The 57157-nt window shown below is 57.9% G+C and carries 52 protein-coding genes and 1 tRNA gene (1 of these 53 cut by a window edge); 26 read left to right on the top strand and 27 right to left on the bottom strand.

The window, feature by feature from the left end; translation table 11 throughout:
- Positions 1-110: 110 nt before the first annotated feature.
- From BGP77_RS17180 to BGP77_RS17160, 5 genes are all read right to left on the bottom strand, one after another.
- Complete coding sequence (locus tag BGP77_RS17180) at positions 111-3194, bottom strand: beta-galactosidase (protein ID WP_108165921.1); 3084 nt, start codon at positions 3192-3194, stop codon at positions 111-113.
- Between the two features lie 66 nt (positions 3195-3260).
- Positions 3261-4478: an ABC transporter substrate-binding protein gene (locus tag BGP77_RS17175; RefSeq protein WP_108165920.1), complete on the bottom strand. Its 1218-nt coding sequence runs from the start codon at positions 4476-4478 to the stop codon at positions 3261-3263.
- Positions 4479-4587: 109 nt separating this feature from the next.
- Positions 4588-6699, bottom strand: coding sequence for an alpha-galactosidase (locus BGP77_RS17170; RefSeq protein WP_158269418.1), 2112 nt, complete (start codon positions 6697-6699; stop codon positions 4588-4590).
- A gap of 3 nt (positions 6700-6702) precedes the next feature.
- Positions 6703-7554 (bottom strand): carbohydrate ABC transporter permease, encoded by an 852-nt coding sequence (locus BGP77_RS17165; protein WP_108165918.1) that lies wholly within the window; start codon positions 7552-7554, stop codon positions 6703-6705.
- Position 7555: 1 nt separating this feature from the next.
- On the bottom strand, positions 7556-8371 hold the full coding sequence (locus BGP77_RS17160; protein ID WP_108166022.1) for a carbohydrate ABC transporter permease: 816 nt from the start codon (positions 8369-8371) through the stop codon (positions 7556-7558).
- A 391-nt stretch (positions 8372-8762) separates the two neighbouring features.
- Here BGP77_RS17160 and glpK point away from each other — a divergent pair, with 391 nt between their 5' ends.
- The gene (gene glpK, locus BGP77_RS17155; RefSeq protein ID WP_108165917.1) at positions 8763-10259 is read left to right on the top strand and encodes a glycerol kinase GlpK; all 1497 of its coding nucleotides are present in this window, start codon (positions 8763-8765) and stop codon (positions 10257-10259) included.
- A gap of 86 nt (positions 10260-10345) precedes the next feature.
- The gene (locus BGP77_RS17150; RefSeq protein ID WP_108165916.1) at positions 10346-12391 is read left to right on the top strand and encodes a methyl-accepting chemotaxis protein; all 2046 of its coding nucleotides are present in this window, start codon (positions 10346-10348) and stop codon (positions 12389-12391) included.
- Positions 12392-12412: 21 nt separating this feature from the next.
- Here the strand turns inward: BGP77_RS17150 and BGP77_RS17145 are convergent, their stop codons facing one another.
- Both BGP77_RS17145 and BGP77_RS17140 read right to left on the bottom strand, forming a co-directional pair.
- Complete coding sequence (locus BGP77_RS17145; RefSeq protein ID WP_108165915.1) at positions 12413-12844, bottom strand: dCMP deaminase family protein; 432 nt, start codon at positions 12842-12844, stop codon at positions 12413-12415.
- 66 nt (positions 12845-12910) lie between these two features.
- Positions 12911-13780, bottom strand: coding sequence for a TIGR01777 family oxidoreductase (locus tag BGP77_RS17140; protein ID WP_108165914.1), 870 nt, complete (start codon positions 13778-13780; stop codon positions 12911-12913).
- A gap of 126 nt (positions 13781-13906) precedes the next feature.
- Here BGP77_RS17140 and BGP77_RS17135 point away from each other — a divergent pair, with 126 nt between their 5' ends.
- From BGP77_RS17135 to BGP77_RS17120, 4 genes are all read left to right on the top strand, one after another.
- Positions 13907-14842 carry an ABC transporter ATP-binding protein gene (locus tag BGP77_RS17135; protein WP_108165913.1) on the top strand — a complete coding sequence of 312 codons (936 nt, stop codon included), beginning with the start codon at positions 13907-13909 and terminating at the stop codon, positions 14840-14842.
- A complete protein-coding gene (locus tag BGP77_RS17130; protein ID WP_108165912.1) occupies positions 14839-15609 on the top strand; it encodes an ABC transporter permease in 771 nt (256 codons plus the stop codon). The genes BGP77_RS17135 and BGP77_RS17130 overlap by 4 nt, the downstream gene beginning before the upstream one ends.
- A gap of 22 nt (positions 15610-15631) precedes the next feature.
- Entirely contained in the window at positions 15632-16462 is an 831-nt protein-coding gene (queF, locus tag BGP77_RS17125) for an NADPH-dependent 7-cyano-7-deazaguanine reductase QueF (protein ID WP_108165911.1), read from the top strand.
- A 104-nt stretch (positions 16463-16566) separates the two neighbouring features.
- Positions 16567-16654, top strand: a tRNA-Ser gene (locus BGP77_RS17120).
- A gap of 357 nt (positions 16655-17011) precedes the next feature.
- On the opposite strand, the gene BGP77_RS17115 is transcribed toward BGP77_RS17120, so the two are convergent.
- Complete coding sequence (locus BGP77_RS17115; RefSeq protein ID WP_108165910.1) at positions 17012-17575, bottom strand: hypothetical protein; 564 nt, start codon at positions 17573-17575, stop codon at positions 17012-17014.
- Between the two features lie 147 nt (positions 17576-17722).
- Here BGP77_RS17115 and BGP77_RS17110 point away from each other — a divergent pair, with 147 nt between their 5' ends.
- Both BGP77_RS17110 and fetB read left to right on the top strand, forming a co-directional pair.
- Positions 17723-18307: an ATP-binding cassette domain-containing protein gene (locus tag BGP77_RS17110; RefSeq protein ID WP_108165909.1), complete on the top strand. Its 585-nt coding sequence runs from the start codon at positions 17723-17725 to the stop codon at positions 18305-18307.
- Positions 18304-19107 carry an iron export ABC transporter permease subunit FetB gene (gene fetB, locus BGP77_RS17105; RefSeq protein ID WP_108165908.1) on the top strand — a complete coding sequence of 268 codons (804 nt, stop codon included), beginning with the start codon at positions 18304-18306 and terminating at the stop codon, positions 19105-19107. Before BGP77_RS17110 ends, fetB begins: the two co-directional genes overlap by 4 nt.
- On the opposite strand, the gene BGP77_RS17100 is transcribed toward fetB, so the two are convergent.
- Positions 19104-19736 carry an SDR family oxidoreductase gene (locus tag BGP77_RS17100; protein WP_108165907.1) on the bottom strand — a complete coding sequence of 211 codons (633 nt, stop codon included), beginning with the start codon at positions 19734-19736 and terminating at the stop codon, positions 19104-19106. The genes fetB and BGP77_RS17100 overlap by 4 nt on opposite strands.
- A gap of 62 nt (positions 19737-19798) precedes the next feature.
- A complete protein-coding gene (gene lpdA, locus BGP77_RS17095; RefSeq protein ID WP_108166021.1) occupies positions 19799-21226 on the bottom strand; it encodes a dihydrolipoyl dehydrogenase in 1428 nt (475 codons plus the stop codon).
- Positions 21227-21335: 109 nt separating this feature from the next.
- On the opposite strand from lpdA, the gene BGP77_RS17090 reads away from it, so the two are divergent.
- The 4 genes from BGP77_RS17090 (at position 21336) to BGP77_RS17075 (ending at position 25309) form a co-directional block, all read left to right on the top strand.
- Complete coding sequence (locus tag BGP77_RS17090; protein WP_108165906.1) at positions 21336-21905, top strand: TetR/AcrR family transcriptional regulator; 570 nt, start codon at positions 21336-21338, stop codon at positions 21903-21905.
- 67 nt (positions 21906-21972) lie between these two features.
- On the top strand, positions 21973-22917 hold the full coding sequence (locus BGP77_RS17085; protein ID WP_108165905.1) for a 2-hydroxyacid dehydrogenase: 945 nt from the start codon (positions 21973-21975) through the stop codon (positions 22915-22917).
- 22 nt (positions 22918-22939) lie between these two features.
- Positions 22940-24283 carry an amidase family protein gene (locus BGP77_RS17080; RefSeq protein ID WP_108165904.1) on the top strand — a complete coding sequence of 448 codons (1344 nt, stop codon included), beginning with the start codon at positions 22940-22942 and terminating at the stop codon, positions 24281-24283.
- Positions 24284-24370: 87 nt separating this feature from the next.
- Positions 24371-25309, top strand: a complete 939-nt coding sequence (locus BGP77_RS17075; protein ID WP_108165903.1) for a DnaJ C-terminal domain-containing protein — start codon at positions 24371-24373, stop codon at positions 25307-25309.
- Between the two features lie 3 nt (positions 25310-25312).
- Here the strand turns inward: BGP77_RS17075 and BGP77_RS17070 are convergent, their stop codons facing one another.
- From BGP77_RS17070 to BGP77_RS17055, 4 genes are all read right to left on the bottom strand, one after another.
- Positions 25313-26347, bottom strand: a complete 1035-nt coding sequence (locus BGP77_RS17070; RefSeq protein ID WP_108165902.1) for a GGDEF domain-containing protein — start codon at positions 26345-26347, stop codon at positions 25313-25315.
- A gap of 62 nt (positions 26348-26409) precedes the next feature.
- Positions 26410-27666: an MFS transporter gene (locus BGP77_RS17065; protein ID WP_108165901.1), complete on the bottom strand. Its 1257-nt coding sequence runs from the start codon at positions 27664-27666 to the stop codon at positions 26410-26412.
- Positions 27667-27799: 133 nt separating this feature from the next.
- Positions 27800-28297: a hypothetical protein gene (locus BGP77_RS17060; protein ID WP_108165900.1), complete on the bottom strand. Its 498-nt coding sequence runs from the start codon at positions 28295-28297 to the stop codon at positions 27800-27802.
- The gene (locus BGP77_RS17055) at positions 28297-28587 is read right to left on the bottom strand and encodes a 2Fe-2S iron-sulfur cluster-binding protein (RefSeq protein ID WP_108165899.1); all 291 of its coding nucleotides are present in this window, start codon (positions 28585-28587) and stop codon (positions 28297-28299) included. The genes BGP77_RS17060 and BGP77_RS17055 overlap by 1 nt, the downstream gene beginning before the upstream one ends.
- Positions 28588-28772: 185 nt before the next feature.
- On the opposite strand from BGP77_RS17055, the gene BGP77_RS17050 reads away from it, so the two are divergent.
- From BGP77_RS17050 to BGP77_RS17030, 5 genes are all read left to right on the top strand, one after another.
- The gene (locus BGP77_RS17050) at positions 28773-29432 is read left to right on the top strand and encodes a GntR family transcriptional regulator (RefSeq protein ID WP_108165898.1); all 660 of its coding nucleotides are present in this window, start codon (positions 28773-28775) and stop codon (positions 29430-29432) included.
- Positions 29429-30298, top strand: a complete 870-nt coding sequence (gene prpB / locus BGP77_RS17045; protein ID WP_108165897.1) for a methylisocitrate lyase — start codon at positions 29429-29431, stop codon at positions 30296-30298. Before BGP77_RS17050 ends, prpB begins: the two co-directional genes overlap by 4 nt.
- Before the next feature lie 220 nt (positions 30299-30518).
- Positions 30519-31643: a 2-methylcitrate synthase gene (gene prpC, locus BGP77_RS17040; RefSeq protein ID WP_108165896.1), complete on the top strand. Its 1125-nt coding sequence runs from the start codon at positions 30519-30521 to the stop codon at positions 31641-31643.
- A gap of 115 nt (positions 31644-31758) precedes the next feature.
- A complete protein-coding gene (prpD, locus tag BGP77_RS17035; RefSeq protein WP_108165895.1) occupies positions 31759-33243 on the top strand; it encodes a 2-methylcitrate dehydratase in 1485 nt (494 codons plus the stop codon).
- 66 nt (positions 33244-33309) lie between these two features.
- Entirely contained in the window at positions 33310-34128 is an 819-nt protein-coding gene (locus tag BGP77_RS17030) for an alpha/beta hydrolase (RefSeq protein ID WP_158269417.1), read from the top strand.
- On the opposite strand, the gene BGP77_RS17025 is transcribed toward BGP77_RS17030, so the two are convergent.
- Genes BGP77_RS17025 through BGP77_RS17015 form a run of 3 tightly spaced genes read right to left on the bottom strand, consistent with a single transcriptional unit; the run spans position 34122 to position 38340 of the window.
- On the bottom strand, positions 34122-35201 hold the full coding sequence (locus BGP77_RS17025; protein ID WP_108165893.1) for a lipocalin-like domain-containing protein: 1080 nt from the start codon (positions 35199-35201) through the stop codon (positions 34122-34124). The genes BGP77_RS17030 and BGP77_RS17025 overlap by 7 nt on opposite strands.
- Complete coding sequence (locus BGP77_RS17020; RefSeq protein ID WP_108165892.1) at positions 35198-37681, bottom strand: ABC transporter permease; 2484 nt, start codon at positions 37679-37681, stop codon at positions 35198-35200. Before BGP77_RS17020 ends, BGP77_RS17025 begins: the two co-directional genes overlap by 4 nt.
- Positions 37678-38340 (bottom strand): ABC transporter ATP-binding protein, encoded by a 663-nt coding sequence (locus BGP77_RS17015; protein ID WP_108165891.1) that lies wholly within the window; start codon positions 38338-38340, stop codon positions 37678-37680. The genes BGP77_RS17020 and BGP77_RS17015 overlap by 4 nt, the downstream gene beginning before the upstream one ends.
- A 121-nt stretch (positions 38341-38461) precedes the next feature.
- Here BGP77_RS17015 and BGP77_RS17010 point away from each other — a divergent pair, with 121 nt between their 5' ends.
- Both BGP77_RS17010 and BGP77_RS17005 read left to right on the top strand, forming a co-directional pair.
- Complete coding sequence (locus BGP77_RS17010; RefSeq protein WP_158269416.1) at positions 38462-38950, top strand: RNA polymerase sigma factor; 489 nt, start codon at positions 38462-38464, stop codon at positions 38948-38950.
- Positions 38947-39516 (top strand): hypothetical protein, encoded by a 570-nt coding sequence (locus BGP77_RS17005; protein WP_108165889.1) that lies wholly within the window; start codon positions 38947-38949, stop codon positions 39514-39516. The genes BGP77_RS17010 and BGP77_RS17005 overlap by 4 nt, the downstream gene beginning before the upstream one ends.
- Here the strand turns inward: BGP77_RS17005 and BGP77_RS17000 are convergent.
- Positions 39513-40274, bottom strand: a complete 762-nt coding sequence (locus BGP77_RS17000; RefSeq protein ID WP_108165888.1) for a sulfite exporter TauE/SafE family protein — start codon at positions 40272-40274, stop codon at positions 39513-39515. The two genes, BGP77_RS17005 and BGP77_RS17000, sit on opposite strands and share 4 nt — an antisense overlap.
- A gap of 73 nt (positions 40275-40347) precedes the next feature.
- Positions 40348-41004: a hypothetical protein gene (locus BGP77_RS16995; protein WP_108165887.1), complete on the bottom strand. Its 657-nt coding sequence runs from the start codon at positions 41002-41004 to the stop codon at positions 40348-40350.
- Between the two features lie 164 nt (positions 41005-41168).
- Here BGP77_RS16995 and BGP77_RS16990 point away from each other — a divergent pair, with 164 nt between their 5' ends.
- The 3 genes from BGP77_RS16990 to BGP77_RS16980 are packed head-to-tail and all read left to right on the top strand — an operon-like array spanning position 41169 to position 43079.
- Positions 41169-41891: an energy-coupling factor ABC transporter ATP-binding protein gene (locus BGP77_RS16990; protein WP_108165886.1), complete on the top strand. Its 723-nt coding sequence runs from the start codon at positions 41169-41171 to the stop codon at positions 41889-41891.
- Positions 41888-42499 (top strand): energy-coupling factor transporter transmembrane protein EcfT, encoded by a 612-nt coding sequence (locus BGP77_RS16985; protein WP_108165885.1) that lies wholly within the window; start codon positions 41888-41890, stop codon positions 42497-42499. The genes BGP77_RS16990 and BGP77_RS16985 overlap by 4 nt, the downstream gene beginning before the upstream one ends.
- A gap of 13 nt (positions 42500-42512) precedes the next feature.
- Positions 42513-43079 carry a biotin transporter BioY gene (locus BGP77_RS16980; RefSeq protein ID WP_108165884.1) on the top strand — a complete coding sequence of 189 codons (567 nt, stop codon included), beginning with the start codon at positions 42513-42515 and terminating at the stop codon, positions 43077-43079.
- Between the two features lie 167 nt (positions 43080-43246).
- On the opposite strand, the gene gcvP is transcribed toward BGP77_RS16980, so the two are convergent.
- On the bottom strand, positions 43247-46108 hold the full coding sequence (gcvP, locus tag BGP77_RS16975) for an aminomethyl-transferring glycine dehydrogenase (RefSeq protein ID WP_108165883.1): 2862 nt from the start codon (positions 46106-46108) through the stop codon (positions 43247-43249).
- A 28-nt stretch (positions 46109-46136) separates the two neighbouring features.
- Positions 46137-46517, bottom strand: coding sequence for a glycine cleavage system protein GcvH (gene gcvH, locus BGP77_RS16970; RefSeq protein WP_199224296.1), 381 nt, complete (start codon positions 46515-46517; stop codon positions 46137-46139).
- 218 nt (positions 46518-46735) lie between these two features.
- On the opposite strand from gcvH, the gene BGP77_RS16965 reads away from it, so the two are divergent.
- Entirely contained in the window at positions 46736-47368 is a 633-nt protein-coding gene (locus tag BGP77_RS16965) for a helix-turn-helix domain-containing protein (protein ID WP_108165881.1), read from the top strand.
- 161 nt (positions 47369-47529) lie between these two features.
- Here BGP77_RS16965 and BGP77_RS16960 read toward each other — a convergent pair whose 3' ends face one another.
- Positions 47530-48111: a superoxide dismutase gene (locus tag BGP77_RS16960; protein WP_108165880.1), complete on the bottom strand. Its 582-nt coding sequence runs from the start codon at positions 48109-48111 to the stop codon at positions 47530-47532.
- Between the two features lie 284 nt (positions 48112-48395).
- Between BGP77_RS16960 and BGP77_RS16955 the strand changes: the two genes are divergently transcribed.
- Together BGP77_RS16955 and BGP77_RS16950 are read left to right on the top strand one after the other, a co-directional pair.
- Positions 48396-49256 carry a hypothetical protein gene (locus BGP77_RS16955; RefSeq protein ID WP_146171278.1) on the top strand — a complete coding sequence of 287 codons (861 nt, stop codon included), beginning with the start codon at positions 48396-48398 and terminating at the stop codon, positions 49254-49256.
- A 2-nt stretch (positions 49257-49258) separates the two neighbouring features.
- Positions 49259-50047: a DeoR family transcriptional regulator gene (locus BGP77_RS16950; RefSeq protein WP_108165878.1), complete on the top strand. Its 789-nt coding sequence runs from the start codon at positions 49259-49261 to the stop codon at positions 50045-50047.
- 175 nt (positions 50048-50222) lie between these two features.
- Here BGP77_RS16950 and dapD read toward each other — a convergent pair whose 3' ends face one another.
- The 5 genes from dapD to map all read right to left on the bottom strand — a co-directional run bounded on the left by dapD (position 50223) and on the right by map (position 56410).
- The gene (gene dapD / locus BGP77_RS16945) at positions 50223-51251 is read right to left on the bottom strand and encodes a 2,3,4,5-tetrahydropyridine-2,6-dicarboxylate N-succinyltransferase (RefSeq protein ID WP_108165877.1); all 1029 of its coding nucleotides are present in this window, start codon (positions 51249-51251) and stop codon (positions 50223-50225) included.
- A gap of 45 nt (positions 51252-51296) precedes the next feature.
- Positions 51297-51647, bottom strand: coding sequence for an arsenate reductase (locus BGP77_RS16940; RefSeq protein WP_108165876.1), 351 nt, complete (start codon positions 51645-51647; stop codon positions 51297-51299).
- A gap of 58 nt (positions 51648-51705) precedes the next feature.
- The gene (gene dapC / locus BGP77_RS16935; RefSeq protein WP_108165875.1) at positions 51706-52887 is read right to left on the bottom strand and encodes a succinyldiaminopimelate transaminase; all 1182 of its coding nucleotides are present in this window, start codon (positions 52885-52887) and stop codon (positions 51706-51708) included.
- Positions 52884-55568 (bottom strand): [protein-PII] uridylyltransferase, encoded by a 2685-nt coding sequence (glnD, locus tag BGP77_RS16930; protein ID WP_370446853.1) that lies wholly within the window; start codon positions 55566-55568, stop codon positions 52884-52886. The genes dapC and glnD overlap by 4 nt, the downstream gene beginning before the upstream one ends.
- Positions 55569-55633: 65 nt before the next feature.
- Positions 55634-56410 (bottom strand): type I methionyl aminopeptidase, encoded by a 777-nt coding sequence (gene map, locus BGP77_RS16925; protein WP_108165873.1) that lies wholly within the window; start codon positions 56408-56410, stop codon positions 55634-55636.
- 317 nt (positions 56411-56727) lie between these two features.
- Here map and rpsB point away from each other — a divergent pair, with 317 nt between their 5' ends.
- Positions 56728-57157 carry the 5' portion of a 30S ribosomal protein S2 gene (gene rpsB / locus BGP77_RS16920; RefSeq protein ID WP_108165872.1) on the top strand. The gene runs 320 nt beyond the window's last position, so only the first 430 of its 750 coding nucleotides appear in the window; its start codon is at positions 56728-56730; its stop codon lies off the right edge, out of view.

Raw genomic sequence — 57157 nt, 5'->3', positions numbered from 1 at the left:
AGAGATGGTTCGGGGTTTTTTATGGCTCGGAGAAAACAATTTAGCCGCCGCAAAAAATAAAAACCGGGCATTCCAGCCCGGTCATATTCTTCTTAAACCCTCAAAAAGACTCAATCACTCCCAGAAAAACTCATCCGGTATCGATAGCGTTTTTCCTTTAATAAATACTCATCATGCACACTCGGGCTCCAGGAGTCGTCACCACCTACTCCCATATGATGTGCATCCAGGCGTAACTCCAGACCAGCCTCATCAATCAGTTCGTACTGATGTCGTGCCTGGGCGACTTGCGCTTGGCGATAAGGGCTTAGCGCAAAATGGAAGTCGCCTTGAACGCGTAAAATACCCAAGTCCAAATGCTGAGTATCGCAGCGCAAGCCGTTATCACTGGGAAAAATATAAGGGGTGTGCAGTTCCTCAACAGCCAGTTGGTGTAACCCCCAATAGGCCGCCAATTCCCGGTCAGGATAGTTTTCATGCGGACCCCGTCCCAGCCATTGAACTCTGTCGGGGCGTTGTGCCAAGCGCATGATCAATCCGATACGTGCAACTGGCGGTAAACCAACCGCTAACTCAGCGTCTACGTCGAGCGTCAATTCACCCTCGCCATTCAATTGCCAGGTCCAGGTTGTTGCTGCGCAATCGATATTATCCACAGACCAGCGGTTTTTCACGACGATAACGGCTGTCTGCTGTTGTTGGTAAGTGCTAACTGAGCTACAGCGACGTTGCAGTCGGTCTAGACCGGCGGCTTGCCATCGGCTGGCCCAGGCATTGGGATCTATACGGTCAGCCTCGCTGACGCCAATATCATTGTCCAATGGTGCGCGCCAGAAGTTGTCGATGGGCGGCTCGATCAATATCTCCTGGTCATTGATCTTCCAGCTGATCAGTAGCCCGTTGTTGGCATCAATTTCAATGCAGGTTTGCGCTGCTTGCATTAACCAGCCTGAGGTTTTTTCGATCAGCTGTGCGGAAATTTTGTCGGAGGCAGTCTTCAGCTGTAGCAGTTCAAGGCTTGCCGGTAAGGTGAATTGGTCACGAGCGCTTTCATGGTTCGCATCCGACCAGGCCGTCGCTTCAGGCTGAGTTACCCAGACATTCAAATGATATTTGCAGCCGGCTTTTGGTGTCGGCACGTTATCCATCAAGGTAATGGTTTGTCGGTTCTGAGCGCTTAATTCGAGCCGTTGTTCATCACCATAAATAACCTTGCCGTCTTCCGTCAGGTTCCAGTGGAGACGTTCGTTGTCGCTGTTACGAAATAAAAACTCACTGCTAACGGCAATGCTTAATGGTGTTGTCGTGAGTAATTCAAACTGAAAAAACTGCTGGCAGCGCTTCGCTTCAAGCAAGGTTGGGTGCGGTGTGCGATCTGGAAAAATCAAACCATTAATACAAAACTGGCGGTCGTTGGGTTGGTCACCAAAATCACCACCATAGGCCCAGTAAGTCCGGCCATCACTCGTAGTGTGGTTCAAACCCTGGTCTACCCAATCCCAGATAAACCCCCCTTGCAGGCGAGGATATTGACGAAAGGCTTGCCAATAATCGGCAAAGTTGCCCAGGCTGTTACCCATGGCATGAGCGTACTCGCACAGAATCAATGGCCGATTTTCATTGGGTAATCCAATCCATTTTTTGATGGACCATTTGGGGACTGAGACCGGAAGCCTTAGGTCGTTATCAAGGCGAGCATACATTGGACAGATGATGTCCGTAGCCGCGCTGTCTGCGCCACCACCTTCGTATTGCACTGGTCGCGTTGGATCGGTTTGTTTAATCCACTGATAAGCGGCGTGATGATTCGCGCCTAGGCCCGACTCATTACCCAGTGACCAGATAATCACACTGGGGTGATTGCGGTCGCGAAATACCAGGCGCGTGACTCTTTCCAAATACGCATTCAACCATGCTGGATCATCGGAGACCTGGCTGGAAGGATTCAGACCGTGGGTTTCAATATTGGCTTCATCGACCACATAAAGACCATAGCGATCACAGAGCCGATAAAAGTCCGGATGGTTGGGGTAGTGGGCGGTTCGTACTGCGTTGAAGTTGTATTGCTTCATTAAGCGAATATCTTCTTCCATATCCGCAAAGCTGACAGTGTGGCCGTTCTCCGGGTGGTGTTCGTGACGATTCACACCACGGATTAACAATGGCTGGCCATTGATTGTTAATAGGCCATTGTGGATTTCAACTTGGCGAAACCCAACATCGTAGGCTTCGATATCCAATGGTTGGTTTTGATCATTAACTAAGCTGACAACCAAACGATATAGATTCGGTGTTTCGGCCGTCCATTTTTTTGGATCGGTGACTGCAATACGATGTTGAACGCGGTTGCGAAAACCGCCGCGCTCGTCGACTTCAACCTCGCCAGCACGCTGAACAATGACATCAGTAATGGCTTTATCGCCATCAAATAACTGAGCAGCAACCGCCAACGACGGATCGGAAATTTGTGTGGTCAGGTAGATTGATGCATCGCGATAACAGGCGTCTAACTCGGTTTGAATTGAAACGTCTTCAATGGACTGAAGTGGTTTATGCAGGAGTGACACATCGCGGAAAATACCGCTCAGCCACCACATGTCCTGATCTTCCAAATAACTTCCATCCGACCAGCGCAAGACCATGAGGGCAATGCGATTCTGGCCCGTCGTGAGCATGTCACTTAGATCAAATTCTGCCGGTAGACGGCTGTCCTGGCTGTAGCCAATCCATTGACCGTTGCACCATAGATGAAAGGCCGAGTTAACACCGTCAAAACGGATACGGGTTTGGCCAATAAGCTGCTCTGCATTCAGTTGTATATCGGTGAAATAACAGCCGGTCGGGTTTGCCTCAGGCACCCTGGGAGGGTTCGGTTCGAAGGGATACTGAACATTGGTATAGATAGGTTGGTCGTAACCCTGGCATTGCCAGTTCGCAGGTACTTTTATCGGTTCAAAGTCGGATAAATCGAAGTCGCTTTCAAACAGTTCGGCAGGCACTTGCTCGGGTTGAGCGTATAAGCGAAATGCCCAGTCGCCATTCAAGCTGCGATTACGCCAGGACGTGGTTTCGGTTAAGGCCGATGCCTGATCACTGAAACTGAACAGCGGGCTGTGGCCGGGCAGTTTATTCAAACCAACCTGGGCCGGGTTTTCCCAGTCACGCCGGGCCAGAATTTCAGTGAAGCTAGGCATTGCAACCTCCTAAAAAAACAGGGCGGCGCTAGGCCGCCCAAACAGGTTTAGCGAAACAGATTTAACTTAACGGAACACGCGCTGACGGACACGTTCCAGGTTGTTCAAGATGTCGTCCAGTCGATCTGGAACGACCATGAATTCCTGGAAGCCCTTCATGCCTTCTGAGGCCATGGCCGGGTCGGTATCGCGGTCATAGAACTGCGCAGTACCGTCTGCTTCAGACAACATCTGCAAGCCTTCTTGCAGGAAGTGATTGTCACCGGCTTCAGCTTCAGAGTTAGGTGGCAATTGGTTCAGACCCAGGTTCAGTCGAGTCTGTACTTCCGGTTGGGCAACATAAGCCAGGAAGCGCTTGGCGTCTGCTTTGTTTTTAGCGCGCGACGGAATGTGAATCGTATCGGTCGGTGCATCTTCAAACATGCCCACTTCCGGATTAATTTGCGGGAACTGGAAGAAGCCGTAGTTGGAACCTTCCGGGAAGCTTGGCGTTAAGAAGTTGCCCATCAGGTACATGCCGGCATCGCCATTGAGCAGCGGAGCCTGAGCTTCCTGCCAGCTGTAGGATGCGTGGTTTTCCAGGAAGTAATCACCATCAACCAGCTGGCGCCAGTTGGCAAAGGTATCGCGTACGCGATCGTCGGTGTAAGGGATTTTTCCATCCATCAGGTCGATGTGGAAATCCAGACCATTGGTACGCAGGTTGAGGTAGTCAAACCAGCCTGCCGCGGTCCACAGGAACTTGGTACCGATGGTGATCGGGGTGTAGCCGTTTTCTTTGAGAGTTTCACAAACCTCAATGAATTCTTCCCAGGTTTGCGGTTCACTCAGGCCAAGTTCATCGAACATATCCGCGTTGTAATAGATGCCCCACTGGTAGTAGGTGGCAGGTACACCGTACTGCTCACCCTCAACAGTCATTGAAGCACGTGTGGAGCGGAAGGTTTCATTCATGCCGTTGTCTTCCCAGACATCGGAAACCGGCTCAAACAAACCACGGTCGACAAAAAACTTCATGCGGTTGCCGGCGAACCAGAACACAACGTCCGGTGGTGATGTCACCAGCCAGTTACGAATTGCGCTTTTATAACCTTCATGATCATACTCGTTCAGTTGAACGTCGATATCCGGGTTGGCGGCTTCGAAGTCGTTGATGATGTTTGTCCAGGTTTCGCGCGGAGCGGGGTCGGACTGGTTCGAGTTAATAACCAGAGTGCCTGCCTGAGCTTGGCTCAGCAACAAGGCGCTCAGTGCGCTGGCGGTGACTAGGTGTTTCAGTTTCATGGCTTCGTCCTTCTTTTTTGTTGTGAGACGACAGGCGGGACGGTAGTCCCTGTTTTCGGGGTGTTGTTATAAATGCCTTTTTGGCTACAACAACACCGGGCGAGACGATTTACGGGTCCATGGGTTCCAGTGCCAAAACCAGTAACGTATCTGGATCTAAGACCGGCAGCGGTAAGCCAACCTGCATCAGTTCGGCGCCAGTAAAATGAGCTTGCTGAGCGTCCATCCAGGCTGGTTTTTGTTTCATCAGGTGACCCGTTTTTTGTGGTTCAAACAGGCACTGCAATCGATAGATTTGGCCAGTCACTAAGCGTTTTAATTTCAAATTTTCGCCGACCGCCAGAGTCGGCATGCGTTGTTGAAAAACGCTGACCAATTGGCGGTTTTTATGACTGACGGAAAATGCAATTTGAGCATCGTCACCGCTATTCAGTGTGTGACGCAGACCCTGATGCAACAGCGGACGCCATGCTTTGTGCAGTGCAATACCGCGCTCCATTCGAGCAAACGCAGTGTCATCCAGCTTGCGGATATCCCACTCGATACCCAGGTGTCCAAAAAAGGCGGTGCCGATACGCACATCGTCTTGATGAACACGACTGGTGGTATGGCTTTCTGGCGGCCCAATGTGACTACCAAGCACTTCGGCTGGGAAAAATAAGGCAGCCCATTGCTGCATGATCTGACGTTCATGAGCGTCGTTGCAGTCACTTAACCAGAAGCGCTGGGTGTAGTGCAGAATGCCAAAATCCATGCGGGCACCACCGGAGGCGCAGGACTCGATTTCTACGGTCGGGTGTTGCGTGCGCAGACGCTTAAGCAGCGTATAAAGTCCTTGAGTCTGGCGAAAACCCGCCGCGCGACCGTCAGCGTCAGCGGCCTGGACATGGTCACGATTCATATCCCATTTCAGATAGCGAATGGGGTAATCCGACAGCAAGGCATTGAGATGGTCGAACAGATAATCCCGTACTTCGGTGCGGGTTAAATCGAGCACTCTTTGGTTGCGCGCCAGTGGTTGATGTTGACCATCGATGGCGAGCACCCAGTCGGGGTGTTGTTCGTACAGCCGTGAGCGCGGATTAACCATTTCCGGCTCTACCCAGAGCCCAAATTCCAAGCCGTGTTGTTTTAAAGTCGCCGCTAACGGGTGTAATTGTTCCGGGTAAATATCTGGATCGACGACCCAGTCGCCGAGGCCAGCGCTGTCGTCTCGACGACCGAGAAACCAGCCATCATCCAGTACATAACGTTCCGCGCCAACGCGAGCGCCTGCTTCGGCCAATTGGTCTAACCCGTGTTGATTGTGGTCGAAATAAAGCGCTTCCCAGGTGTTGATGTGCACGGGGCGAACTGCATCACCTGGCAGTTGCAGAATGTGCGCACGCACGAAGCGTTGAAAGCGTTCGGCGATGCCGTTGTAGCCCGCTTTGGATCGACAGGCGTAGAGTGTCGGTGCATCAAATTGCTCACCGGCAGACAGGCTGACTTCACCAGGCAGAAGATGCGCTCCGGCCTGATATTGGCTGTGACCGAGTTGGCTGCGTTCCAGGCGCTGACGGTGATTACCACTCCAGCCAAGGTGAAACCCATACACCTCGCCGTCATCGGGGCTGAATTCGCGGTCGCTGACCAGCAAACCGGGGAAGTGGTCGTGCGAGGTACGTCCGCGCAGGTTGGTGTATTCCAGAGATCCTAACGGCAACCGGTCGCGCTGAGGTTGGAATTCGTGCACCCAGCGGCCACTGAAACTCATCACCTCCGTCATGGACAGTGGCAAGGGCAGCGTCGTCAGCCATTGCTCCAGAGATAAAGGTTCTGGTCCCAGGTTGGTTAGGCGGACATCAATGCTCAGGACGTCGGTGTCAGTATCGAGCTGCAGCTGCCAATCAATCTGAACCTGGAAGTTAACGGCTTGGAGTTGAAACGTCAGCTGTTGATCGTCAGCGGAAAGGCATTGGCAGTGCCACTGAGGTGCCCAGTGGCGACCCTCAACATGACACCGCAGTGCCGGTTCCATAAAGGTACCGTCGGCCAGCGTTGGCACCACACTGAGCGCACTGTGTTCATCCAGGCCAGCCTGAGCCAGAGCGCGTTGCCATAGTTGTTGGTCCGGTGTTGTCGACAGCGGCGCACCCCAGTACCGCAAAATGGGTGCTCCGTTCTGTGGTTGTTCGATCACAACGCTGGCGTTGCGGCTGTGCAGTGTATAAAGAGTCATCATTCAGCCCTTGGTAGCGCCCAGCGTCAGGCCCGCAATGAAGTGTCGCTGCATGGTGAAAAACAGAATCACCGGTGGCAGGGCCGCGACGATGGAGCCGGCGGAAATCAGTTGCCAGGACGCCAGCCATTGACCGCGTAGGGCACTGATGCCAGCGGTAACGGGTCGAACTTCGTCGCTTTGAACCAGCACCAGCGCCCAGAAATAATCGTTCCATACGAAGGTGAATATCAGCACCGCCAACGCGGCCAGTGCGGGGCGGACCAACGGCAGCACGATTTTGCGGAAGATGTGCCATTCGCTGGCACCATCCAGCCGGCAGGATTCGAACAACTCATCCGGTAGGTCAACGATGAAGTTGCGCATAAAAAGGGTGCAGAAACCGGTCTGGAAGGCGGTGTGGAAAAGGATCAGCGCCCAAATGCTGTCGTACAAACCCAGGTCGATGGTGAGATCGCGCACCGGAATCATCAGAATCTGGAAGGGCACAAAGTTGCCACCGATAAAGGTCGCGAAGATGGCAATGCGACCGCGGAATCGATACTTGGCCAACGAAAACCCGGCCAGCGTTGCCAGGGCTACCGAGGCGACCATCACCGGTACAGTGATCAACACGCTGTTCAGCAGGTAACGTCCCATATTGGTGTTGCCAAAAACAGCGCTGTAGTTTTCCACCAGCATCCAGTCTTTGGGCCAGCCCCAGTAGTTACCGGCATTGATGTCACCAATAGAACGCACCGAGGTCATCATCACCGCAAACATGGGGAGCAACCACAGCACAATGGACAGCGGCAGCGCGATTCGATAGCTGATTTGCGTCAGCGGCGAGGTTTTTTGGATAGGAGTCGGAAACATCTTAACCTCGCTCAGCCCGCAGCATGCGCCACAGGAAGAAAGAAATGTATATCAGCATGATGGCGAACAGCACAGTTGCGATGGCAGCGCCGTAACCCATGCGGTAATTGAAGATGGCTTGCTCGTACATAAAGAACGCCAGAACGGACGAACTGCCATAAGGACCGCCGCCGGTCATGGTAGCGACCAGATCGAAGGAGCGCAGAGCGCCGATGACGGTGACCACAATGGCCAGGAAAGTCGCCGGTCTCAGTTGGGGAAGAATGACGTGACGCAGCATCTTCCAACCGTGGGCGCCATCCATTCGGGCCGCTTCAATCTGTTCCGGATTGAGGTTGTTCAAACCGGTGAGATACAAAATCATGGTGTAGGCAATTTGCGGCCATAAACCCGCCGCGATGATGCCGTATGTCACCAGGGTTTCATCGGCCAGAATCGGCAGTGGGCCCATACCGAATAATCCCAGCGCTTTTTGCAGTAAGCCGTAGCTGGGATCGTAGAACCAAGCGAAGACGACGCCGACGATCACCTGAGAAATCACGAATGGGAAAAAGAACAACGATTTGACGGCGCGAATGCCCAATACCTGTTGGTTTAAAAACAGTGCGACGCCCAGCCCAAGTGGAACCGCCAGCATGTAGAACACCAACCAGAGAATGTTGTTCTTCAATGAGGTCCAGAACAGAGGGTCTTCGCCCAGTTCTACGTAGTTACCCAGGCCGATAAAGACTTTGTCACCGAAACCGTCCCAGTCGAAGAAGCTGATCCAGATGCTTTGCAGGATCGGGGAGATCACGTAGACCGTAAAGAACAGCATCGCCGGCAACAGAAACAGCCAGGGAATTAGGCGATGCCAACGATCAGTGCCGCTGATTTCGTGCACGTCGCACTACCTCTTATCGTGTTGTTTTTATAGTCGGGCACATTGGGTGACCCTTTGATGAGCGAGTATGGTGAGGCTTGGAAACGTTTTCAAGAATTTTTTCAATTCTGCCGTACTTGGCTTATACGATTATATAATATGGGATTCTCAGCCCTTATTTTCCGGGCGCTTAGGAGTGAAATCGTTTTCAGATTGGAGGTCACAGATCGAGGTTGGCGCTGTCGATTGATGTGCGAAAGAGTACACTGGCGCCAGCCAGATCGTAGCCGGGCTATTGCATCCGGTGCCGATCATTTTGCCTACAATAAAAATTGAAGGAGTCATCATGTCAGACACCTTGCTCGCTATCGATCAGGGCACGACCAGCACCCGCGCCATATTGTTTAACCGCGATGGTCAATCGCTGCACAGTGCGCAACAGGAGTTTCGACAGATATTCCCACGCAATGGGTGGGTGGAGCACGACCCAGAAGATATCTGGCAGTCGACCCTCAGCGTCTGTCGTGACGTCTTGGATAAAGCAGGTATGACGGCTTCCGATATCCGGGCGATCGGTATTACCAACCAGCGTGAAACCACGGTGGTTTGGGATAGAGAAACCGGCGAACCGATCTATAACGCCATTGTCTGGCAAGACAGACGCACCGCAGATTTCTGCCACCAGCTCAGAGACGACGGCCACGCTGCCTGGGTTGCTGAGAAAACCGGCCTGCTGCTCGATCCGTATTTCTCCGGCACCAAGGTGCGCTGGATTCTGGACAATGTAGACGGCGCCCGCGAACGCGCCGAACGCGGTGAACTGGCCTTTGGCACGGTCGACAGCTTTTTGTTGTGGCGTCTGACGGGCGGCCGGGAACACGCGACCGATGCGACCAATGCATCGCGCACCCTGATGTTCAATATCCACACCCAGCGTTGGGACAGTGCCCTGCTCGATATGCTGGATGTGCCAGAGTCAATGATGCCGACGGTGAAAGACTGCGCCGATGAGTTTGGTGACACCGACGCCGAGTTGCTCGGTGGCTCCATACCGGTTCGCGGCATTGCCGGCGACCAGCATGCCGCCTTATTTGGCCAGGCCTGTTTTGCCCCGGGCATGGTGAAAAGCACCTACGGAACCGGGTGTTTTATGGTGATGAACACCGGCAAAAAGCCGTTGCAATCACACCATAAGCTGTTAACCACGGTCAGCTATCGACTCAACGGCGAAGTCACCTATGCCCTGGAGGGCTCCATTTTTATGGCCGGTGCCACCATGCAGTGGTTGCGCGACGGCCTCAAATTGATCGAAAAAGCGTCCGACTCGACCGAACTTGCCAAAAAGGTGGGGCCGGACCAAGGGGTCTACCTGGTGCCGGCGTTTACGGGGCTGGGCGCGCCGTATTGGGATCCGGACGCCCGCGGTGCCATCGTTGGTCTGACGCGCGATTCCGGCATTGCTGAAGTGGTGACCGCCGGTCTGCAAAGTGTGGCCTATCAGACCCGCGATCTGGTCGATGCCATGCGCGCTGACGGTGCCAAAGAATTGGAAGCGTTGCGGGTCGATGGCGGTATGGCCGTCAATGACTGGACCATGCAGTTTCTCGCCGACGTACTGGGTACCCGGGTCGATCGGCCCAGCGTGACCGAAACCACGGCCCTGGGGGCCGCCTTCCTGGCTGGTTTAGCCTCTGGCCTCTACACTTCACTGGACGATATCTCCGGTTATTGGCAGTGCGAACAGCGGTTTGATGCTCAGATGTCAAAACAGGATCGCGATCGCCTGTATGATGGTTGGCAGCGCGCTGTGAAGGGTGTGCGGCAGGTCAGCGAACCGGATTGACCGGCTTTAGAAAACCGGGCGAACGCCGTTATTAAAAGAAGGGTCTGGGCTGACCAGGCTCTTCGATTACAACAAAGGACGTAACTATGAAGTGGGCGTTGAGCAAACCCAGGCTGAGACTGAATGTGGCTTCCAGGCTGAACCTGGCGTTTGCCATTTTGAGTTTGGCCATTATTGCCGTGGTGATGCTTGGCGCTTTGGGTCTGGAACGCATTAACAGCGGTGTTGGCCGCGTGGTATCGGGTGCTGCACCGGCACAGAAAACCGTTGGTGATCTGCAAATTGAACTGCTCGAAGTCAGTCGCCTGGCCATTGAGCATTACAACACGGTCGATCCCGCCTTGCTCGACCGACTGGAAAGTGACTTTGATGCGGCCACCGTCGCTTTTGAGCGTCGGGCAACGGCCTTGGCCGATCAGCTGGATCAGCTGGGAACGCTGGAAGCCAGTCGCCGTGATCTGAAAATTATTGTTGGTCGCAGCCAGGATTTATTCGGCGCGACGCGCGAAAATATGCGCATTTATGGCCAGTCGCTGGTCGCTCAGCAGCAGATAGCCACCATCCGCCAAGACCTACAGACCATCATCAGCGACCTGGATGCCGTTTTCCCCAATTATCTGAATGACATCGAAGACCCGGATAATCGGGAGTTGCTGTATGACATTCGCAATCTGGTCACCCACGGTTCGGCCTGGGCTCGGGAGTTGGCGCTGGTGAACACGCTGACCGATTTCCGCAATGCTCAGGATAACTTTCGTGACTTTATGGAAGATTACGGGCGCCTGGGTTTTCAATTGATGGCGCGGGCACGGCAGGAGCCCTTAATGGGCGAATTTCAGCGTGAACTCGGCCCGCTGGTTGGCCAGCTGGTTGAAAAGGTGACGGCCAACGAAGGCTTGGCGCCGTTGCAGAATGACTTTTTGCAGATCAAGGCAGCGCTGCGTGCCGGCGTGATCCAGACTCAGGACGGTTTAAGTACCGAGGTGGCGTTGCTCAGTCGCATTGCGGCCCGGGTTGATGCGGCAGCGAACTCCATTGGGCGCCGTGCGCAAGGCCAGGTGGTGGAGTCACGTTTGGCGTTGATGGCGGTTGCCGCTGTTGCGGTGGTCTTTTGTATTTTGGTTTCGGTGTTGGTGGTGCGGTCGATTCGTCAGCCACTGAAACGGTTGCGCCATTACATGACGCAGGTTGGCGAAGGCGATTTTACCGCGCAATTTGGTCGTCACAGTCGCGATGAGCTGGGCGATATCAGTCAGGCAACTGAGCAGTTGGTGGCGACGCTGAGTGGCATGATTGGCCGCATCCAGACGCACAATGAAACGCTCAGTCGGGTCGCGCACGACACCACAGCGATCTCCGATCAGACTCGCGCCAGTGTGGAACGCCAGCGCACCGAGCTGGATATGGTGGTGACCGCCATTAACGAAATGACGTCGTCGATTCGAGAAGTGGCCAGTAACGCCGAAGTGGCCAGCCGGGAAATGCGCGACAGTGAGCAGGATGCCCGGGTCATCGACACAACGGTGAAAGCGACGATGACCGCGGTCGGCACACTGGAAGAAAAAATGGCCAGTGCCGCAGAGGTGATCCGCCAGCTCGATGAAGGCGTCACCAGCATCGAAGACATTCTGGCGACGATTCGCGGCATTGCCGAGCAAACCAATCTGCTGGCGTTAAACGCCGCCATCGAAGCCGCGCGCGCCGGTGAACAAGGCCGGGGCTTTGCCGTGGTGGCCGATGAAGTACGCACGCTGGCCGGGCGAACACAGGCATCGACCGAAGAAATTCGCGTGAAAATTGAGTGGATGCTGGAGCAGTCAGCCTCAGCGGTGGCGGTGATCGAATCCAGTCAGTCCGCAACCCAGGATGTGGCCGAACAAGCGCGGTCAGCGCAGGAGCGCTTCAGCAACTTTATGACCGCGATGTCGCACCTGAACGAACTGAACATGCTGATCGCCACCGCGTCGGAGCAACAAAGCGCGACCACCGAAGAGATCAATCAGAACATTGTCGCGATTCGGGAAGTCTCAGAAGGCACGGCTGAAGGTGCTCAGCAGGCGGCTGATCAGACGCATCAGTTACAGAGCGTGGCGCACGATCTGGACCAGGCTGTGCAGCAGTTCAAAGTCTAATCAACCCGGCTGTCCGGGTGCTCAGGGCTTGGCCCAGTGCACCCGGACGTCGGCTTCGGCAAACATCGATTCGCTGATTTTCACCTTGTCGCCCCAGCGCGATAAATAATCGTCGCTCTGCATCGGGCAATGCACCACGCTGATGCCTGTCTGAATGATTTTGGCGGCGCAGTTGGGGCAGGGGAAGTGTGTCACCCAGATTTCGCAATCGGCCAGATCACGCTTAGCAAAGAGGATGGCGTTCTCTTCGGCGTGAATCGTTTTGGCGTATTTCATTTCCCGGTCTTCGGTATTGGCACGGTCAGAAACGCCGTGCGGATAACCATTAAAGCCCAGCGAGACCACGCGATTACGTTCGGTAATGACTGCGCCAACCTGGGTTGAGGGATCCTTGCTCCAGGAGCCGACCAATTCGGCCATTTGAAAAAAACGTTCTGCCCATTTGCTGGCCATGAGGCTCTCCTTGGATGACGGACTAGCGTTTGTAGCAGACACAGACGGCGGCGACAATCAGCACGGTTAGGAATACAACTGAGTCAGGGCATCTCCGAGCGTGGGATATTGAAACTCAAATCCCTGATCGAGCAATCGCTGCGGCGCAACATACTGACCGTCCAGCACCAAGGTTGAAAGGTCGCCGAGCATCCAGCGCAGCGGTCCGCTGGGGAAGCGCATCCAGTAAGGGCGGTGCAATGTCTGGCTCAGTTGGCGGTTAAACGTATCCTGACTGACCGGTGACGGGGCCGTCAGGTTCACCGCGCCGGTCACGCCATGCTCAAGAATCAAGTCGACCGCCGCTAGCCAGTCGTCCCGATGAATCCAGCTTTGTCCCTGCTCACCGTTACCCAAACGGGTGGCGAGGCCAAAGTAGGCCGGCCGTGCCAGCATGGGTAACAGGCCACCATCGCGACCGAGAACCAGGCCGGTTCGCACCCAGGTTAATCGTTCAACCTTTGCTTCTGCTGCCTGTGCCGCGGCTTCCCAATCACGCGTGAGCTGGGCGCTGAAATCGTCGCCGGGCTCGCTGTTTTCGGTGACCACCGCAGCGCCGGTGCCGTAGTAGCCGATGGCCGAACCGCTGATGAGATGGCCGACGCTGAAGCCGTGGTGGCCTAAACGGTCGAGCAGTTGACGGGTAAAGGCAATGCGCGAATCGCGCAGAACCTGGCGGCGCGATTCGGTCCACAGTCCGCCGGCAATGCTGGCGCCAGCGAGGTTGACCATGACGTCATAGTGTTGGGTGAGATCATCAAGATGGCGGATGGGGTTCACGCCTGCTGGTAAGGGCGTGCGGTGTTGCCAACCATCGACCAGGTGGCCGCGGTCGAGCATGCGTTTGGCCAATGCGGAACCGATAAATCCGCTGGCGCCGGTGATCAGGATTTTCATGGTCGGACTCCATTGAATTTATGACTTTAGCAACCACTTATACGCCTCGTTTTTCCCGCTGGCTCTGTTGTTGTGTCCGTGATCACGACATTGACCCAAGCCGGCCCGCCAACGTACGGGAGTTCCATGACGTTAGCTCTTGATATTCAGCAACTGCGTAAGGTCTACGACAACGGGTTCGAAGCCCTCAAAGGCATCGATCTGCGTGTCGACCAAGGCGATTTTTTCGCACTGCTTGGCCCCAATGGCGCCGGCAAATCCACCACCCTTGGTATTGTCTCCTCGCTGGTTAACAAAGGTTCCGGCCAGGTTCGCGTTTGTGGGCATGACCTGGACACCCAGCGCGAAGCGGTTAAACGCAGTCTGGGTGTGGTCCCCCAGGAGTTCAACTTCAACTCCTTTGAGAAGGTCGATGACATCCTGATTCAGCAGGCCGGGTATTACGGCATTAAGCCGAAGCTGGCAACCGAACGCGCGGAAAAATACCTCAAACAGCTGGATTTATGGGAAAAGCGCGACGTACCGGCACGCATGCTGTCGGGGGGTATGAAACGCCGCTTGATGATCGCTCGGGCGTTGGTGCACGAACCACAAATGCTGATTCTTGATGAGCCAACCGCGGGCGTGGACATCGAAATCCGGCGCTCCATGTGGCAATTCCTGCGCGAGCTGAACGCCCAGGGTACGACCATTATCCTGACCACGCATTATCTGGAAGAAGCCGAAAGTCTGTGCCGCAACATCGCCATCATCGACAGCGGCGAGATCATTGCTCAGGCACCGACGCGTCAGTTACTGCAAGGTAAACAGCGTTCTACCTTCGTGGCGGATATCAACCAATCATTGACGGAAGTGCCCGACTTGAACGGCTTCAATTGCCGACTGACTGACGATGGCAGTTTGGAATTTGATATTGCTCATGACGACAACCTCAACGACGTCTTTGCCCAATTCCAGCAGCACGGCTTGGTAGTCACCAGCATTCGTCCCAAAACCAACCGGCTGGAAGAGCTGTTCGTTGACCTGACGTCCAAGCAGCCTAAACAGGAGGGCGCGGCATGAATCATCCATACTGGGTTGCTTTCTACACCATCCTGTCCAAAGAAATTCGTCGTTTTACCCGCATCTGGGTACAGACGTTATTGCCGCCGGCCATCACCATGGTGCTGTACTTCATCATTTTCGGGAACCTGATCGGCGACCGCATTGGTTCGATGGATGGCGTCGATTACATGCAATACATCGTGCCTGGGCTGATCATGATGTCGGTGATTACCAACAGTTATGGCAACGTCAGCTCGAGCTTTTTCTCCAATAAATTCCAGAAATCGATTGAGGAATTGCTGGTCTCGCCGGTTCCCAACTGGGTCATCATGCTTGGCTTTGTGTTCGGTGGTGTGGCGCGGGGGTTGGCCTGCGGCATCATCGTCATGCTGCTCAGTCTCTGGTTCACTCACCTGGAAGTGCACAACCTCTTTGTGATGCTCAGCGTTATCCTCTTGACCGCGGTGGTGTTTGCGACGGCCGGTTTAATCAACGCCATTTTTGCCACCAAGTTCGATGATGTGACCATCGTGCCGACCTTTATTCTGACGCCCTTGACCTATCTGGGCGGCGTTTTCTATTCGGTCAGCATGTTGCCGGAAGTCTGGCAATGGGTCAGCAAGCTCAACCCGATTCTCTATATGGTGAACACCTTCCGGTACGGCATCATCGGCGTCAGTGATATTCCAGTTTTGTCGGCCTATGGCATGCTGTTCGTCTTTCTGGCGGCACTGATGGGTTGGGCGCTGTACCTGCTCAACACCGGCCGTGGTCTGCGCAGCTAATCCAACTGGAACCGAGGTCAGCATGTCGACCCCTGAACACAGCCCGCTGGGTAAAACCAGCGCCTACATCGCCGAATACGATCCAACGCTGTTGTTTCCCATAGAACGGCAGGGCAAACGCGATGAAATTGGCATCGATGGAGATGAACTGCCGTTTGCCGGCGTTGATATCTGGAACGCGTACGAGTTGTCCTGGCTGAACCCCAAAGGCAAGCCAGTGGTCGCGCTGGGTGAGTTTTTTATTCCGGCGCAATCGCCGCGGTTGATCGAATCGAAATCGTTCAAACTCTACCTGAACTCCTTCAACCAAAGCCATTTCGCCAGCGTGCGCGAAGTGGCTGAAACCATGACCGCCGATCTCAGCAAAGCCGCCGGTGCCGACGTACGGGTCACCTTGGTGCCGCTGGGGCAAATGGGGCACAGCGCCGACGTTTTTGGCCTGCCGGGTGAAAACATCGACGACCTGGACATCGAAACCGACCAGTACCAGACCGATCCGGGTTTGCTGGCCACCGTACCGGGCGAACCAGTGCACGAAGTGCTCAACAGCCATCTGTTAAAATCGAACTGCCTGGTCACCGGCCAACCGGACTGGGGCAGTGTGGTCATCGACTACCGAGGCCCCAAGCTCGACCGGGCCGCCTTGCTCAAATACCTGATCTCCTTTCGTCAGCACAACGAATTTCACGAACAGTGCGTCGAGCGCATCTTTCAGGACTTGCAGCGCCACTGTGGTACGGAGCAACTGACCGTTTACGCCCGGTACGTTCGTCGCGGTGGCCTCGACATTAACCCCTATCGCAGCAACGACCCTGGCTTCGAAGCCGACAACCGACGACTGGCACGCCAATAAGGAATTGACGGCTAAGCGCTTGTTTTCCTTAAAAAACTTGCATTGATAACCTCGATCCGCTAGAGTTCGCCGCCGTTGCGCCGCACGCGGTGACAGCGATTTATGGTGAGGTGGCCGAGTGGTCGAAGGCGCACGCCTGGAAAGTGTGTATACGGAAACGTATCGAGGGTTCGAATCCCTCCCTCACCGCCAGAATTAAAAAAGCCCCCGGCCCAAAAGGCCGGGGGCTTTTTTAATTCTCCCGGTTCGGGCGGTGTGGACGAACCCTCTGGTTCGACTGGATGCGCAGCATCCAGGACCGCCGCAGGCGCCCGAAGGGTGGGGTGCGAATGCACCCCAGTCCATCCCGACCGGAAATGCCATAACCACTGTCTTACTTCATCGCACCAAAAGGCCGGGGGCTTTTTTAATTCTGCGGTTCGGGCGGTGTGGACGAACCCTCCGGTTCGATTCGGAGCGCAGCGGAGAACGCGACCGCAGGGAGCGCATCCCGACCGGAAATGTCATAATCACTATCTTCTTTCATCACCCAAAAGGCCGGGGGCTTTTTTAATTCTCTCTGTTCAAACGGTCCGGACTGTCCCCCTCACGTTTTAACCCATCCCCTTCCTCAAACTCATCCCGCCCCAATCGCTGAATCTTATTCCGTGGCCGCAGCACCAACGACACCACCGTTGCTTCTCCCATCAATCTCAAACGCAGCCCCAGGGGCCCGTCAACCGGAGGCTCGGCGTTAACGATCAGATAAATCACTTCGTCGTCCAGCGTGACGGGAAACCAATCCGCGTTTTCACCATAGCCGTGGATTACGCCCGAACTCACACTGAAGCTGCGCGATAAATGCCAGCGATAACCGGCGCTGTAGGAACGATCGCCAAAGGAGTTGACGAAGGTGGAGAGTTCCCAGTTTTTGTAACCGGCCCCCACCAGCCGGTTCTCGTCATTAAGATCGTCGGAAATCCAATGGTGGGTGACCAGGCCTACTTCGACTTCAACGTCCTCAGCGCGGGTGGGTATGAGAGCCCATACCAGGCTCAAAATACCCATCATCAACACGGACGACCGCAGATGGTGCAGCGGCGTCTGAACATAGGGCGGGTGTTGGCTGACCACATTCGGGCTCGAAACAGAGGTTCCTTAATACCCTAGACGCAGTTCACAGTTTTGGTAGGACGGGGTTTGTCAGGTGGCGCGCTGGCGAGGCTTGACCCGCTCTGCGAAAACACCCATCGTCATGCTCAGTCCCTTAGGCGCTGTCCCATGCTGCAACTGATTCAACTGAGTCTGCCTCGTCTCGCCCCCCTCGAATTGACGGTGGCTCCGGGGCAGGTTCTCGGGCTGTCTGGCCCTTCAGGTTCCGGTAAAACCCGTTTGCTACGAGCGCTGGCCGATCTGGATCCGCATGGCGGTGAGATTTGCCTCGACAACACCCCTCAAACAGCCTTTCCTGCGCACGACTGGCGCCGTCAGGTGATGCTGGTGCCTGCGGAAAGCCAGTGGTGGTCCGATTCGGTGGCCGAGCATTTTCCTGAGCGCAGAGTCGTCGATTGGCAAGCATTGGGTTTTGACCGCGATCCCAGCGACTGGACCATTGACCGATTGTCTACTGGCGAAAAACAACGACTGTCGCTGTTGCGGGCGATGGCTTACCAACCTCGCGTCGTGTTGCTGGACGAGCCGACCGCGAATCTCGATGAGCGCAGTCGAGCGATGGTGGAAACCTGGCTGCTGGCTGCGATCCGCTCACACCACAAAATGGCCATCTGGGTGTCGCACGATGATCGTCAATTGCGGCGGGTAGCGGATCAGTGTCTGTCGCTTGGTCCCGCGTCGGTGAGCGCATGAATGTCATTGAGTTAAGCGTCTGGCAATTAAGCATCGCCGCCGCCTTGCTGATCGCTTTAGCGGTCACGTTGTGGCTAACGCATCTGGGTGTCAGTCGTTCGTTGTTGATCGCTGCGCTGCGAACCGTGGTGCAGCTGACGTTGATCGGTCTGGTTTTGGAGGCGCTGTTTACCATGGGTGCCTTGCTGTGGGTGGCGTTACTGGCGCTGGCCATGTTGCTTATTGCCGGTCGTGAAGTGCAGGCACGCCAGCAGCGACCTTTGTCCGGGGCCTGGGGAATTGGCATCGGGACAGTGTCGATGTTTGTCTCGGCGTTCAGTGTCACGGTGTTGATGCTGGCGGTGATAATTGGTCCTGAACCGTGGTATCGACCGCAATACGCAATCCCGTTGTTGGGCATGTTTCTGGGCAACACCATGACGTCGGTGACGTTGTCGCTCGACCGCTTGACCGAAGCCGCCTGGCGACAACGCGCTGTAATCGAAGCGCGGTTAATGCTGGGGCAACGTGCTCAGCAGGCGTTGAGCGATGTGCGCCGATCGGCTGTCCGCTCCGGCTTTATTCCGGTGATCAATGCCATGGCAGCGGCCGGTGTGGTCAGTTTGCCGGGCATGATGACCGGACAGATACTCGCAGGCAGTCCGCCATCACTGGCGGTGAAATATCAGATTCTGATTATGTTTGGCATTACCCTCGGCTCGGGCTTTGGCACGCTGGTGGCGGTGTTGCTGGCCAGCCACCGGTTGTTCGACGGCCGCCAACGGTTGCGAGTGGATCGCTTGCGGCCGGCGCGCCATTAAGCCAAGGCTTCGGCAACGCGCTGCTCGCCGTGAAACAAGGGGTATATCCGTTGGTGAGTGGCATTGCTGCTTAGGCAGTGGGCGATGGCGGCGGCCACATCCGCGCGCGTCACCCATTGCTCTTCTTGCGAGTCGGGCCAGTCGGTTCGGACCTGATCGGTGGCGTCTTCATCGGTTAACCGGCCCGGTCTTAGAATGCTGTACGTCAGCCCACTGTGGATTAGGTGTTCGTCTGCCAGATGCTTGCAGACGGTGTAGTGTTTGATGCGCGCCGGGGCAGCATCCGGGTTTTCAGCACCGCGCGAACTGACCATCACAAACTGTTTCACGCCGCTGGCTTTGGCGGCATCCACGGCTTTGATGGCGCCCCACAAGTCGATCAGTACCGTTTTGTCAGCACCGGTATGGCCGCCGGAACCGGCGGTGAAAACCACCTTGTCGCAACCGGTCAGTGCCGCTGAAAAATCGCCTTCCAGATCGGCAATAACTGGCTCACCTCCGAGCGCTTTGATGGTCTGCGCCTGCTCCTGGCTGCGAATCATGGCTCTGGGAGTATCGCCGCTTGCCGCCAGGTGTTTAATCAATCGTTGGCCAATTTGACCGTGTGCGCCGATCACTAGGGTCGTCATGCATCACCTCCGTTGGTTTGAGATTGTGCTATCAGATGGTGATGCTTTTAAGCGTTGCAACCTCAAGCGGGCGCTGGTTTTTTTGCCCTGGGATTCGGCAGGTCGGTGATGGTGCCGCTGGCCATTTCAGCCGCCAGACCGACGGTTTCGTGCAGCGTCGGATGGCCGTGGATGGTGAGCGCCAGATCTTCGGTGCTGGCGCCGAATTCCAGCGCCAGGGTCAGTTCGCCGAGCAATTCACCGGCGTGGGCGCCAACCAGGCCCGCGCCTAACAGACGGTCGGTGTCGGCATCGAAAATCAGCTTGGTGCGACCGGTATTCTGGCCGGACGCGAGGGCACGGCCGCTGGCGCTCCAGGGGAAGGCGGCGGTGCGGATGTTCAGACCTTGAGCTTTGGCGTCTTTTTCAGTCAGACCCGTCCAGGCGACTTCCGGGTGGGTGTAGGCAATCGAGGGGATCGCCATCGGTGTGAACCGCGCGGATTCACCCGCAGCCACTTCCGCGGCGACATGACCTTGATGGCTCGCTTTGTGCGCCAGCATTGGCTGACCGACCAGATCGCCGATGGCGAAGATGTGGCTGACGTTGGTGCGCAGTTGTTCATCAACACCGATAAAGCCGCGATCGTCGACGTTCACCCCGGCTTTTTCGGCCTGCAGTAAATCGCCATTGGGGCGGCGACCGACGGCGACCAAAATGGCATCAAAGTCGGCGTTTTCGGCGTTGTCCTGAGCGTCCATCAAGGTGACATTCAGCGCAGACTGGCCGGCGGTGACGCTGTCGAGTCGGGTGTTCAGGCGTATATCAAAGCGATCATTGTTATCACGCTGATACAGCCGAACCAGGTCGGCATCGGCAGCCGGTATCAGTTGATTGGCGGCTTCGACAATGGACACCGTGCTGCCCAGTGCGCGATAGACGGTCGCCATTTCCAGGCCGATGATGCCGCCGCCGATCACCAGCAAACGCGGCGGTATGGTCGACAGTTGCAAGGCATCGGTGGAATCCCAGATGCGCTCGTCGTTGGGCAGGAAGGGCAGCTCAACCACGCGCGAACCGGTGGCGAGAATCAACTGTTCGAAGCCCAACAAAGACTCATCGCCATCGGCCTGTGTCAGCCGCAGGTGCTGGCTGTCTTCAAACACGGCGTTGGCCTGAATCACGGTGACGCCGCGCTCTTTGGCCATGGCGCTGAGGTTGGTGGTCATTCGCTCGACGGTCTGGTCGCGGTACTGTTGGACAGCTTTCAGCTCGGGCTGCTGGGCGCTGAAACCGAGTTCGCTCAGATGTTCGTTTTCTTCAATCACGCCAGCGATGTGCAGCAGCGCCTTGGAGGGAATGCAGCCGACATTCAGACACACACCGCCAAGACGCGCATAGCGTTCAATCAAGGTCACGTTCATACCCAGATCGGCAGCCCGAAACGCAGCGGAGTAGCCACCGGGACCGCCGCCTAAAACCACCAATTGCGCCTGTGTTGTCCGTGTCATGGTCATTGCCCTCTGTTATCTATCTAGTGATAGGTAGAATAACTATAGTGACAGCACTGAGGCGCGTCAATAGACTACCAACCGCTAGGTCAGTTAATGGTTGAGAGCGATGAACAGCACTGCCGAACGTCTGCTGGAGCGGGCCGAGGAAATCATTCGCACGCACGGTTATTCCGGGTTGAGTTTTCGCACCCTGGCCGATGACATCGGCATCAAAAGCGCCAGCGTGCATTACCACTTTCCCACCAAAACACACCTGGGTGTGGCGGTTGCCAGTCGGTATCAGGCGCGTTTTGCGCGGGCGCTTGAGCAGATTGCCCGCAGTGGTCAGCCGGCTCAGGCGCAGTTGCAGCGGTTTGTGGACATTTACGGCAGCGAGCTGCGCGCAGGCAACAACCGCCTGACCATCTGCATGATGCTGGCAGCGGAAAAAGACAGCCTGCCGGAGGAAGTGAACCACTGTGTCACGTCGTTCTATCAGTTGAACCTCGACTGGTTGGAGAGCGTGCTGCAGCAGCAGGCCGACCCACAGCCAGCACAACGCGCCAAGCAGATATTGGCATTGCTGCAAGGCGCGGTGCTGGGCGCGAAAACACTGACCTGCAGCGACTACTTCGATGCCGCCGAAGCCGCGGTGTTGCAACTGGTCGGTGGCGTTGCTGAGCCGACACCAAACTAGGCCTGTATCTTGCTGTACTCATTCACGGGCTGATCAGCCCGTTCATTGATTAAGGAGTCCGACACCAATGCGGGTTATGTTTGCCGCGCCGGAAACGGCCTGGGGTGGAATTCTGGCGCGCTTTCGCGCTGCCTTGCCGGAGGTTGAGTTTGTCGCCACCGGTTTTAACCCGACCAGTCTGGCCGGATTTGAGGTGGTCATTCCCACCATGAGCCAACTCGACGCTGATCTTATTGCAGGCGCCGATCGGTTGCAGTTGATTCAGCAGATGGGCGCGGGTCTGGAAGGCGTCGATCTGGACGCCGCCCAGCGAGCATCCGTTGCCGTCGCCAACGTCCCGACGGCCGACTCCGGCAATGCCGACTCGGTATCCGAACTGGCCATCTACCTGATTCTGGCGTTGTTGCGCCGCGCACCCGAACACGCCACCACGCTGGCGGCTGGCTTAATGGGGCAGCCAACCGGCATCAGCCTGATGGGACAGCGCGTGGGTCTGGTGGGCTTTGGTGCCATTGGTCAGGCCATTGCGCGCCGGTTGGCGCCGTTCGGGGTGACCTTGAGTGCAATCAAACGCACCTCGGATGACGCCCTGGCCAACACGTTCGGGCTGGAATGGCTGGGCGGCACGGAGGATTTACCGCGCCTGCTGGCCGAGTCGGATATCGTCATTCTGGCGTTGCCGGATGACAGCGCCAGTCACGGCTTGATGAACGCCGAGCGGCTGGCACAGATGCCAACGGGCAGTTATTTGATTAACGTCGGTCGCGGCGGTCTGGTTGAGCGCGATGCGTTGTTTACGGCCTTGCAATCGGGTCAACTGGCCGGTGCGGGTTTGGATGTATTCTGGCAGGAACCGCCAGACCCGGATGATCCCATCTTCCAGCTCAATCTGGTGGCATCACCGCACCTGGGTGGGCTGACCGACCGGTCAGTAACCGGTATTCTCAACGCCAGTGTCGCCAATATTCGTCGCCTGATGCAGGGGGAAGCGCTGCAACATCGGGCGGTCTAAAAAGAGTCAAAACGAGGACAGCATGAGCCATTCCGACATCACCCTTTGGCAACAGGCCGAAGGCATTGCCAGCGGCCGGTTAGACCCGGTTGAACTGACCGAAACCGCACTGACCAAGGCCGCCGAATCCAGCTCGGTGTTTATCAGCATTCTGGACGAGCGCGCGCGCTTTGAAGCCCAGCAGGCGAAGGCGCGGCAACAGGCCGGTCAGCGGCTCAGCCCCATCGATGGTGTGCCCATCGCCTGGAAAGATCTGGTGGACATGCGCGGTACCATCACTACCGCGGGCAGCCGCCTTTATGACGCCCCAGCCGATCAGGATGCCGACGCCGTGCGTCTGGCCACTCAGGCGGGCTTGGTGTCGGTGGGCAAGGTGAACATGACGGAACTGGCTTATTCGGGCCTGGGCCTGAACCCCCATTACGGAACGCCAACGCTCGATCGCAGCGGCCCGGCCCGGGTGCCCGGTGGCTCCAGCAGCGGTTCGGCAATGGCCGTTGCTCAAGGCATTGTCAGTGCCGCCATCGGTTCTGATACCGCCGGTTCCTTGCGCATTCCAGCGGCCTTTAATGGGCTGGTGTCGTACCGGCCATCCATGGATCGTCCCGTCATGGGGGGTGTGCATCCGCTGTCGCGATCGATGGATACGCTCGGTGTCTTGGCACGTACCCTGACCGATGTGATGGCCGTGGACGACGCCATGCGCCTGGGCAAGGTGGTGCATCGCACCGCCATCGCAGCCAGCGATATTCGCGTGATTCTCGATACCGACGCGCTGGCCGATCCGTTTATCAGCGAACCGGTGCGCGCCAATTTGCTGGCTGCTGCGGAGCGTTTTGAAGCGGCGGGTATTGGCGTGATTCGCCGCCCGGTTGCCGCCATTCAGGACGCGCTGGCGGCCATTGCCAAGCATGGCTGGCTGGGCGGCATGGAAGCCTACGCTGAATACAAAGACCTGATCGATAGCCGACCCGCCAGCGACTTTGACCCGCGGGTGCGCGACCGCTTGCTGACCATCAAAGACGCCACACCCGACCGAGTGATCCGGCTGTATCGCGCCCGCGCTCAGCTGCAGTCAGAGTTGGCCGAGCAGCTCGACGGAGCTTTGCTGATTTCCCCGACCGTCGCCAAGGTAGCGCCGGAACTGGCACCGCTGGAAACCGACGATGCGCTCTATTCCAAGGTCAATCTGGAAGCCTTACGACTCACCATGGCGGCCAGTTTACTGACCTGTCCGGCCATTGCTCTGCCGACCGGCAGTGACAGCGACGGCCTGCCTACGTCCGTGCAACTGACGGCTTTGCCCGGCGATGACGAACGGCTCATTCGCACCGCCTTAACGCTGGAAAACCTGGCTGCTGGCTAACGGCGCAAGCGGGGCTGCGGACCCCTTGTTTCCGGCTGGTTTGGTCACATTATGATCGCAGATTAGAGCTCTCAACGGAGACCCGAGATGGAGTTCAAAGATTATTATCGCGTGCTCGGGGTGTCGGACAGTGCCGATGCCGCCGAGATCAAAAAGGCGTATCGCAAACTGGCGCGGCAATACCATCCCGACGTCAGCAGCGCCGCCGATGCCGAAGCGCGGTTTAAAGAAATAGGCGAAGCTTACGAAGTGCTTAGTGATGCCAAGCGGCGCGCCGAATACGACCAACTGCGTCAGTTACGCGCCGGTGGTGGTCGTGGCCAGTCCAGCCGTTTCAGCGATGCCGATTTTAATCGCCAGTTTGGTGATTTTTTCGAGTCGGTCTTTGGCGGTGGTATGGGCGGCATGGGCGGTGCCCGTAGTGGTCGGCAAAGCTGGCAGGCGGCGTTCGACCAGCCCGGTCAGGACGTGACCCATCGCATTACGCTCAGTCTGGAAGACGCGGTCAATGGTGTTGAACGTGAAATTCGTCTGCGTCTGCCCGACAGCAGTTGGCAACCGGGGCAGTCGCGCACTCGTACCTTGAAAGTCCGCGTGCCTGCGGGTGTGTTGCCGGGCCAGCGCATTCGCCTCGCCGGTCAGGGCGGACCAGGCGCCGGTAACGGAGCGGCGGGCGACCTGTATCTGGAAGTGGAGCTGGCCGACGATGCACGTTTTAGCGTCGATAGCCGCGACCTGCAATTGACGTTGCCGATCACCCCCTGGGAAGCCGCATTGGGCGCCAAAGTGATGGTGCCGACCTTGCAAGGCGCGGTGCGATTAACCGTTCCCAAAGGCGCGACCTCCGGTAAAAAATTGCGTCTGAAAGGTCGTGGATTAGGTAAAAATCCTAGCGGTGATTTGGTGGTGAAACTGGAGCTTGCGGTGCCTGAAAAACATTCCGCCGCCGCCGAACAACTGTACCGTGAACTTGGTCAGTTGCAGGGCGATTTTAACCCGCGGCAGAAACTGGAAGCGTCGATGTAAGCCTCATTCGTCGCTGCTGACGACGCGATTTCGACCGGCGCGTTTGGCGATATAAACGCGGCTGTCAGCCTGACGCAACGCGCCTGAAAACCCGTGCATGCCGGTGAACTCAGCCACGCCCGCACTGAACTGTAACTGCAACTGATGGCCGTCGAGACTGAACGTCCGGTCGGCCAGCAGTTCGCGTAATTGATCGACCACATCCGTTGCCTGCGCCAACGTCAGCTGTTCAAAAACCACGACGAATTCTTCGCCACCCCAGCGACACACAATGTCGCTTTTTTTGAGATTGTTGCGCAATACTTTCGCAACCGTTGCCAAGGCTTTATCACCTGTGGCGTGGCCGTACTGATCGTTAATCTGTTTGAAGTGATCGATGTCGATCAACGCAACCGCCGCCGGTTGCTGAGGGTCGGTCCAACGCTCCAGGCTGCTTTCTAAACCGGCACGATTTACCAGTGCGGTGAGCGGATCGGTCAACGAATTACGCTCATGTTTTTCCACCGTTAATTTGATGGCCACGTAGGATTGCAAATGAATCCACTCGGCAATCAGTAGCAGCAACACCAGAAAAGCCGTGGCCAGTTGCAACCGCACCTGACTGGAAATCGGATATTGGTAAGCGAAGTCAGGCTGAATGGCCTGGACGATAATCATCGCCGCTAAATAACCCAGGCCGAGTACCGCACCCACGCGCAGACCAGCGAGCATGATCATCAGCACCAATAAACTGAACGCAAAATAAATTCCGGTGCCGGCATAACCGCCGCTGATCATCAGATAGGTGGTGAACACCCAAAGCGACATGGATAACAGGCGGCTGACCAAGAGGGTGCGATGGCTGAGGTGTGCTCTGACCACCAGCGTCACGGTAATCGCGATCATCGCCGCCAGAATGATGGCCGCTGTCCAGCGCAGGTTGATCACCGACACAATGAAAAAAGGCACCATCACCAGGTTGCCGGTGATGACAAAAAAACGCATCAGCAGGAGTTGTCTGCGCAGCTCAATTTCTTCAGGAGTATTGCCGAGATGCAAAAGCGGCGTTCCTCTTTTAAACAGATACCAGAAGGATAGTCATTGAACAGTGATCGCGCGCATTAATGCGATGACACAGAGTTCGGCTGCACGATCGTAAACCAACCCCGACGACGCCACAGCAAGGCGGTCAATGCCAGCGCGGCGAGTGAAAACACCAGCAGCGTCCAGCCAAAACCCAATCGCTCAGCGACCGCGCCCATGCAGAACGCACCGATCGACGGCGCGCCTAGACTGACCATCGACCAGATACTCAGCACGCGGCCCCGGTAAGCATCGTCGACCGTCAGTTGCACCAGCGCCTGACTGCCGGTACCGATGACGGTCATAAACAAACTCGACAGCAAAATCACCGGCACCATGGCGCCGAGGCCGTGCAAAGCAATGACCGGCAACAACACCAGCGCACTGCAACACAAGGCCAGATACACCAGCGAACTGATGCGATCGGGATTACCGCTTTGGCGCGAGGTTACCCAGCCACCGAGAATGGAACCCGCGCCGGCACTGGCGGTTAACGTTGCCAGCGCGCTGGGCGTGCCACCGGCCAGATGACCGGAAATCGCCGGTAGCAATTCGGTGACCGATCGGCCGAGCAAGCCGTTGACCAGCGTCATCGCCAGAATCAGTCGGATCAGCGGTGTGGCAGCGATAAAACCGAAACCAGCGCGCAGGTCGGTCAACAGCGACGCCGGTTGTGTGCGTTCGGCGGCCGGTGCGTGCGGTAAGCGCAGCAGCAAGACGGCGGTGGTCATAAACAACAGGGTAGCCAGCGAAAACACCCAGAACGGACTGCTGACGGTCAGCAATGCCGCCGCCAATGCCGGGCCGATAATGCGCGAAGTATTGAACACGATGGCGGAATAGCCGATGCCGCTGGGCAGCAGATGACGCGGCAAAATGCGAGGCATTAACGCCAAGCGCATGGGCTGGTGGGCGGCGGTCACGCTGCCGAAGGCCAGTGCAAACACCAGCAGCGGTGTAATGCTCAATTGGTTGAGCGCAAACAAGGTGGTGATGGCGATGGCAATCAGGCTGTTGCAGATTGCGGTGGTGACAATGCCATTTCGAGTATCGATGCGGTCGGAAATCACGCCAAATAACGGCGAGAACACAAAGGTTGGTACCAGTAATAACGCACTCACAGTGCCCACCCAGAACGCTGACTCGGTGAGGTGCCAGGCACTCCAGCCGATCATAAAACGCACAATCCAGGTGCCTAGGGTGGCAAAGCAGGCTGCCAAAAAGTAAGGGCGGAAAACCGGTTCACTGAATGCAGATTGATGAGAGCGGGGCTTGGATGAAGACGGAGACGACATGCGCGGCCTTTGCAAAGTTAGGCGGCAATGCTAGGCGCTTGAGTGCGGAAAGGCCAGTTGATTGAGGCTATTGGGGGTGAGGGACCTTTAATGGGAAACCGGACGACGATTAATGGGAGACGCTGGACGCCGGTTAGTCAGCGTCTCCCGTCTTCCGTCCAGCGTCTCCCGCCAGTGACAAATGACGGGTGTCCGGCGGTCGAGGGTCGTCCTCCTTCCGGCTTGGTTGCAATGGTGCTGCATCGTCCGCCAGTGACAATAAGGAGACATCGATCTCAACAGCTGCGGCGGGCTGTTGTTCGGTCAGTTCCGCACCTGCCTGCGCCAGGCTGAGCGAAGAGGTATCGACGGCAACCGGTTCGTGGCTGGCCGGGGCATCCACCACGGGCGGCTCATTACCGGCGGGGACGACAATTAATTCAGCGCCAATGGCTTTCATGGCCGCCTGATAGCGGGCCACCGTGATTTCCGCCACCTTCAGTTTGATCACCTCAGCGCGACCTGCGAAATAGCTGGCAATGCGGTCGGCATCGGTTTTAAACAGCGCGGCCATGGCATTGCGGACGTCGTCTTCGTTGTAGCCGTCGAGAATGTCACCGGCGTAGTACAGATCGAAATAAAAGGTGCTCATCAGCTTTCCAGACGCATGTGGTTGAGTTTCAAATCGGCCTTGGGAAAAGCAATGCACGGCAGTATCCAGCCATCGGCCTGCTGGCCGCCGTTAAGCCCGTACGGATGACGGCCGCGATAATCCACCGCGCCCGACATCAGCCGGCAACGGCAAATACCACAAGCGCCGTTGTCGCATGCTTTGCGCAACACCAAACCCTGTTCCGCCAGATTGTCATACAAGGTGCGCTCGGTGTCGCCGGGAATGTGATCCTGGGGCGTTTGCAGTAAGCGAATGTCGATGGTGCTCATGGCAGTCTCGATCCGGCGCGGTTGGCGTGGGTGTGTTGGGATGCTACCGCGATGCCCGCCCTGGTTACAACGGGCGTTCTATCGGTTGCCAGCGACTGGGATTCGACTAATTGTCTACAAAATAGCCTTGTTTTAGCCATAGTAATGCCGTTTAATCGCCAAACTTAAAAAATTGTAGACAATCTATGGAAGCCAGAACCCAGACCGACCGCATCTACCAGCAGCTGCTCGATGCCATCATCCAAGGTCAGATTGCGCCATTGAGCCGATTGCGCGAATCCGATCTGGCGCGCGACCTGGGCATCAGCCGCGGTCCGCTGCGTGAAGCGCTGGGTCGGCTGGAGAGCCGCCGCTTGGTGCGCAAGGTGCCGCACGTTGGCGCGCAAGTCGTGGGTTTCGACCGGGCTGAATTAATCGAGCTGTATCAGATTCGCGAAAACCTCGAAGCGCTTGCCTGCGAACTGGCGGTGACGCGCATGAGCGATGCCGATCTGGACGAACTGGGCGCGGTATTGAAGCGCCACGAACGCTATCTGGACGATCGCGATGGCCAGTTCTACATTCAGCAAGACGGCGATCTGGACTTCCATTTCAAAATCATTCAGGCCAGCGGCAACCGTTGGCTGATCAGTCTGCTGTGCGATGAGTTGTATCAACGCGTGCGCATGTTCCGGTACCAGTCGGCCAACCAACGCCGGCGGCCGCGCCAGGCGCTGGAGGAACATCAACGTATTTATGAGGCTTTGCGCCAGCGCGACGGTGAACTCGCCGCGCTGCTGATGAAACGCCACATCCGCTCGGCCCGAGCGGTACTTGAGCAATTGACCGAGGAGGCTCCCGAATGAGCGCCGGAAACCGTTTTCGCCAGGCTTTGGCCACCCATCAACCGCTGCCGATTGTCGGTGCCGTCAACGCGTACAGTGCCATGCTGGCAAAGCGCGCCGGTCATCAGGCCATTTATCTGTCGGGCGGTGGTGTTGCCAATGCCTCCTTCGGCTTGCCCGATCTGGGCGTGACCACCCTGAACGATGTGACCGAAGACGCACGCCGTATTACCGCCGCCTGCGACCTGCCGTTACTGGTCGATGTCGACACCGGTTTCGGCGGTGCTTTTTCCATCGCCCGTTGCATTCATGAAATGGAACGCGCGGGCGTGGCGGCGATTCATATTGAAGATCAGGTGCCGCAAAAACGCTGCGGGCATCGGCCGAATAAAGAGATTGTCTCCAGCGCTGAAATGGTCGACCGCGTGAAAGCCTGCGTCGATGCGCGCCAAGACGACGGCTTTTTTGTCATGGCGCGCACCGATGCCTTTGCCCAGGAAGGTTTGCAGGCCGCACTCGATCGTGCCCGCGCCTGCGTGGAAGCCGGTGCCGATGGCATCTTCGCCGAGGCCGTGCATACGCTCGACGATTACCGCGCCTTCACCGAGGCACTCGATGTGCCGGTGCTCGCCAACATCACCGAATTCGGTAAGACGCCTTTGTTTAACCAAAGCGAGTTGGCCGACGTTGGCGTGGCCATAGTGCTCTATCCATTAAGCGCGTTCCGGGCGATGAGTCAGGCGGCGTTGGCGGTGTATGAAAGCATTGCAGAAAACGGCGATCAGAAAGCGGTCGTTGAGCGCATGCAAACCCGCGAAGATTTGTACGACGTGCTCGGTTATCACGAGTACGAAGCGAAGTTGGATGCGTTGTTCAGTGGGAAATAGCGCTGTTCTGATGGTCAATGCACGTTAACGGAACCACTACCGGCACGTGGTCAGGAATGTCGGAAACTCTGATGTGGGGTGTCTGAGGCAGGGATGCCGAAGCCAAGACTACAGGGATGTATTTACGTCGTCCCCGCATCAGAGTTTCCGGCAGGCCTGGCCCAAACCACAGAATGAATAAACACCTATCAAGAATAAAAACCAAAAACAGGAGGCCAAGATGGTGGACAAAAAACTGGGTGGCGCTGGCTTGCGAGGCCAAGTCGCCGGTGAAACCCAATTGTGTACCGTGGGTCAGGAAGGCAGTGGTTTAACCTATCTGGGTTACGACATTCAGGCGCTTGCCGACGGCGCCGATTTCGAAGAAGTCGCTTACCTTTTGCAACATGGCGAACTGCCCAGCCGAACCGAACTCGACGATTATCTGGATCGCCTGGCCACCAAACGTGAATTGCCGCAAGCGTTACTCGACACCCTGGAGCGCATACCGGCCTCAGCGCATCCAATGGATGTGATGCGCACCGGGTGTTCCATGCTCGGCGTGCTGGAACCCGAGTTGAGTTTTGACGAGCAGGATGCGGCGATTGAACGAATGCTGGCGGCGTTTCCGGGCATTATTTGCTACTGGTTTCATTACAGTCACAGCGGCAAACGCATCGATACCGACAGCGGCGCCGAAAGTATTGCCGAACATTTTTTAACGCTGCTGCATCAAAAAGCGCCGCCGCTGAATCACATAAAAGTGATGCACGCATCGCTGATTTTATACGCCGAACATGAATTCAATGCGTCCACCTTCGCGGCCCGAGTTGCGGCCAGTACTCTTACCGATATTTACAGCGCGGTCACCGGTGCCATTGGTACCTTGCGTGGGCCGCTGCACGGCGGTGCCAACGAAGCGGCCATGGCGATGATCGACGGCTTTAAAAACCCGGACGACGCCGAGCAACAATTGCTCGCCATGCTGGCACGCAAAGACAAAATTATGGGCTTCGGTCACGCCGTTTATCGCACCAGCGATCCGCGCAATGCCGTCATTAAAAAGTGGGCGAAAAAACTCGCCGATGCCGATGGTGACAGCCGTCTTTATGACATCGCCGAACGCTGCGAATCGGTCATGTGGCGCGAAAAAGAACTCTTTCCCAACGCCGATTTTTTCCACGCCCCCGCCTACCACAGCCTGGGTATTCCGACACCGCTGTTCACGCCGATTTTCGTGATGGCGCGAACCAGCGGTTGGACGGCACACATTAAAGAGCAGCGCTCGAACAATCGCATCATTCGACCCAGCGCCGACTACGTCGGGCCGGACATTCGGGAATTTACGCCGCTTGAACGACGCTGAACGCTTGAGGGGAGACGCAAGATAGCTAAAGGCGAGCCCGGTGGTTTTTAGCGTCTCCCGTTTCCCGTCCAGCGTCTCCCGGTAACCCAACCCACCATTACAGGACCGACCACCCATGAGTGCCAACGTTGATACAAACAACCGTCCCGACTACGACAACGTACTTCAAGCCATCGCCGACTACGTGCTCGATACGGACATCACCAGCTTCGAAGCCTGGGACACCGCCCGCAATTGTTTAATGGATACGCTCGGCTGCGGTCTGCTGGCGTTGCGTTTTCCTGAGTGCACCAAACATCTGGGGCCGATTGTGGAAGGGACGGTAGTGCCGCATGGCGCGCGCGTGCCCGGAACGCAGTTGCGGCTCGACCCGGTAAAAGCGGCCTGGGACATCGGTGCCATTGTGCGCTGGCTTGATTACAACGACACCTGGCTGGCGGCTGAGTGGGGCCATCCGTCCGATAATCTCGGTGGCATTTTGGCGGTGGCCGATCATCTGTCGCAGCAAAAGGTCGCCCGCGGTGAAGCGCCGCTGACCATGGATGCTGTGCTCGAAGCCATGATCAAAGCGCACGAAATTCAGGGCGTGCTGGCGTTGGAAAATTCCTTTAACCGGGTCGGGCTTGATCACGTTTTATTGGTGAAGGTCGCGTCCACCGCGGTGGTTGCCAAACTGATGGGCGCTGACCGTGAACAATTGCTCAGCGCACTGTCGCACGCCTGGGTCGATGGTCAGGCTTTGCGCACTTATCGTCATGCACCGAACGCCGGTTCGCGTAAGAGCTGGGCGGCCGGTGATGCCACCAGTCGCGCGGTGCGTTTGGTCGATATCGCGCTGCGTGGCGAGATGGGGATTCCTGGCGCGTTGTCAGCACCGCAATGGGGTTTTTACGACGTACTGTTCAGCAAAACCAATAAAGATCAGCAGGTAAAACCCGAAGCCGATCGTTCGTTTAAATTCCAGCGCGACTACGGCAGTTACGTCATGGAAAACGTGTTGTTTAAAATCAGTTTCCCCGCGGAATTTCATGCGCAGACGGCCGCTGAAGCAGCGGTGACATTGCACCCACAGGTGAAAGATCGGATTGATGATATCGACCGCATTGTGATAACCACCCACGAATCAGCGATTCGCATTATTTCCAAAGTCGGCCCACTGGCAAACGCGGCCGACCGCGACCATTGTTTGCAATACATGGCGGCGGTGCCGTTGTTGTTTGGCAACCTGGTGGCTGAGCATTACGAAGACGAATTTCACGCGGCGCATCCGGAAATCGATCGGCTGCGTGACAAGATGGACATCGTTGAAGACAAACGTTACAGCGCCGAATACCACGAAGCCGATAAGCGTTCCATCGCCAACGCCATTCAGGTGTTCTTCACCGATGGCACGTCAACGGAGCAGGTGGCCGTGGAATACCCCATCGGCCATCGCCGTCGTCGTGAGCAGGGCATTCCATTACTGGAGCAAAAATTCCGCGCCAATCTGGCGACGCGTTTTCCGGCGGCTCGCGTGCAGCAGATTTTTGAACTGTGCACCGATGCTGAGCGACTGAAGCAAACGCCGGTGCATCAATTTATGGATCAGCTGGTGATCTGAACCGTTTTACGCAGGCGACCGTATCAAGTCCCTTCATTCTTGTTGCGGTTCGCCATGCGTCTTTCATTGATAAGCTTGTTCGTCGCCACCTTGGTGCTTTCTGGCTGCGGTTTGCCAGCACTGAATCTGATCACGCCGCACAGCGGATACGAGCGTGAAAAAGATCTCGCCTACGGGCCGTTGCCACGCCAGCGGCTCGACCTCTATCACCCCATTGATGCCCGCGCCGACGCGCCCATGCTGGTGTTTTTTTATGGCGGCGGCTGGAACAGCGGTGACAAAGAAGCCTACCGTTTTGTTGCCCAGGCGCTCGCTGAGGCGGGTTATGCCGTGGCGATTCCGGATTATCGGTTGTACCCGGAAGTCACCTTTCCGGCCTTTGTTGAAGACGGGGCTGCCGCGCTGGCGTGGCTGGAAAATCGGCTCGAGGACGATCAGTCCATGGTATTGATCGGCCATTCGGCCGGCGCTCATATTGCCGCCTTATTGGCGATGGATGAACGCTACGCGCAGACCGCGGGGTTTGATCGGCAACGCTTGCAAAGCTGGGTCGGTTTGTCGGGCCCGTACGATTTTTTGCCATTGACGGACGAGCTGTACATCAACATTTTCGGCGCCGCCGATGGCATTCCCGACAGTCAGCCGGTCACCTTTGCCAGCGCCGATGATCCACCGGCGTTATTGATCTACGGTAATGACGATGAGGTAGTGGGCGCGCGCAGTATCGATCAGTTAACGGCGCGTTTGCTGGCCGACGATGTGCCGGTGACGGCGCACCGTTATGACGGTGTGAATCACATTGATACGGTGGCGAGTTTTTCCGTGCGCTTGCGTGATCGCGCACCGGCCTTTGCCGATACGCTGGAATTTTTAGCCACTCAATAACCGGTCAGTTCCAGATAGCCCATCCCGCCGGGCGTGGCAGGGTTTTGCGACTGTGCCACCACCGGGCCTTCCCAATACGGAAACAACGTGGACAGCCAGCTGTCGGGTCGTAACGCGGTAATGCGCCAGCTGTGATTGCGATCTGGCAGGCGCAGCGTCCAATCCAGAGGCAGTGTTTTTTGCTCGCCCGTTGGCAGGGTGAGCGTTGTGAACGACTCGGCGGTTAATTCGATGGCACCGCGCTCGAGTGACTGCGACCGACCGTCGGCATCAACCCAGGTGCCGTTGATCCAGGGTTCGCCATTGTCGTTGCGCAGCTGGTACACCATCAGTGCGCTGCCATCGTTGAGGTGCAGCGAAAACCAGTCCCAGCCGGGCTGATTCGGCGCCAGTGGTTGCGAACTCCATTCGCGGTCTAGCCAGCCGGGACCACTCACAGTGAAGGTTTCGCCGTCGACGGTCAGTTCGCCATCGATCTGAATGTGCGGCTGGCTGTAATAATGACTGGCCTGGCCGAGATCGGATTTTTGGTGATAGCCGGCTTCGCCTTGCAGCACCCAGGGCGTGGTTGAATTCAGCGTGATGTCCAGGTTGATGGCGTCGAACGCCAGATCCAAGGTGCCAGGAAACAGCGAGCCTGCGGTGCCCGTCCATTGCCAGTCATCCAGCCAGGCGTTGAAGTCGCCCGTGTCGTTTAACGCCACGCCCGCCTGACCGATGCCGCCGCGTGCAAAGCGTTCAGCGTAGCGATGACCCGTAGGCGTCGACAGCGCCGCGTGCGCCATCCACACCTGCTTGCTGGCCCAGCCGCCGGGGTCGGCGTTGGGCGTCATCGCTTGGCGAAACAGTGTCCATTGCAAGCCCCACGACTCGCCATCGGCATCGGTCAGGTTGGCGGTTAAGTACCACCATTCGATGCGGAAATCCGGGTGCGGTAAATGGTCAGTCGGGAACTCGATGGCCGGGTTCGGCACCGCACGGGGGTAACCACTGGGGTCGGCGCGCAGCAGTTGGTAATCATCGGCAACGGCGTGGCTGATGAGCGCGATGATCAACAGACGGGCGTATCTCATGCGTCGTCTTCTCCCAGTTGTTTTAACGCCAGCGGCAACCGCCGCCGCACCTGCCACAGGCTGATCAGCAAGGTGAGTCCGAGCACCGCGGCGGTGAGGGCTGCCAGTCGCAGGGCCGGTGGCCATTGCCATTGCAACGGCATGGTCCAGCCGAAGGCGTGCACATTCAGGTCATGTACCAGCAGTGACGATAGCAAGGCGCCCAGTGGCAGCGCCGCCAGCCCGGTCAAGGCGACCAGCAGCGCCAGCGGCAGGGCGACGATGAGCAGCCATTCGCGGTAGCGCACCCCCAACGCGCGCCAATGAGCGTAATGCGACAGTCGCTGTTGATGCAGCGCCAGCAACGCCGCCAGCAACGCAATGCCCGCCACACTGAGCGTCAGACCGTTCATGGCGGTGGTGATGGCAAAGGTGCGATCAAAAATACGCAGTGACACGCGCTTGATGGTGTTTTGGTTGAGCCAATCGCCCGGTTGCGCGCCGGCGGCGAGCAGGGCGCTTTCGGCTTGTTGTTCGGCATCAGGGGCGTCGCTCAGCCACAGCGCCAAGCCTTCGGGTGACGCATTCGGCCACAGCCGTTCGACCGTGGCGTAGGGCAGATACAACTGAAAATAGGGGCTGCCGTAATCGTGGAAGAAACCGGCGATGCGGAACGCTTGTGGGCCTTGAGCGGTGTCGACCTGTACCCGGTCGCCCAATTCAACACCCGCCAGGTGGTGCACCTGTTCGTTGGCCAGCACCCAGTCGTTGTCGCCGTCGAACCAGTCTTGCAGATGTTCGTTGGCGTCGGCCAGGGGCAGTGCGCGGCTGTCAGGGGCGTTGGTGTTTAAGCCGCGTATCAGCGTCGGCCGACCGCTCCAGCGAATCTGTACGCCGTTGCGTTGATGACTGGCGACCAGCCAGGGCGCAGCGCCGTGATCGGTGAACGCCGCCAGTCGCAGGCTGTCGTCCTGAATGTACAGATCGGCCGCCAGTCGTTGATCGAGCCAGATGGTCAGTGCTGAGCGGAACGAGCCGACCAGTGTTTCCACCCCCAGGTTGGCTGTCAGCGCCAGCAGTAACGCCATCATCGCAACGCGCACCTGCGGCAATTGGGCCCAGGCGTCGCGCAGCGCCCAACGCAGTTTCCAGGCCGGCTCCGGCAGGCACCGCTCAACCAGTCGCAGCGCGCTGGCCAGCCAGACTGGTAGCACAAAAGCGGCTGCAAACAGCGAGAGTCCGAGTACCACAAAACCCTGCGTCACGGTGCTCATGCGGCTGTGCAGCATCAGCGCGGCGACAGCCAGTAGCAGACCAAACAGCGCCAGCCAGCGCCGGGCTTGGCGGTCGGCCGCCCAGTCGTCGCTGGCTGAACGCGCCTGGCGGATGTTCTGCTGCGCTTCGCGCCACAGCGGCCAGGCCAGCGCCAGTAACAAACCGACCAGCGTGATGCCCCAGGCCAGAAGAATGCGCGCCCAGCCCAGCTGAATATCGGTGCCTACCACGGCGCCATACAAGCTTTGCAGACTGGACGCGACCGGCGGCAGCAACAGCGTCGCCAACGCGCGGCCAGCGGCCAGACCGCCGAGCGTGCCGAGTGCACTCCACACCAGCGCTTCAAGCAGAACCGCAACGCTGAGCATCCGGCTCGAGGCGCCCAGTTCTCGCAGTGTATGGAGGGTTGGGCGACGCAGATGCAGGGCAAAGCGCACGGCGTTAAAGACGATAAAGAGACCGACGGCGAAGGCCAGCAAACTCATGGCGGTGAGGTGCGAATGCAAGCTGGCAGTGAGCTGGGTTAGATCGAGCCGCTGGCGGTTGTCGACCAATTGCAGATGATTGGGTAACGCACGGCGCAGGCGGTCGGTTTCTGCGCTACTGAGTTCACCCACGCCCAGATAGCTGAAGTGATCGCGTTGTAACACGGCCAGTGCTGCACCGATGTCCATAAAGAGACGGCGGCCTTGTTGCGGCTGTTGTTGCAGCGCTGCCGGTGGCAGTTGGCGGCCATCGTCCAGCATCAGAGTATCGCCGGGGCCGATGCCGAAATCGGCCGCTAAATCGGGCGGGTACCAGGTTTGATAGGGCGGTTGCACCAGGCTCGGCCAGTCGCCACCGCTGGCGCCAAGCGGCGATTCAGAACGCGGCAGCGCCAGTAAGTCGGTGGCGATCAGCCACAGCGGTTCGTCGTTTACCGCCAGCCGGGTTTCCAGTATGGGATAGAGTTGCGTGAAACCGTCACGGCGCAGCGCGATGTAATCGGCCGGATCGATGCCTGCGCCATCGCGGGCACGCACCCAGTGGCTGGCCTGAGCGCCGAGCAGTTGGTCGGCCTCGCTGTAGCTGGCGCGGGCGTGGTCGTTGATGATCTGCACCGCCGACCACAGCCCGACGCCCGTCACCAAGCCGATCGCCAAAAACAGCGTTTGCGCTATATGGCGGCGGTAATGGCTGAGCAGCGTCAGCAATACCCGTGTCAGAACCGACAGCAATCGCCTCATGCAGCGGTCTCAAGGCGGCCGTTGGTCAATTGCCAGCGTTCATCGAGATGCGCCGCCATAGCCGGGCTGTGGGTCACCATCAACAGACTGGCCCCGGCTTCGCGAACCAGTTCGGTGAGCAGCGCCATCACCGCAGCGCTGCTGCGCTCGTCGAGGTTGCCGGTTGGTTCGTCCGCCAGTACCAGAGCCGGGCGATGCAGCAGGGCACGCCCGATAGCGACACGCTGCTGCTGGCCGCCAGAGAGTTGATGCGGCAGCCGTTTCAGTAAGTCAGACAGGCCCAGACGCGCCACCAGATGATCGTAAAAATCGCCATCAAAACGTCCCGCCAGCCGCGCCTGCAAGGCGAGATTGTCGGCTACGGTGAGCGTGGGGACCAGATGGTAGTTCTGGAAAATCAGACTCAGTTTGTCGCGCCGCCAGGCGGCCCAGTCGGCGTCTTTGAAGGCGCTGGTGTCGGTGCCATCGAGCACGATGCGGCCGCTGTCGGCGCTGTCCAGACCGGCAATCAAATGCAGCAACGTGCTTTTGCCACTGCCGCTTTCGCCCAGCAGCGCCGCCGAACGGCCAGGCGCCAGACTGGTACTGAGACCGTCAAGCACGCGCACCGCGCCGTCAGCCTGTTGGAAGTGTTTGTGCACATCGGTGAGTTCAAGCATGGCGGGACCGGGCGAAAAACCAGACCCGATTCTAAAGGCCGGGCAACGTTTTCGGCCAGTGGTTGTAATAAAGTTAAGCGACGGACGACTCATACCTTAGTTGTTAAACGGAGACCGTCACTTGTCTGATTTCGATGCTCTGGTGCACCACAATCGCGGTCGGCTGTATCGGCTGAGTCGCGCCTACAGCGACAGTCCCGACGCGGCCGCCGATCTGCATCAGGAAATGCTGCTGCAACTGTGGCGTGCCTGGCCGGGTTTTGCCGGTCGTGCGCAGGCGTCGACCTGGCTGTATCGGGTGGCGCTGAACACCGCCATCAGTCAGTGGCGTTATCGGCCGGTTAGTACCGCCGATTATCAAGACCACGAACAGGCCAGTGCCGAACCGGGTCCGGACGTCGCCAGCGAACAGCAGCAGTTGCTGGAAGCAGTAAATAGGGCGTTGAAAACCTTCAACGAGGTCGACCGGGCATTAGTGCTGCTGTACCTGGAACAGTATTCCTACGCCGAGATGGCCGATGTGATTGGGCTGACTACGAATGCCGTCGGCGTCAAGTTAAACCGATTAAAACAGCGATTGAGCCAGATGCTTGAGGAGGGTGGGCAATGAACCTCGAAAACATCGCCCCGCTATGGCAAGACCAACCGTCCGATCTGGACGTGAATTTACAGCAGGTGCAGCAAGAAGGTGTGCGTCGCCAGCGTCAACTGTTTTGGCGCGATCTGCGAGAGTTGCTGGCAACGGCCTTGGTAGTACTGGGGTTTGGCGTGATTCTGGTCGTAGCAGACAATGGGCTGGCTCGTGTTGGCGCAGGCTTCACCTTGGTTGGTTGTGCGTTGACGTTTGGCCTGTTGCTGGGCGCGCGCCGTTTGGCGAGAACGCCGCCCGATGCCTCGTTACGCGAACAGTTGCAAGCCGAACTGACACAGCTGGATCGGCAAATCCTGCTGCTGCGCAAAGTGCTCTGGTGGTATTTGTTGCCGTTGCTCGGAGGGGCGATTTTGGTGTTTGCGGGGTTCAGCGGACAGTGGGGATGGTCGCTCGTTTATGCGTTGGCGGTGCTGGTATTCGGTGCCTGGGTTTGGTGGCTTAACCAGCGCGCCTGGCGCCGCAAACTAATGCCGCAACGCCAGCGCCTGGCTGAACTGATGGATCGATTGGACGCCGACGCTTAAAGCCAGATCGCCGCCGCACTGGCGGCCAGCGTCATGCACAGCAAAAACCATTTCAAGGCCGTCTGGCTCACATTCAGCGCCAGACGCACGCCGATTTGCGCACCGGCCATGGTGCCAATGCCGAGAATCAAACCCGGTACCCAGGCGACCAGGCCGTGGGCGATAAAGATCACCAGTGATACCGCCGTGAACGCACCGGCGCACAACAGTTTTAAGGCGTTGGCGCGCACCAGATCGTAACGCAGGCCACCGGCCAAGGCGGCGATCAGCAAGAAGCCGACACCGGCCTGTACGAAGCCGCCATAGACGCCGGTAAAGAACAAACCCAGCGCCGCCCAGGGCGTATCGCGAATGCGCTTGGGCTGCTCATCCGGGCCGGGAAAGATGGTGTTGGGTTTAACGATCATCACCACCGAGAGTGTAATCATCGTGCCCAGCAGTAAGGGTTTCAGCAGTGTGTTGGGCAAAAAGGACGCTACGGCCGCGCCCACCGCACCACCGAGCAGGGTCGGCACCAGAATCGGTACCATGTCCGTCCGCTCCAGCCGGTCGCTGTTATTGAATCCGCGCAGCCCGACCAGGCTTTGCAGCATCACACCAACGCGGTTGGTGGCGTTGGCCATGTCGGCCGGCAGGCCCATCACCATCAGTGCCGGAATGGTCAGGTTAGACCCGCCTCCAGCCAGTACATTGATGATGCCAGCGGCCAAGCCGGTGGCGAGGAGCAGTGTGATAAAGAAGGGCGTGAGTTCGAACATGGCAGGCTCTTATTATGATGTAAAAAAGAAGCAGCCTACTGAAATCGATGACGGATGGAAGCGCAACCAGAGTTTATTGATGCCGTCGCAGTGCTTCGGCCAGCGGCACTGCCAATGCCTGGTGGCGTTGGTGCAGAAACAAAAAGTATTGCGCCGTCAGTAACGACTGGTCACTGCAACGGACCAATTCAACACCCAGGGCCGGCACCAAGCCGGCCGCCTGGACCGGATTGGCGAAGGTGATGTCGAGCCGACCCGCCTGCAGCATCTGGATTAATGTGCGGATACTGGGTGCATAAAATAGCGTCAGTTGGTGACGAGCCGCTATTTGCTCAAAGTAGATAACGCCTTTAATGCCACCCAATTGCAGCCGCTGCTGCTGACGGTAGCGCTCGCAGGTGGCTTCATCGATGGCGTAGGCATAGTGTTCTTCGCTGACCAGCGGTTCCTCTACCCGGACGGCAAAGTCTCGGCCCGCCAGATAAGCCGGAAGGATCAGAAATAAGCCGTCGACCACGCCGCTTTGCAGTAACTGAATACGACGCGCGAAAGGGGCGTCGACCCAGTTGGGCCGATAACCGAGTTCTGCCAGTGCCTGCCTCACTCGCTGCTGTTGAAGTGGGTAAATGGCGGCCACTTCCGGATTGATGGCCAGGTCCAGGCCGCGTTCTTCGGCTTGGCTAATCAGCGTCACACTGAGCAAAAGTATCGCAATCCAGCGTCGGTACATGTCCGCCTCCCTTGGCAGAAGTCGTCAGTATAGTGGGTCTTTTTAAAGCTGCTCACGAGGCTGGGTGACCTGATATAAGGTTAAAAAATAACCATCAGTAAAGTTTTTTCGGCAGGGAATTTACCGATTAAATAGACTGCTTCGCCTGAATTTTTGGAGCTGTCATGACCCTGTTAACCGACCCTGCTGCGTCGTTCGGCTTTAGTTTGGAACGCGTGGTGTTAGAACGAACCGGCCAACGAGTGCTCAATGAGGTGACGTTGGAGGTGAACCAGGCCCGCGTCGGTTTGATCGGCAATAACGGTTCCGGTAAGTCGTCGCTGGTGCGGCTGTTAAATGGTCTGCTCAAACCGACGTCCGGCGAGGTGCGGGTGAATGGCCGAAATCCGGCGGACGGGCCCGAAGCGATAGCGGGGCAGGTGGGGTTTATTTTTCAGAACCCGGACCACCAGATTATTTTCCCCACCGTGCTCGAAGAAGTGGCTTTTGGTTTGCGCAATCTGGGTCGCAGCCGCAAAGCCGCGCAGGCCGAAGCGCTGGCGTTTCTTGAGACGCAAGGCCGCGCCGACTGGGCACAGCGTCCGGTGCATTCGCTCTCGGAAGGGCAAAAGCAGTTGGTGTGCATCTTTGCAGTGCTGGTGATGCAGCCGAAACTCATTGTCCTCGACGAACCCTTTTCCGCGCTCGATTACCCAACCCGCTTGCACGTGCTGAACTGGCTGCACCAGTTGCCGCAGCAATTGCTGATGATCAGCCACGAGCTGGACTGCCTGGATGGTTTTGACCGACTGATCTGGCTCGACAATGGCCAGGTGCGGGGAGACGGCGAACCGGCGCGCATTCTGGACGCCTATCGTCAGGCCAGTTTGGCCGGGGTGACGCTGTGATCAGTCTCTATATGGCCGGGCGCAGCCCGCTGCATCGGCTGCCGGCGGGCGTGAAGCTGGCGGCTTTGATGGCGATCAGTATAGCGCTTTACCCGGTGGACCAGCCGCTGTGGTTGCTGCCGGTGTTGCTGCTTACCATCGCCGGCTACGCCACTTTGGGGCCGGGCGGCTTGCAGCGGCTCACGCTGGTGAAACCGGTGTTGCCGTTTCTGCTGCTGATTCTGGTGTTTCAGACCTGGACGCAAGGCTGGGCCGCCGGGCTCGTGATGCTGCAACGTATTCTGGTCATGGTGCTGCTGGCCAATCTGGTCACGCTGACGACCTCGATGGACGCCATGATGGCCGCGGTGATGCCGCTGTTGCGACCGTTGCGCTGGGTCGGTGTCGCACCGCATCGCATTGCCTTTGCGGTGGCGCTGCTGGTGCGCTTTGTACCGGTGCTGATGGCGCTGACCGCCAGCCTGCTCGAAGCCTGGCGCGCGCGCGGCGGTGGTCGTCGCCAATGGCGCTTGGCGGTGCCGCTGCTGATCAACGCCATTCGACTATCCGATCACGTCGCCGAGGCGCTGGCTGCGCGCGGCGGCATTCCGAACGATTCAACACACTAAACGGAGAACCCTCATGAAAGAGCACGCGTTAAAGGAACAGGGCCTGGTGCAAATCGCGCTCTACGCCGCACTGATTGCCGCCCTCGGTCTGATTCCGCCAGTGCCGTTTTTATCCGGCATTCCCATCACCGCCCAGTCACTGGGTGTCATGCTCGCCGGGGTGATGCTCGGCCCGTTGCGCGGTTTTCTGGCCGTGGTGTTGTTGCTCTTTGTGGTGGCACTCGGTGCCCCGCTGCTGGCCGGGGGTCGTGGTGGTTTGGCGGTGTTCGTCGGCCCGACCGCGGGCTTTGCCATTGGCTGGGCGTTTGCTGCGCTGGCGACCGGCTGGGTGACGCAGCAACTGCAACGTCTGAACCTGGCGGTAGCGGCTGGCATCGGCGCTTTTGTCGGCGGCATTCTGGTGCTCTACGTTTTCGGTATTCTGGGTTTTATGCTGATCACCGACAACGGTTTGCTGCGCTCAACGCAGATTATGATGGTTTATATTCCCGGTGATCTGGTGAAGGTGGTGATTACTGGCTTGGTGGCACAGGCGGTTTATAAGGGCTTGCCGGGGGCTGTGGCGACTCGGGTGGTTTGAATGGTGAGGTTAATGGTCCGCACCTGACAGCGGCGCCTTTTTAGGCGACACGCTGTAAATCCATCCCTGGACGCTCGGCGATGGCCCGATGAGTCGGAGCATTCCTGGCCATCGACGGTCACCTGAAAAGGTTCCACTGCCAGGTACTCTGGCAGTGGATTTATTGCTTACTGATACGCCTCAATCGGCGGGCAGGAACACATCAGATTGCGGTCGCCGTGGACGTTATCGACCCGGTTCACCGCCGGCCAGAACTTGGCTGATTTCACCGCCTCGCTCGGGAACACACCCAGCTCGCGCGGGTAAGGCCGGTTCCATTCTCCAACCAGATCGGCCTGTGAATGCGGCGCATGGCGCAGCGGGCTGTTGTCGGCGGCCCATTCTCCGCTTTCGACTTTGGCAATTTCCGCACGAATGCCACGCATGGCGTCGATAAACCGATCCAGCTCCGCTTTCGATTCCGATTCGGTCGGCTCGACCATCAGCGTGCCCGGTACCGGGAACGACATGGTGGGCGCGTGGAAACCGTAGTCCATTAAGCGCTTGGCGACGTCTTCCTCGCTGATGCCGGTGGCGGCTTTGAGCGGGCGCAAATCCAGAATGCATTCGTGCGCGACGCGGCCGTTGCTGCCGCGATAGAGCACGTCGAAATCGTCTTTCAAGGCTTCGGCCAGGTAGTTGGCACCGAGAATGGCGACTTCGGTACTGGCTTGCAGACCATCGCGGCCCAGCATGCGGTTGTACATCCAGGTGATCGGCAGAATGCCGGCCGAGCCAAAAGCAGCCGCGGAAACGGCGCCGTCGGAATCCTCTCCGTGACCGGGCAGGTAAGGCGCCAGATGCGCTTTCACACCAATCGGGCCCATGCCCGGGCCACCGCCACCGTGCGGAATGGCGAAGGTTTTGTGCAGGTTCAGGTGCGACACATCGGCGCCGACCTTGCCGGGCTGCATCAAACCGACCTGAGCGTTGAGGTTAGCGCCGTCGAGGTACACCTGACCGCCGAAGCGGTGAACGGTGTCGCACAGTTGTTTCAGGCCTTCTTCGAACACGCCGTGGGTGGACGGGTAGGTGATCATGCACGCGGCGAGTTTTTCCCCGGCCTGTTCAGCTTTAACCGCCAGATCGTCGAGGTCGACGTTGCCGTTGTCGTCGCACGCCACGATCACCACATCCAGCCCCATCAGTGCGGCGGACGCCGGGTTGGTGCCGTGCGCTGAAGCGGGAATCAAACACAGCGTGCGCTGATCATCGCCATTGGCCTGATGGTAACGACGAATCGCCAGCAGGCCGGCGTATTCACCCTGAGCGCCGGAGTTGGGCTGCATCGACAGCGCATCGTAGCCGGTGATGGCCAGCAACTGGGTTTCCAGATCGCTGACCAGCCTTTGGTAACCGCTGGCCTGATCGGCCGGGGCGAACGGGTGCACATTGGCGAACTGCGGCCAGCTGACCGGCTGCATTTCGGCGGCGGCGTTCAGTTTCATGGTGCAGGAGCCGAGCGGGATCATGCCGTGCACCAGCGAATAGTCGCGGTTTTCCAGCCGTTTGATATATCGCAGCAGCTCGGTTTCGCTGTGGTAGCGGTTGAACACCGGGTGGCTTAGTACGTCGTCGGTGCGGCGCAGCTCGGAAGGCAGCGCAGGTGTGTCGCTGGCTAATACGGCAGCGTCCAGTTCGGCCAGATCCAAACCGTGGTTGTCGCCGACCAGGACCTTAAACAGACGCTCAACATCGGCGGCGGCGGTGGTTTCGTCGAGACTCACGCCGACGCGGCCATCGCTGAAACGGCGCAGGTTGCAACCGGCGGATACGGCGCGCTCGTGCACGCTGGCGTCGACGTTGAAGGTCAGCGTATCGAAGAAATGTTCGGCCACGTCAACGCCGTTACGGCGCAAGCCTTCGGCCAGAATGGCGGTGAAACGATGCACCCGTTCGGCGATGGTGCGCAGGCCGTTCGGGCCGTGATACACCGCGTAGAAAGACGCCAGATTCGCCAGCAACGCCTGGGCGGTACAGATGTTCGAGGTCGCCTTTTCGCGGCGGATGTGTTGCTCGCGCGTTTGCATCGCCATGCGCAATGCCTGGCCGCCTTTGGCATCGACGGAAACACCGATGATGCGCCCCGGTACCTGCCGTTTGTGCGCGTCGCGCACCGCAAAAAAGGCCGCGTGCGGGCCGCCGTAACCGAGCGGCACGCCAAAGCGCTGGGCGCTGCCGAACGCGATGTCGGCACCCAGTTCGCCGGGCGAACGCAGCAGCATCAGCGCCAGCAGATCGGTGGCCACTGCGGTGACGGCACCGGCGTTTTTGGCCGCTTCAAGGTGGGCTTGCACATCACCGATGGCACCGCTGGAACCGGGGTAGCTAAGCAGTGCACCGAAGGGTGAATGCTGCGCGACCGTTTCAGCGGGCGCGATGATCAGCTCGATGTTCAGGTAGTGCGCCCGGGTGCGCAGCACGGCCAGGGTTTGCGGGTGGGTGTCGGCATCGACAAAGAACTGGTTGCTCTTGTTTTTGCGGTTCACGCGCTGGCACAGCGTCATGGCTTCGGCGGCGGCGGTGGCTTCGTCAAGCAAGGAAGCGTTGGCCAGATCCAGGCCGGTTAAATCCATCACCACCTGCTGGAAGTTCAGCAGCGCTTCCAGGCGGCCCTGGCTGATTTCCGGCTGGTAGGGCGTGTAGGCGGTATACCAGGCTGGGTTTTCCAGCACGTTGCGGGCAATGGCCGCCGGAATGTGAGTGCCGTAATACCCCTGGCCGATGTGGCTGGTGAGCACTTTGTTCTGGCTGGCAATCTGCGCCAGCTCGGCCAATGCCTCGCTTTCGTTGCGGCCGCTATCAAGTGCCAGCGCGCCGTCCATGCGCAGGCTTTCGGGCACGGTCTGACCGATCAGGTCGGCGCGGCTGTTCAGGCCCAGCGTGGCCAGCATGGCGGTTTGGTCGTCGGCGTTCGGGCCCAGATGTCGTGGCGCGAAACCGGCGTCCGCCAAAGCGGTGAGCGGCTTTTGGTGCAGCGAAGTGGTCATGGCGAGTCTCCGGCGAGATCAGGTGGTATCAGAGCTGGGCGTTGTATTGGTCGGCTGAAAGCAGGTCGTTGATGACGCTGGGGTCGTCCAGACGCAGGTGGAATAACCAGCCGGTGTCGTACGGGTCTTCGTTCAGCTGCTCTGGCGCCTCGGTCAGCGCTTCGTTGCAGGCCAGTACCGTACCGGCCAGCGGGCTGTAAATGTCGGATGCGGCTTTCACCGATTCCACCACGGCCACGGCTTCACCGGCGGACACCTGACGGCCCAGCTCGGGCAGTTCGATAAACACCACATCACCCAGTTGGGTCTGAGCGTGATCGCTGATGCCGACAGCCACCACGCCATCGCCCAGGTCGCGGACCCATTCGTGGCTGGCGGTATAACGCAAGGTTTCGGGTGAAGTAGACATGTACATCTCCACTGAAAAAGGTAGGCAGGAATGGCGCGCAGCCTAGCAACGGTTTTCCCCTAAAACAATAAAAAATTTCCTATAGGAAACAAGCGGACCTGATGGTCAACTTTTGGTCGCCGGGCGTTTCCCGTGGCCGGTGGCTGTGCAATACTCGTCCGGCATGACGCTTGCTGGCAGGTGTCATCTGTAATGTCTCTGATAGGAAACACGCCGCCATGGACCCGCACTTCCTGCACGATCAATCCAAACCGTCGCCGGAAATCAGCCGCAAGGACGGTCACGAAGCCACGCTCGAACCGCTGGAGCTGGGTCAGCGCGTGCGCGCCATTCGTTTAAGCCAGAACCTGACGCTCGAAGAAGCCAGCCAACGGACGGGCCTGGCGCGGTCCACGCTGTCGAAAATTGAGAACGAACAGATATCGCCTACCTTTACCGCCGTGAACAAACTGGTGCATGGCCTGGGCATCGACATTCCGCAACTGTTTGCCCAACCGAGCACCGACAGTCGCGCCAGCGGCCGCCGTGACATCACCCGCGCCGGTGAAGGCAAACCCCACCCGACGCCGACCTACGAACACGAACTGCTGGCCACGGAACTGACGCAGAAAAAGATGGTGCCGTTTCGTACCCGCGTGCACGTGCGTTCGTTCGAAGATTTTCCCGACTGGGTGCGCCACGACGGCGAAGAATTTTTATACGTGCTCAGTGGCTCGATTCTGTTCTACACCGAATTCTACGAACCGGTGGAACTGTTCGAAGGCGACAGCGCCTATTACGACTGCACCATGGGGCATGCGCTGGTCAGCACCAGTGAAGAGGATGCGGTGTGCTTGTGGGTGACGGCGTGAGTGCGCTTTGGGCGCGCCGGGAAACGCTTGACGGGAGATGCTGAACGCTGGGTACAAAAAAAGGGAGGCACCGATCGGTGCCTCCCTTTCTTAGTGCTTCGTCGGCGAGTGTCGGGTTTTCGCTGATCAGCGTCTCCCGTCTCCCGTTCAGCGTCTAGCAGTTATTTGGCGAAGTTTTCATTCGCAAATTCCCAGTTCACCAGCTTCCAGAAAGCCGCCAGGTAATCCGGGCGAGAGTTACGGTAGTCGATGTAGTAGGCGTGCTCCCAAACGTCAACGGTCAGCAACGGCGTCTGGCCGCTGGTGATCGGGGTGCCGGCGTCGTCGGTGTTGACGATTTCAACAGAGCCGTCGGAGTTTTTCACCAGCCAGGTCCAGCCTGAACCGAAGTTGCCGGCGGCTTTTTCGTCGAATTCTTTCTGGAAGGCGTCGAAGGAACCCCATTTGCCGTTGATGGCATCCGCAACCGCGCCCGTTGGAGCGCCACCGCCGTTCGGGCTCAGGCAGTGCCAGTAGAAGGTGTGGTTCCAGATTTGAGCGGCGTTGTTAAACATGCCGCCAGAAGCTGACTTGATGATGTCTTCGAGGCTTTTTCCTTCGAATTCGGTGCCCGGCACCATGCCGTTCAGCTTGGTGACGTAGGTGTTGTGGTGTTTGCCGTGGTGGTATTCCAGGGTTTCCTGGGAAATGTGCGGTTCCAGGGCGTCTTTTGCGTATGGCAATGCTGGCAGTTCAAAAGCCATGGTTGCTCTCCCTCTGTCGGTTTAGTAATAAAAATGGCCGGGAGGGTCACGGAGCCTCCCATCGTTGACTCAGTAAAGCATAATCAGGCCGTTTCATCGGTGTTTCAAGGGGCCCAGGTCGCAGATGGACACGCTCGACAAGGCAGGGTTCGTAACCGCGCCAGTTGTGTGTGTGGTTGCACGGATCACAGCGCTGTTTACAACTGCTGTTGTGGCTCTTGTTACAGCAAGGCCGCTCTCTATAATGGCCGGACGCATTCCCATTCGAACAGGTAGTGAAAACCATGGCCGATTCCAAGCCGGGACAGGATTTTCCCCCCATGATGCCGGACCGTGACGACATTCGTAATCGTCGTCCTGCCGAGCCGACACCGGCTAAGAAAGCCGCACCGAAACCCAGCCCGAGCCCGAAACCAAAAGCGACGTCACCAACGGACAGTGGTGGCAGTAGTGGTGCCGGTACGCTGGTGTGGGGACTGTTAATCACGGCGCTGGTTCTGGTGCTGGGTCTGTTGCTGTTGGTGCTCAGCCAGCGCCAGACGCTGGCCGAATACGATGAACGTCTGCAATTGGCGGATGACCGGTTGGTAACGCTGGAGCAGGCGCTGACGCAGACCGATGAATCGGTGGCGATGAACGAAACTGCGATCAATGCGCGCTTTAACAGTCTGTCGGAAGCCGATGAGTTTCAGATGTCGGAAATCCGCAAGTTGTGGGCGGTTTCGAACGAACGTAACCGCGAGTGGATTGAAGCCAACCAGGCGGCCGTGGCCGATATGCAAGGGTCGTTGGGTAACGTGACATCACGCCTCGACAGTCAGAGCGAAACGCTGAGCACGGTGGATGGACAGCTGGATGAACTGGCAGCGCTGGCCGCCGATCTGGACCGGGCGGTAACCGCTGTGGAAGGCCAGTTGAACGGCTTTGATGCGCAGGCAATTGATGAGCGCATGGTGTCGCTGACACTGGCGCAGGAAAACCAGATGATGGACATTGGTGAGCTGGCTGATCAGGTTGATAATCTGGATCGCAGCCTCGATTCCATCGACAACGGCCGACTGGAAACCAACCGCCGTCTGGTGGCGTTGAGTGAACAGTTGCAGGCTCTGGATGCGCGCGTTACCGCCTTGGGTGGCAGCCAATAACCATGGCCAGCCGGGCAATTGATCGGTCGTTTAATCCGCGTCAGGCGGCCATTGTTCAGCGCATCGAGGAAGGTGGTCACGCCACCATCGATGATCTGGTGGCCGCTTTTGATGTAACGCCGCAAACCATCCGTCGTGATTTAACCTTACTGGCCGATGCCGGTTTGATCGCCCGGTTTCACGGCGGTGCCAGCCCGGTAAATTCGACCGAAAATTTGTCGTATCAGGATCGGCAAATTCTCAATCACGGCGCCAAAGAAGGCATTGCGCAGTTGGTTGCCCAGCAAATTCCCGACCACGCCAGTCTGTTTATTAACATCGGCACCACCACCGAAACCATTGCCCAGGCGCTGTTGCAGCACCGCGGCTTGCAGGTGATCACCAACAACCTTCACGTGGCGGCGATTCTCAGCCCGAAGGAAGATTTTCGGGTGATCGTTGCCAGCGGCGAAGTGCGCGCGCGCGATGGTGGCATTGTGGGTGAGGCGACGCTCGATTTTATCCGTCAGTTCAAACTCGACTACGGCATTATCGGCATCAGCGGCATTGAAGAAGACGGTGCTCTGCTCGACTACGATTACCGTGAAGTGCGTGTCGCCCAGACCATCATGGAACAAAGCCGGCAAGTCTTGCTCGCCGCCGACCACTCCAAATTCGGCCGCCGCGCCATGGTGCGCCTTGGGCACATTACGCAGGCCGATGTGTTTGTGACCGATGTGCCGCCGCCGTTGGCAATTGTTGAGCAATTAACGGCCGCAGAAGTGAGGCTGTTAATTGCGGGAGACGCTTAGGCGCGCTGAAGCGCGCCGGGAGACGGGAGACGCAGGATACGAAAAAGGGAGGCACCTTACGGGGCCTCCCTTTTTGCTTAACGCCTGGGTGCTGCGCACTCGGGACATGCTAAATGTCAGCGACGGGCCGGTTTATGTTTTAGCGTCTCCCGTTAAGCGGGCGCGCTCCGCGCGCCTAGTTCTTATGCAACTCGCTGTTCAATTCAACCTGGGATTTATTGGTTAAACATTCCACACGGCCGGTTTCAGCGTTGCGCCAGAACAGCAGGTCTGGCTTGCCAGCCAGGTCGCGGGCTTTGACGGTTTCGACCGGTTGCTTATTGCTGTCGAGCAGGGTGACCTTGGTGCCCGCGGTGATGTATAGGCCGGCTTCGACGGTGCAGCGGTCGCCCAGCGGAATGCCACAACCGGAGTTGGCGCCGAGCAGGGAGTTCTGGCCCATGGAGACAACCACTTTGCCACCGCCGGACAGCGTGCCCATGATGGACGCGCCACCACCAACGTCGGAGCCTTCACCGACAACGACGCCGGCTGAAATACGGCCTTCGACCATGGACGTACCCAGGGTGCCGGCGTTGAAGTTAACAAAGCCTTCGTGCATGACGGTGGTGCCTTCGCCCAGGTGCGCGCCGAGGCGAACGCGAGCGGTATCGGCCACCCGCACGCCGGACGGCACGACGTAGTCGGCCAGCTTGGGAAATTTATCGACGCAGTTTACTTCCAGCACTCGACCAGCCAGACGCGCTTCCATTTGACGTTCAGTCAATTCCGGCAGATCGATCGGACCTTCGCTGGTCCAGGCGATGTTGTGCAGCAAGCCGAACAGGCCTTCCAGTGAACAGCCGTGCGGTTTCACCAGGCGGTGCGAAATCAGTTGCAGTTTGAGGTAACCCTCAGCCACAGAGCTGGGTGCGGCGTCGCTTTCCAGAACCGTCAGCACCAGCGTTTGATGGCTGGATTCAGCGGCGCGGCAGAACTGGGCGCTGACGCTGTTGCCAGCGCTTTCAAAGCGGCTGGCCAATTCGTTCATCTGGGCGCTTTCGAGCACGAAGACTTCGTTGCCACCGTTCAGTTTGACCACTTCGGTCAGCGCTGAAACCAGAGCGTCTGCTGGGTTCAGAATCGGCTCTGGAAACCAGGCCTCGATGATTTTGCCATCCTTGTTGCGGGTGGCCGTGCCGACGGCCAGAGCGAAATAACTCATCCGGTTTTCCTCAGTATCTTTAGTCAGTTCGGGAGCGACGCTGGGTTAATCCAGCGACAGCAAATCTTTAAAAGCCTGTTCGTTGTAACCCACTGCCGCCAGGCCGCGTTGTTCCACCACCGGTCGTTTGATGAGCGATGGGTTTTCGATCATCAGCTCGATGGCTTTTTCCGGCGTTAAACCGGTTTTGCGCGCATCGTCGATGTTGCGCCAGGTGGTGCCACGTTTGTTGATCAGACTTTCCCAGCCGACGTGTGGAAACCAGGCGCGCAGCAGGTCTTCGGTCGGCGGTGTTTTTTTGTAGTCGATGAACTCGTAATCCGCGCCCTGATCGTTAAACCAGGCGAGGGTTTTTTTAATGGTGTCGCAGTTGCGTATTCCGTAGATTCGGATCATGGCGTCCGCCCCATAAGGCTGTTGTCGGGTTGGAAGTCGTGGTTATTCAAGGTCTTGCTCAGAGTAGAGGTCGCAACCGCTCGGCCGCTTCGATGCAGGCATCCAGCTCGGCGACCAGCGCAATGCGCACGTGACCGTAACCAGGGTTGATGCCGTCGACCTGGCGCGACAAATATTGACCGGGCAGTACGTGAATGTTGGCTTTTTCCAGCCACAAACGCGCGATTTGCTCGTCGTCAGTTTCCAGGTTGGGCCAAAGGTAAAAGCTGGCGTCGGGGATGTCCACCGGCATTTTGTCACCGAGAATCTGCTGCACGGCCTGATATTTTTGGTTGTACAGTCGACGGTTTTCGGCGACGTGGCGTTCGTCGTTCCAGGCGGCGATTGACACGTGCTGCGTCGGCAATGGCATGGCGCAGCCGTGATAGGTGCGATAGCGCAAAAAAGTCGCCAGTAAGTCGGCATCGCCGGCCACAAAACCGGAACGCAAACCGGGCAAGTTGGAGCGTTTGCTCAGGCTGTGAAACACCAGGCAGTGATCGAAACCGCCCTCCAGGCTGGCCGCTTGCAACAGGCCCGGCGGCGGATTGTTTTCATCGCGATAGAGTTCCGAGTAACACTCATCACTGACCAGAATGACATCGTGCTCGCGAGCTTTTTTGACCAGCGCGCGCAGCTGATCGAGCTCGATTAAACGGCCCGATGGGTTGCCCGGGTTGCAGATAAACAGCAGCTGGCAGTTGTCCCAGTCGGCATCGCTGAGCGCATTGAAATCGGGTTGGTAACCGGTATCAAAGGTGCACGGCAAATAGCGTGGTTCACCCCCGGCGAGGAAGGCGGCGCCTTCGTAGATTTGGTAGAACGGATTGGGCATCCAGACGTCGTTTTTCGATGAGTCGGCATCGAATAACGCCTGTACCACCGAGAACAGCGCTTCGCGTGTACCGGTGACGGGCAGCACGTTTTCATCGGCGCTCAGTTCGGCCTCTTTTAACCCATAGCGACGTTGACACCAGTCGGCGATGGCCTGGCGCAATTGCGGCAACCCGGCAGTGGCCGGATACATCGAAAACCCATCCAGACTGGCGTGCAGCTGTTCGGCCAGAAACGAAGGCGCGGCGTGCTTGGGTTCGCCGATGCCCCACAACACGGCAGGGAGATTCGCCGGTTGAATGTCGGCGGTCAGCGCTTTGAGTTTTTCAAAGGGGTAGGGATGCAGACGCGCCATCCGGCTGTTCATTCGCTTTGTCCTTCCACGATGATGGCTTCCAGGGTGCTTTGCAGATTCTCGACCAGACGCGGTTCGTGCAAGGGTTCGTCGTCACGATCCACCACAAAAAAGACGTCTTCGACGCGCTCGCCCAGCGTGGAAATACGCGCGCTTTGCATGCGCAGATCGAGCCGTTTGAAGGCACGACCAATATCGGCCAACAGACCAGGGCGGTCGGAGGTGATGACTTCGACCACGGTGCGCTGGTTTGAGGGGTCGTTACTGACGGTGATCTGCGGCGGCATGGCGAAATGCTTAAGCCGGCGCGACAGTCGACGATTGGGTGTGGCGGTTTCTTCCGGGTCTTGAATGGCGAGCAGCAGGCGGCGTTGAATGTCACGCAGCCGTTCGGGGTTGTCGCCAATACTGTGACCGTCTTCGTCGAGTACGATAAAGGTGTCGAGACTGAAGTCGGACGACGAGGACGTCATGATGCGTGCGTCCTGAATGTCGAGTTCCAACTGATCGAGGCAGGCGGCGATGTCGGCAAAGAGGTGTGGACGGTCCGGCGCATAGATGAAGACCTGGGTCGCACCGGCGTAGCCTTCGGCGTCGGTTTCACGAATCAATACCAGCGGTACATTCAGGCCGTGGTTGGCAATGGCGCGCGTATGCCAGGCAATATTTTCGGCCGATTCGCGCAGGAAATAATCGTCGCCCGGATTGTCCCAGAGTTCGAGAATTTCGGTTTCGGAATAACCATCGTCACGCAGCAACGCCAGCGCACCGTTTTTCACTTCTTCGATGCGCTCTTCTTTATTAACCGGATTTTCCAAACCGCGCCGCAGCGCTCGCAAGGTTTCGTTGTAGAGTTTTTTCAACAAGGAGGCGCGCCACGAATTCCACAGGTTGGGGTTGGTGGCGTAGATGTCGGCGACGGTCAGCACGTACAAATAATTTAAGCGGTGCAGATCGCTGACTTGCTGAGCAAAGTGGTTGATCACTTCGGGGTCGGATATGTCCTGGCGTTGCGCGGTCATCGACATCAATAAATGATTGCGCACCAGCCACACGACCAGATCGGATTCCCAGCCCGTTAAGCGATGACGACGCGCAAAACGTTGCACTTCTTCGGCGCCTTCAATGGAGTGATCGCTGCCACGGCCTTTGCCGATGTCGTGATACAGCGCCGCCACATACGCCAGTTCCACCTTGGGTAACTGGTGAATGATTTTGGTGGCGATGGGGAACTGAACGGTGTTGTTGGCGTGGCGGAAACGGCGCAGGTTGCGAATGGTGAGCAGCGAGTGGGCATCAACGGTGTAGACGTGAAACAGATCGTATTGCATCTGTCCGACGATGCGGCCGAACTCCGGCAGATAGAGACCGAGCACGCCGTACTGGTTCATGCGCATCAGGTTGGTCGAGACACCCGCCGGGCTGCGCATCAGTTCCATAAAGAAGGTGATGTTGCGCAAATCCTGGCGGAACTTGCCGTCGATGCGATGACGGTTGGCGAAAATCTGCCGCAAGGTCGCCGCGCGAATGCCTTTAATTTCCGGGCGCTGAGCGCACAGCACAAAGACTTCCATCAATGCTGAAGGCGTGCGGATAAAGACCGTTTCGTCGATGGTTTCGATGTAGCCACCGCTGACCTGAAAACGGGTGTTGATGGGAATGACCTGATCGTCGTCTTCGGCGCCGAGAATGGTTTCATCGAAATGCTGTAACAGCATGATGTTCAGCGCACGCAGTCGGAACACCTGACGGAAGTAATCCTGCATTAAATGTTCGACGGCGAGTTGGCCATCTCGGTCGCGGTAACCGAATTGTTCGGCGACTTTTTCCTGCAAATCGAACAGCAGACGGTCTTCTTCGCGGCCGCTGAATCGGTGCAGCGCATAGCGGATGCGCCACAGGTAATCCTGACCCTCGAGCAAGCCCTGATATTCGGCGTCAGTGAGAAAACCGCGCTCGACCAGCTCGCTCAGATCGGTATCGCCGAAATAGCGTTTGGCCACCCAGGCAACGGTCTGAATATCACGCAGACCTCCGGGACCGGCTTTGACGTTCGGCTCAAGGTTGTATTCGGTTTCGTGGTACTTCTGGTGGCGATGAGTCTGCTCGTTAATCTTAGCTTTATAGAAGGCATCACTCGGCCAGATGTGTGCCGGGCTGATTAACGCGCTGACTTTTAATCGCAGGCCGGTGTTGCCCGCCAGCGTTCGGCTTTCCATCAGGTTGGTGGTGACGGTGACGTCGTTTTCGGCTTCTTCGCGGCAGGCGTCGATGGTGCGCACCGAGTGGCCGATGTCGAGCTTGAGGTCCCACATCAGGGTGAGGAACGACTGAATCGATTCGACATTGGCGTCGATGCTGGCCTCGTCGGTAAACAACAGCAGCAAGTCAATATCGGACTTGGGCAGCAGTTCACCGCGGCCATAGCCGCCGACCGCGATCAGTGCCAGGTTATCGCTCTGGTGCCACTCAAACTGCTGCCAGGCGGTGTGCAGAATCTGATCCATCGCCCAGGCACGGCCGAACACCAGGCTGCGGATGGGCTCGCCGTGATCGAAGCGCTTGTCGAGGCGTTGTTGCAGGTCATCCAGCGCCTGACGCAAAACAGGAATGGGCGGACGCTCGGCCAGCGCTTGGCGCAAGCCGTCGATATCGACCAGATCGGTGTCAGCGTATTCGCTCAGCGTCATCATTCGTCCCACAGGAAAACCGGCTACGGCCGGTAGACGAGGCCCGGCCGGGCGGCCGGAACCGGATCTTAGAAGCTTTCTTCAGTGCGCTTGGTGAGTACCTCGACGCCGGTGGCGGTGACCAGCAGGGTGTGTTCCCACTGCGCCGAGGCTTTGCGGTCTTTGGTGACAACGGTCCATTGGTCGCCAAGCACTTTGGACTGCGGCTTGCCGGCATTGATCATGGGTTCGATGGTGAACGTCATGCCTTCTTTCAACTCCAGGCCGGTGCCTGGCTTGCCGTAGTGCAGCACTTGCGGGTCTTCGTGGAACACCGCGCCAATGCCGTGGCCGCAATATTCGCGCACCACTGAGTAATAGTTGCTTTCGGCGTGTTGCTGGATGACGTGACCGATGTCGCCCAGGCGCGTGCCGGGTTTAACCAGCTCGATGCCTTTATAGAGGCATTCCTGAGTGACCCGGACCAGACGCTCCAGGTGCGCCGGGGCTTCGCCGACGAAATACATTTTACTGGTATCGCCGTGATAGCCATCTTTAATGACGGTGACGTCGATATTGACGATATCGCCCTTCTTGAGAATCTTGTCGTCGCTGGGGATGCCGTGACAGATGACGTGGTTAACCGAGGTGCAGACCGATTTGGGGAACGGAGGGTTGCCGTAGTTCAACGGTGCCGGTATCGCTTGTTGCACATCAACAATGTAGTTGTGGCACAGACGGTCGAGCTCACCGGTGCTGACGCCGGGTTTGACATGCTCGCCGATCATCTCCAGTACGTCGGCCGCCAGGCGGCCAGCAACGCGCATCTTTTCAATTTCGTCAGCGGTCTTAATGGTTACAGCCATGAGAGTCTCAAACAGAAGGTGATTCGTAGCGCGCTAGTTTACCGATTTTGTAGACAGGTTGCAGCCTTGTGACATAAAGCCAGGCGGTTGCAGGGCGCTCGTTGCGCCGCTTGGCGTTGAGTTTGATGGTTCGCTGTGGTATAAAGCGCGCCGCTCTGGGCTGCCTGGTGGTTGGCCTGAGTATACTGCCAGTGGACAACCGCTGGTGAATCCTAACTCTCACATGCGCCGGCACATGATTCCGGGTGCCTTTGCCCAAACGGGCCGAGGTTGGATCATGGGGCGTGTGGAGGCTTAACCCGAACAGTGAGGACAATATGGCTACTGTTTCTATGCGTGACCTGCTTAAAGCAGGCGTACACTTCGGTCACCAGACCCGTTACTGGAACCCGAAGATGGGCAAATACATCTTTGGCGCCCGCAATAAGATCCACATCATCAACCTGGAGCACACCGTTCCTGCGTTGAATTCCGCTCTGGCCCGCATCGGCCAAATGGCTGGTGGTAAGAACAAGATTCTGTTCGTGGGTACCAAGCGCTCTGCCAGCAACATCGTGCGTGAGCAAGCAACCCGTGCCGGTAGCCCCTATGTGGTTCACCGCTGGCTCGGCGGCATGCTGACCAACTACAAAACCATCCGTGTTTCCATCAAGCGTCTGCGTGAACTGGAAACTCAGCGTGGTGATGGCACCTTTGAACAGCTGACCAAGAAAGAACGTCTGATGCGTGAGCGTGAGATCGAGAAGC

The sequence above is a fragment of the Saccharospirillum sp. MSK14-1 genome, from assembly GCF_003054965.1.
Taxonomy (GTDB): Bacteria; Pseudomonadota; Gammaproteobacteria; order Pseudomonadales; family Natronospirillaceae; genus Saccharospirillum.
This window is presented reverse-complemented; position numbering and strand designations above follow the sequence as displayed.

Coding starts and splice junctions, on each gene's coding strand:
- BGP77_RS17080 (WP_108165904.1), top strand. CDS start 22,940: ATGAGCCATTCCGACATCACCCTTTGGCAACAGGCCGAAGGCATTGCC.
- BGP77_RS16960 (WP_108165880.1), bottom strand. CDS start 48,111: ATGGCTTTTGAACTGCCAGCATTGCCATACGCAAAAGACGCCCTGGAA.
- BGP77_RS16980 (WP_108165884.1), top strand. CDS start 42,513: ATGAAAGAGCACGCGTTAAAGGAACAGGGCCTGGTGCAAATCGCGCTC.
- BGP77_RS17050 (WP_108165898.1), top strand. CDS start 28,773: ATGGAAGCCAGAACCCAGACCGACCGCATCTACCAGCAGCTGCTCGAT.
- BGP77_RS17150 (WP_108165916.1), top strand. CDS start 10,346: ATGAAGTGGGCGTTGAGCAAACCCAGGCTGAGACTGAATGTGGCTTCC.
- BGP77_RS17170 (WP_158269418.1), bottom strand. CDS start 6,699: ATGACTCTTTATACACTGCACAGCCGCAACGCCAGCGTTGTGATCGAA.
- dapC (WP_108165875.1), bottom strand. CDS start 52,887: ATGAACAGCCGGATGGCGCGTCTGCATCCCTACCCCTTTGAAAAACTC.
- BGP77_RS17160 (WP_108166022.1), bottom strand. CDS start 8,371: ATGCTGTTCTTTACGGTCTACGTGATCTCCCCGATCCTGCAAAGCATC.
- BGP77_RS17100 (WP_108165907.1), bottom strand. CDS start 19,736: ATGACGACCCTAGTGATCGGCGCACACGGTCAAATTGGCCAACGATTG.
- BGP77_RS17055 (WP_108165899.1), bottom strand. CDS start 28,587: ATGAGCACCATCGACATTCGCTTACTGCAAACGCCCCAGGATCACATT.
- gcvP (WP_108165883.1), bottom strand. CDS start 46,108: ATGACCACTTCGCTGCACCAAAAGCCGCTCACCGCTTTGGCGGACGCC.
- prpD (WP_108165895.1), top strand. CDS start 31,759: ATGAGTGCCAACGTTGATACAAACAACCGTCCCGACTACGACAACGTA.
- BGP77_RS17065 (WP_108165901.1), bottom strand. CDS start 27,666: ATGTCGTCTCCGTCTTCATCCAAGCCCCGCTCTCATCAATCTGCATTC.
- BGP77_RS17180 (WP_108165921.1), bottom strand. CDS start 3,194: ATGCCTAGCTTCACTGAAATTCTGGCCCGGCGTGACTGGGAAAACCCG.
- BGP77_RS17085 (WP_108165905.1), top strand. CDS start 21,973: ATGCGGGTTATGTTTGCCGCGCCGGAAACGGCCTGGGGTGGAATTCTG.
- BGP77_RS17175 (WP_108165920.1), bottom strand. CDS start 4,478: ATGAAACTGAAACACCTAGTCACCGCCAGCGCACTGAGCGCCTTGTTG.
- glpK (WP_108165917.1), top strand. CDS start 8,763: ATGTCAGACACCTTGCTCGCTATCGATCAGGGCACGACCAGCACCCGC.
- BGP77_RS17075 (WP_108165903.1), top strand. CDS start 24,371: ATGGAGTTCAAAGATTATTATCGCGTGCTCGGGGTGTCGGACAGTGCC.
- prpC (WP_108165896.1), top strand. CDS start 30,519: ATGGTGGACAAAAAACTGGGTGGCGCTGGCTTGCGAGGCCAAGTCGCC.
- BGP77_RS16990 (WP_108165886.1), top strand. CDS start 41,169: ATGACCCTGTTAACCGACCCTGCTGCGTCGTTCGGCTTTAGTTTGGAA.
- BGP77_RS17000 (WP_108165888.1), bottom strand. CDS start 40,274: ATGTTCGAACTCACGCCCTTCTTTATCACACTGCTCCTCGCCACCGGC.
- BGP77_RS17020 (WP_108165892.1), bottom strand. CDS start 37,681: ATGAGGCGATTGCTGTCGGTTCTGACACGGGTATTGCTGACGCTGCTC.
- BGP77_RS17015 (WP_108165891.1), bottom strand. CDS start 38,340: ATGCTTGAACTCACCGATGTGCACAAACACTTCCAACAGGCTGACGGC.
- BGP77_RS17110 (WP_108165909.1), top strand. CDS start 17,723: ATGCTGCAACTGATTCAACTGAGTCTGCCTCGTCTCGCCCCCCTCGAA.
- BGP77_RS17130 (WP_108165912.1), top strand. CDS start 14,839: ATGAATCATCCATACTGGGTTGCTTTCTACACCATCCTGTCCAAAGAA.
- gcvH (WP_199224296.1), bottom strand. CDS start 46,517: ATGTCTACTTCACCCGAAACCTTGCGTTATACCGCCAGCCACGAATGG.
- BGP77_RS17090 (WP_108165906.1), top strand. CDS start 21,336: ATGAACAGCACTGCCGAACGTCTGCTGGAGCGGGCCGAGGAAATCATT.
- BGP77_RS17165 (WP_108165918.1), bottom strand. CDS start 7,554: ATGTTTCCGACTCCTATCCAAAAAACCTCGCCGCTGACGCAAATCAGC.
- BGP77_RS17135 (WP_108165913.1), top strand. CDS start 13,907: ATGACGTTAGCTCTTGATATTCAGCAACTGCGTAAGGTCTACGACAAC.
- glnD (WP_370446853.1), bottom strand. CDS start 55,568: ATGATGACGCTGAGCGAATACGCTGACACCGATCTGGTCGATATCGAC.
- BGP77_RS16965 (WP_108165881.1), top strand. CDS start 46,736: ATGGACCCGCACTTCCTGCACGATCAATCCAAACCGTCGCCGGAAATC.
- map (WP_108165873.1), bottom strand. CDS start 56,410: ATGGCTGTAACCATTAAGACCGCTGACGAAATTGAAAAGATGCGCGTT.
- BGP77_RS17145 (WP_108165915.1), bottom strand. CDS start 12,844: ATGGCCAGCAAATGGGCAGAACGTTTTTTTCAAATGGCCGAATTGGTC.
- BGP77_RS16940 (WP_108165876.1), bottom strand. CDS start 51,647: ATGATCCGAATCTACGGAATACGCAACTGCGACACCATTAAAAAAACC.
- lpdA (WP_108166021.1), bottom strand. CDS start 21,226: ATGACACGGACAACACAGGCGCAATTGGTGGTTTTAGGCGGCGGTCCC.
- BGP77_RS17140 (WP_108165914.1), bottom strand. CDS start 13,780: ATGAAAATCCTGATCACCGGCGCCAGCGGATTTATCGGTTCCGCATTG.
- prpB (WP_108165897.1), top strand. CDS start 29,429: ATGAGCGCCGGAAACCGTTTTCGCCAGGCTTTGGCCACCCATCAACCG.
- dapD (WP_108165877.1), bottom strand. CDS start 51,251: ATGAGTTATTTCGCTCTGGCCGTCGGCACGGCCACCCGCAACAAGGAT.
- BGP77_RS16950 (WP_108165878.1), top strand. CDS start 49,259: ATGGCCAGCCGGGCAATTGATCGGTCGTTTAATCCGCGTCAGGCGGCC.
- fetB (WP_108165908.1), top strand. CDS start 18,304: ATGAATGTCATTGAGTTAAGCGTCTGGCAATTAAGCATCGCCGCCGCC.
- BGP77_RS16955 (WP_146171278.1), top strand. CDS start 48,396: ATGGCCGATTCCAAGCCGGGACAGGATTTTCCCCCCATGATGCCGGAC.
- BGP77_RS17060 (WP_108165900.1), bottom strand. CDS start 28,297: ATGAGCACCTTTTATTTCGATCTGTACTACGCCGGTGACATTCTCGAC.
- BGP77_RS17005 (WP_108165889.1), top strand. CDS start 38,947: ATGAACCTCGAAAACATCGCCCCGCTATGGCAAGACCAACCGTCCGAT.
- BGP77_RS17025 (WP_108165893.1), bottom strand. CDS start 35,201: ATGAGATACGCCCGTCTGTTGATCATCGCGCTCATCAGCCACGCCGTT.
- queF (WP_108165911.1), top strand. CDS start 15,632: ATGTCGACCCCTGAACACAGCCCGCTGGGTAAAACCAGCGCCTACATC.
- BGP77_RS16995 (WP_108165887.1), bottom strand. CDS start 41,004: ATGTACCGACGCTGGATTGCGATACTTTTGCTCAGTGTGACGCTGATT.